The sequence below is a fragment of the Alphaproteobacteria bacterium genome, assembly GCA_004295055.1.
Classification (GTDB): domain Bacteria; phylum Pseudomonadota; class Alphaproteobacteria; order SHNJ01; family SHNJ01; genus SHNJ01.
Genome location: SHNJ01000030.1, coordinates 1 through 57,671, shown reverse-complemented (window position 1 = coordinate 57,671; position 57,671 = coordinate 1). Strand labels below are relative to the sequence as shown.

Annotated in this window: 56 protein-coding genes and 4 tRNA genes (1 of these 60 running past the window's edge); 17 read left to right on the top strand and 43 right to left on the bottom strand. The window is 47.9% G+C overall.

Annotated features, from left to right (window positions below; translation table 11 throughout):
• Positions 1 to 1,328 carry the 5' portion of a PAS domain-containing sensor histidine kinase gene (locus EYC62_07190; protein ID TAH33085.1) on the bottom strand. Its footprint begins 202 nt before the window's first position, so the window shows 1,328 of its 1,530 coding nt (coding positions 1-1,328); the start codon lies at positions 1,326 to 1,328; its stop codon lies off the left edge, out of view.
• Between the two features lie 183 nt (positions 1,329 to 1,511).
• Between EYC62_07190 and EYC62_07185 the strand changes: the two genes are divergently transcribed.
• Together EYC62_07185 and EYC62_07180 are read left to right on the top strand one after the other, a co-directional pair.
• Complete coding sequence (locus EYC62_07185; protein ID TAH33084.1) at positions 1,512 to 1,877, top strand: hypothetical protein; 366 nt, start codon at positions 1,512 to 1,514, stop codon at positions 1,875 to 1,877.
• A gap of 6 nt (positions 1,878 to 1,883) precedes the next feature.
• Entirely contained in the window at positions 1,884 to 3,161 is a 1,278-nt protein-coding gene (locus EYC62_07180; GenBank protein TAH33083.1) for a pentapeptide repeat-containing protein, read from the top strand.
• Position 3,162: 1 nt separating this feature from the next.
• Here EYC62_07180 and EYC62_07175 read toward each other — a convergent pair whose 3' ends face one another.
• The 16 genes from EYC62_07175 to EYC62_07100 form a co-directional block, all read right to left on the bottom strand.
• Positions 3,163 to 3,624, bottom strand: a complete 462-nt coding sequence (locus EYC62_07175; protein TAH33082.1) for a hypothetical protein — start codon at positions 3,622 to 3,624, stop codon at positions 3,163 to 3,165.
• Positions 3,621 to 3,881 (bottom strand): DUF1467 family protein, encoded by a 261-nt coding sequence (locus tag EYC62_07170; GenBank protein TAH33081.1) that lies wholly within the window; start codon positions 3,879 to 3,881, stop codon positions 3,621 to 3,623. Before EYC62_07170 ends, EYC62_07175 begins: the two co-directional genes overlap by 4 nt.
• Position 3,882: 1 nt before the next feature.
• Positions 3,883 to 5,550, bottom strand: a complete 1,668-nt coding sequence (locus tag EYC62_07165; GenBank protein ID TAH33080.1) for a ribonuclease J — start codon at positions 5,548 to 5,550, stop codon at positions 3,883 to 3,885.
• The gene (locus EYC62_07160; protein ID TAH33079.1) at positions 5,540 to 6,355 is read right to left on the bottom strand and encodes a type III pantothenate kinase; all 816 of its coding nucleotides are present in this window, start codon (positions 6,353 to 6,355) and stop codon (positions 5,540 to 5,542) included. Before EYC62_07160 ends, EYC62_07165 begins: the two co-directional genes overlap by 11 nt.
• 1 nt (position 6,356) lies before the next feature.
• A complete protein-coding gene (locus EYC62_07155) occupies positions 6,357 to 7,109 on the bottom strand; it encodes a biotin--[acetyl-CoA-carboxylase] ligase (GenBank protein ID TAH33078.1) in 753 nt (250 codons plus the stop codon).
• Positions 7,096 to 8,595, bottom strand: coding sequence for an NADH-quinone oxidoreductase subunit NuoN (gene nuoN, locus EYC62_07150; GenBank protein ID TAH33077.1), 1,500 nt, complete (start codon positions 8,593 to 8,595; stop codon positions 7,096 to 7,098). The genes EYC62_07155 and nuoN overlap by 14 nt, the downstream gene beginning before the upstream one ends.
• A 5-nt stretch (positions 8,596 to 8,600) precedes the next feature.
• Positions 8,601 to 10,133 (bottom strand): NADH-quinone oxidoreductase subunit M, encoded by a 1,533-nt coding sequence (locus tag EYC62_07145; protein TAH33076.1) that lies wholly within the window; start codon positions 10,131 to 10,133, stop codon positions 8,601 to 8,603.
• A 1-nt stretch (position 10,134) separates the two neighbouring features.
• Entirely contained in the window at positions 10,135 to 12,066 is a 1,932-nt protein-coding gene (locus EYC62_07140; GenBank protein TAH33075.1) for an NADH-quinone oxidoreductase subunit L, read from the bottom strand.
• A gap of 27 nt (positions 12,067 to 12,093) precedes the next feature.
• A complete protein-coding gene (gene nuoK / locus EYC62_07135; protein TAH33074.1) occupies positions 12,094 to 12,402 on the bottom strand; it encodes an NADH-quinone oxidoreductase subunit NuoK in 309 nt (102 codons plus the stop codon).
• The gene (locus tag EYC62_07130) at positions 12,402 to 13,031 is read right to left on the bottom strand and encodes an NADH-quinone oxidoreductase subunit J (protein ID TAH33073.1); all 630 of its coding nucleotides are present in this window, start codon (positions 13,029 to 13,031) and stop codon (positions 12,402 to 12,404) included. The genes nuoK and EYC62_07130 overlap by 1 nt, the downstream gene beginning before the upstream one ends.
• Before the next feature lie 131 nt (positions 13,032 to 13,162).
• Complete coding sequence (locus EYC62_07125; GenBank protein ID TAH33072.1) at positions 13,163 to 13,801, bottom strand: hypothetical protein; 639 nt, start codon at positions 13,799 to 13,801, stop codon at positions 13,163 to 13,165.
• Complete coding sequence (locus EYC62_07120; protein ID TAH33071.1) at positions 13,798 to 14,451, bottom strand: hypothetical protein; 654 nt, start codon at positions 14,449 to 14,451, stop codon at positions 13,798 to 13,800. Before EYC62_07120 ends, EYC62_07125 begins: the two co-directional genes overlap by 4 nt.
• A 78-nt stretch (positions 14,452 to 14,529) precedes the next feature.
• Positions 14,530 to 15,912, bottom strand: coding sequence for a ribosome biogenesis GTPase Der (locus EYC62_07115; protein ID TAH33070.1), 1,383 nt, complete (start codon positions 15,910 to 15,912; stop codon positions 14,530 to 14,532).
• Between the two features lie 6 nt (positions 15,913 to 15,918).
• Entirely contained in the window at positions 15,919 to 17,229 is a 1,311-nt protein-coding gene (locus EYC62_07110; GenBank protein ID TAH33069.1) for a pyrrolo-quinoline quinone, read from the bottom strand.
• Positions 17,230 to 17,292: 63 nt separating this feature from the next.
• On the bottom strand, positions 17,293 to 17,940 hold the full coding sequence (locus EYC62_07105; GenBank protein TAH33068.1) for a tetratricopeptide repeat protein: 648 nt from the start codon (positions 17,938 to 17,940) through the stop codon (positions 17,293 to 17,295).
• Between the two features lie 25 nt (positions 17,941 to 17,965).
• Positions 17,966 to 18,523 carry a thioredoxin family protein gene (locus tag EYC62_07100; GenBank protein ID TAH33067.1) on the bottom strand — a complete coding sequence of 186 codons (558 nt, stop codon included), beginning with the start codon at positions 18,521 to 18,523 and terminating at the stop codon, positions 17,966 to 17,968.
• A 231-nt stretch (positions 18,524 to 18,754) separates the two neighbouring features.
• Between EYC62_07100 and EYC62_07095 the strand changes: the two genes are divergently transcribed.
• Positions 18,755 to 19,120, top strand: coding sequence for a DUF2794 domain-containing protein (locus EYC62_07095; GenBank protein ID TAH33066.1), 366 nt, complete (start codon positions 18,755 to 18,757; stop codon positions 19,118 to 19,120).
• Between the two features lie 61 nt (positions 19,121 to 19,181).
• Here the strand turns inward: EYC62_07095 and EYC62_07090 are convergent, their stop codons facing one another.
• The 7 genes from EYC62_07090 to EYC62_07060 form a co-directional block, all read right to left on the bottom strand.
• Positions 19,182 to 19,931 (bottom strand): hypothetical protein, encoded by a 750-nt coding sequence (locus EYC62_07090; GenBank protein ID TAH33065.1) that lies wholly within the window; start codon positions 19,929 to 19,931, stop codon positions 19,182 to 19,184.
• 64 nt (positions 19,932 to 19,995) lie between these two features.
• Positions 19,996 to 21,552, bottom strand: coding sequence for a glutamine-hydrolyzing GMP synthase (gene guaA, locus EYC62_07085; GenBank protein TAH33064.1), 1,557 nt, complete (start codon positions 21,550 to 21,552; stop codon positions 19,996 to 19,998).
• Between the two features lie 35 nt (positions 21,553 to 21,587).
• On the bottom strand, positions 21,588 to 22,895 hold the full coding sequence (locus EYC62_07080) for a methyltransferase domain-containing protein (protein ID TAH33063.1): 1,308 nt from the start codon (positions 22,893 to 22,895) through the stop codon (positions 21,588 to 21,590).
• Between the two features lie 15 nt (positions 22,896 to 22,910).
• Positions 22,911 to 24,392 (bottom strand): IMP dehydrogenase, encoded by a 1,482-nt coding sequence (gene guaB / locus EYC62_07075; GenBank protein ID TAH33062.1) that lies wholly within the window; start codon positions 24,390 to 24,392, stop codon positions 22,911 to 22,913.
• Between the two features lie 934 nt (positions 24,393 to 25,326).
• Entirely contained in the window at positions 25,327 to 26,010 is a 684-nt protein-coding gene (locus EYC62_07070) for an RlmE family RNA methyltransferase (GenBank protein ID TAH33061.1), read from the bottom strand.
• 230 nt (positions 26,011 to 26,240) lie between these two features.
• Positions 26,241 to 28,904 (bottom strand): alanine--tRNA ligase, encoded by a 2,664-nt coding sequence (alaS, locus tag EYC62_07065; GenBank protein ID TAH33060.1) that lies wholly within the window; start codon positions 28,902 to 28,904, stop codon positions 26,241 to 26,243.
• 101 nt (positions 28,905 to 29,005) lie between these two features.
• On the bottom strand, positions 29,006 to 29,464 hold the full coding sequence (locus tag EYC62_07060; protein TAH33059.1) for a PEP-CTERM sorting domain-containing protein: 459 nt from the start codon (positions 29,462 to 29,464) through the stop codon (positions 29,006 to 29,008).
• Positions 29,465 to 29,664: 200 nt separating this feature from the next.
• Between EYC62_07060 and EYC62_07055 the strand changes: the two genes are divergently transcribed.
• Complete coding sequence (locus EYC62_07055) at positions 29,665 to 30,354, top strand: class I SAM-dependent methyltransferase (GenBank protein ID TAH33058.1); 690 nt, start codon at positions 29,665 to 29,667, stop codon at positions 30,352 to 30,354.
• Positions 30,355 to 30,361: 7 nt separating this feature from the next.
• Here EYC62_07055 and EYC62_07050 read toward each other — a convergent pair whose 3' ends face one another.
• The 4 genes from EYC62_07050 to EYC62_07035 all read right to left on the bottom strand — a co-directional run bounded on the left by EYC62_07050 (position 30,362) and on the right by EYC62_07035 (position 33,816).
• Positions 30,362 to 31,135: a DUF2497 domain-containing protein gene (locus EYC62_07050; protein ID TAH33057.1), complete on the bottom strand. Its 774-nt coding sequence runs from the start codon at positions 31,133 to 31,135 to the stop codon at positions 30,362 to 30,364.
• A 201-nt stretch (positions 31,136 to 31,336) separates the two neighbouring features.
• On the bottom strand, positions 31,337 to 32,692 hold the full coding sequence (locus tag EYC62_07045) for a type I secretion protein TolC (protein TAH33056.1): 1,356 nt from the start codon (positions 32,690 to 32,692) through the stop codon (positions 31,337 to 31,339).
• An 83-nt stretch (positions 32,693 to 32,775) separates the two neighbouring features.
• Complete coding sequence (locus EYC62_07040) at positions 32,776 to 33,105, bottom strand: sulfurtransferase (protein ID TAH33055.1); 330 nt, start codon at positions 33,103 to 33,105, stop codon at positions 32,776 to 32,778.
• Between the two features lie 6 nt (positions 33,106 to 33,111).
• Positions 33,112 to 33,816, bottom strand: coding sequence for a protein-L-isoaspartate O-methyltransferase (locus tag EYC62_07035; GenBank protein ID TAH33054.1), 705 nt, complete (start codon positions 33,814 to 33,816; stop codon positions 33,112 to 33,114).
• A 144-nt stretch (positions 33,817 to 33,960) separates the two neighbouring features.
• Between EYC62_07035 and EYC62_07030 the strand changes: the two genes are divergently transcribed.
• The 3 genes from EYC62_07030 (at position 33,961) to EYC62_07020 (ending at position 34,672) form a co-directional block, all read left to right on the top strand.
• Positions 33,961 to 34,034, top strand: a tRNA-Cys gene (locus tag EYC62_07030).
• 122 nt (positions 34,035 to 34,156) lie between these two features.
• A tRNA-Asn gene (locus tag EYC62_07025) sits at positions 34,157 to 34,231 on the top strand.
• A 222-nt stretch (positions 34,232 to 34,453) separates the two neighbouring features.
• Entirely contained in the window at positions 34,454 to 34,672 is a 219-nt protein-coding gene (locus EYC62_07020; protein TAH33053.1) for a hypothetical protein, read from the top strand.
• On the opposite strand, the gene EYC62_07015 is transcribed toward EYC62_07020, so the two are convergent.
• The gene (locus tag EYC62_07015) at positions 34,673 to 35,197 is read right to left on the bottom strand and encodes a histidine phosphatase family protein (protein ID TAH33052.1); all 525 of its coding nucleotides are present in this window, start codon (positions 35,195 to 35,197) and stop codon (positions 34,673 to 34,675) included.
• 21 nt (positions 35,198 to 35,218) lie between these two features.
• On the opposite strand from EYC62_07015, the gene EYC62_07010 reads away from it, so the two are divergent.
• The 3 genes from EYC62_07010 to metC are packed head-to-tail and all read left to right on the top strand — an operon-like array spanning position 35,219 to position 37,899.
• Positions 35,219 to 35,902: an NUDIX domain-containing protein gene (locus EYC62_07010; protein TAH33051.1), complete on the top strand. Its 684-nt coding sequence runs from the start codon at positions 35,219 to 35,221 to the stop codon at positions 35,900 to 35,902.
• On the top strand, positions 35,890 to 36,735 hold the full coding sequence (sseA, locus tag EYC62_07005) for a sulfurtransferase (GenBank protein ID TAH33050.1): 846 nt from the start codon (positions 35,890 to 35,892) through the stop codon (positions 36,733 to 36,735). Before EYC62_07010 ends, sseA begins: the two co-directional genes overlap by 13 nt.
• Before the next feature lie 12 nt (positions 36,736 to 36,747).
• Entirely contained in the window at positions 36,748 to 37,899 is a 1,152-nt protein-coding gene (gene metC / locus EYC62_07000) for a cystathionine beta-lyase (protein ID TAH33049.1), read from the top strand.
• 449 nt (positions 37,900 to 38,348) lie between these two features.
• Here the strand turns inward: metC and EYC62_06995 are convergent, their stop codons facing one another.
• Positions 38,349 to 38,729, bottom strand: coding sequence for a hypothetical protein (locus tag EYC62_06995; GenBank protein ID TAH33048.1), 381 nt, complete (start codon positions 38,727 to 38,729; stop codon positions 38,349 to 38,351).
• 116 nt (positions 38,730 to 38,845) lie between these two features.
• Positions 38,846 to 39,181, bottom strand: coding sequence for a hypothetical protein (locus EYC62_06990; protein TAH33047.1), 336 nt, complete (start codon positions 39,179 to 39,181; stop codon positions 38,846 to 38,848).
• A gap of 121 nt (positions 39,182 to 39,302) precedes the next feature.
• Here EYC62_06990 and EYC62_06985 point away from each other — a divergent pair, with 121 nt between their 5' ends.
• The 4 genes from EYC62_06985 (at position 39,303) to EYC62_06970 (ending at position 42,020) form a co-directional block, all read left to right on the top strand.
• Complete coding sequence (locus tag EYC62_06985) at positions 39,303 to 39,935, top strand: XRE family transcriptional regulator (GenBank protein TAH33046.1); 633 nt, start codon at positions 39,303 to 39,305, stop codon at positions 39,933 to 39,935.
• A 66-nt stretch (positions 39,936 to 40,001) separates the two neighbouring features.
• Positions 40,002 to 40,078: transfer RNA gene (locus EYC62_06980), tRNA-Arg, on the top strand.
• Positions 40,079 to 40,102: 24 nt separating this feature from the next.
• On the top strand, positions 40,103 to 41,332 hold the full coding sequence (locus EYC62_06975; protein TAH33045.1) for an MFS transporter: 1,230 nt from the start codon (positions 40,103 to 40,105) through the stop codon (positions 41,330 to 41,332).
• Positions 41,319 to 42,020: a DNA alkylation repair protein gene (locus EYC62_06970; protein ID TAH33044.1), complete on the top strand. Its 702-nt coding sequence runs from the start codon at positions 41,319 to 41,321 to the stop codon at positions 42,018 to 42,020. The genes EYC62_06975 and EYC62_06970 overlap by 14 nt, the downstream gene beginning before the upstream one ends.
• Here the strand turns inward: EYC62_06970 and EYC62_06965 are convergent.
• From EYC62_06965 to ruvX, 5 genes are all read right to left on the bottom strand, one after another.
• A complete protein-coding gene (locus EYC62_06965; GenBank protein TAH33043.1) occupies positions 42,013 to 42,306 on the bottom strand; it encodes an oxidoreductase in 294 nt (97 codons plus the stop codon). The two genes, EYC62_06970 and EYC62_06965, sit on opposite strands and share 8 nt — an antisense overlap.
• 189 nt (positions 42,307 to 42,495) lie before the next feature.
• A tRNA-Pro gene (locus EYC62_06960) sits at positions 42,496 to 42,572 on the bottom strand.
• A 79-nt stretch (positions 42,573 to 42,651) separates the two neighbouring features.
• Positions 42,652 to 43,191, bottom strand: coding sequence for a DUF192 domain-containing protein (locus EYC62_06955; protein TAH33042.1), 540 nt, complete (start codon positions 43,189 to 43,191; stop codon positions 42,652 to 42,654).
• 35 nt (positions 43,192 to 43,226) lie between these two features.
• A complete protein-coding gene (locus EYC62_06950; protein TAH33041.1) occupies positions 43,227 to 43,586 on the bottom strand; it encodes a hypothetical protein in 360 nt (119 codons plus the stop codon).
• Between the two features lie 81 nt (positions 43,587 to 43,667).
• The gene (ruvX, locus tag EYC62_06945) at positions 43,668 to 44,129 is read right to left on the bottom strand and encodes a Holliday junction resolvase RuvX (GenBank protein ID TAH33040.1); all 462 of its coding nucleotides are present in this window, start codon (positions 44,127 to 44,129) and stop codon (positions 43,668 to 43,670) included.
• Positions 44,130 to 44,227: 98 nt separating this feature from the next.
• On the opposite strand from ruvX, the gene gatC reads away from it, so the two are divergent.
• From gatC to gatB, 3 genes are all read left to right on the top strand, one after another.
• Positions 44,228 to 44,515, top strand: a complete 288-nt coding sequence (gene gatC, locus EYC62_06940) for an Asp-tRNA(Asn)/Glu-tRNA(Gln) amidotransferase subunit GatC (GenBank protein TAH33039.1) — start codon at positions 44,228 to 44,230, stop codon at positions 44,513 to 44,515.
• An 89-nt stretch (positions 44,516 to 44,604) separates the two neighbouring features.
• A complete protein-coding gene (gene gatA / locus EYC62_06935; protein ID TAH33038.1) occupies positions 44,605 to 46,113 on the top strand; it encodes an Asp-tRNA(Asn)/Glu-tRNA(Gln) amidotransferase subunit GatA in 1,509 nt (502 codons plus the stop codon).
• A 91-nt stretch (positions 46,114 to 46,204) separates the two neighbouring features.
• On the top strand, positions 46,205 to 47,707 hold the full coding sequence (gene gatB / locus EYC62_06930; protein ID TAH33037.1) for an Asp-tRNA(Asn)/Glu-tRNA(Gln) amidotransferase subunit GatB: 1,503 nt from the start codon (positions 46,205 to 46,207) through the stop codon (positions 47,705 to 47,707).
• A 72-nt stretch (positions 47,708 to 47,779) separates the two neighbouring features.
• Here gatB and EYC62_06925 read toward each other — a convergent pair whose 3' ends face one another.
• The 7 genes from EYC62_06925 to EYC62_06895 all read right to left on the bottom strand — a co-directional run bounded on the left by EYC62_06925 (position 47,780) and on the right by EYC62_06895 (position 57,371).
• Entirely contained in the window at positions 47,780 to 48,184 is a 405-nt protein-coding gene (locus tag EYC62_06925; GenBank protein TAH33036.1) for a hypothetical protein, read from the bottom strand.
• A gap of 260 nt (positions 48,185 to 48,444) precedes the next feature.
• The gene (locus EYC62_06920) at positions 48,445 to 50,043 is read right to left on the bottom strand and encodes a hypothetical protein (GenBank protein ID TAH33035.1); all 1,599 of its coding nucleotides are present in this window, start codon (positions 50,041 to 50,043) and stop codon (positions 48,445 to 48,447) included.
• A 181-nt stretch (positions 50,044 to 50,224) separates the two neighbouring features.
• Positions 50,225 to 51,439 (bottom strand): FkbM family methyltransferase, encoded by a 1,215-nt coding sequence (locus tag EYC62_06915; GenBank protein TAH33034.1) that lies wholly within the window; start codon positions 51,437 to 51,439, stop codon positions 50,225 to 50,227.
• Positions 51,440 to 51,448: 9 nt separating this feature from the next.
• Positions 51,449 to 51,976, bottom strand: coding sequence for a hypothetical protein (locus EYC62_06910; protein TAH33156.1), 528 nt, complete (start codon positions 51,974 to 51,976; stop codon positions 51,449 to 51,451).
• A 121-nt stretch (positions 51,977 to 52,097) separates the two neighbouring features.
• Positions 52,098 to 52,949 carry an SDR family oxidoreductase gene (locus EYC62_06905; GenBank protein ID TAH33033.1) on the bottom strand — a complete coding sequence of 284 codons (852 nt, stop codon included), beginning with the start codon at positions 52,947 to 52,949 and terminating at the stop codon, positions 52,098 to 52,100.
• Positions 52,950 to 52,966: 17 nt separating this feature from the next.
• The gene (locus EYC62_06900; protein ID TAH33032.1) at positions 52,967 to 55,147 is read right to left on the bottom strand and encodes a glycosyltransferase family 41 protein; all 2,181 of its coding nucleotides are present in this window, start codon (positions 55,145 to 55,147) and stop codon (positions 52,967 to 52,969) included.
• Entirely contained in the window at positions 55,134 to 57,371 is a 2,238-nt protein-coding gene (locus EYC62_06895) for a glycosyltransferase family 41 protein (GenBank protein ID TAH33031.1), read from the bottom strand. Before EYC62_06895 ends, EYC62_06900 begins: the two co-directional genes overlap by 14 nt.
• Positions 57,372 to 57,671 lie beyond the last annotated feature (300 nt).

Below are 57,671 nucleotides of genomic sequence, written 5' to 3'. Positions count from 1 at the left end.
AAAGTTGAGTCTATTTGTGCAAACGGAGTCATGGCAATAGGAATATCTTCTGGCCGCATGCCTATGCCGCTATCTTCGACACAAATGGTAATTCCTCCGGCAGTTTCTTCGTACGATGACACGGTAATTGAACCGCCTTCGGGCGTAAATTTTACCGAGTTGGACAGCAAATTGATCAAAATCTGTTTCACCACGCGGCGATCCGCGGCAATAGACGGCAAGCTGGAATTCAGATTCATTCCTAATTGCAATTTACCGTCATTGATTCTGCCTTCCATCAAATGTATCGACTGGCGAATGACATAATTTACATCCACGATTTCTTCATTAAGCTGCATACGGCCGGCTTCGAGTTTGGAAAGATCCAGAATATCGTTGATGATTTCCAGTAAATGCGTTCCCGAATCATGGATATCCTGCGCATATTCCTTGTATCTCGGCTGATTAATCTGACCCAACAACTGATTCCGAATGACGTCGGAAAAACCGATAATGGCGTTCAGCGGCGTGCGCAATTCATGGCTAACGGTCGCCAAAAACGCGGACTTGGCCTGGCTTGCGACTTCTGCCTGTTCTTTGGCCACGCGCAATTCGCGTTCAATATTTTTGCGCGCCGTAATATCGCGCACAATGGCCAGCGCCTCATCATTGTTGATGGATACGATACGCACTTCGAAATCGTGAACAACTTCGCCTACATTTAACTGATATTCGAACATTTGCGTGCGCCTTGTTTGAAAGGCCCGGTCGATGTGTTTTCTGGCGGATGCCGCAACTTCGGCCGGCATTGCCTCTTCCACTTTTTGTCCCAGAAATTGGACCGGCGGAATGCCTAAAATTGTGTCTTTGCCCTCTTCAACATCTAAAAAGACGCCATCGGAACTAATTTTAAAAATTGCGTCGGGCATAGCCGCAATCAGCGCGCGGTTCTTGCGCTCCACCTCTTGCAAGGCTTGTTCCAAACGGCGCAAATCGGTCAGGTCCATCGCAAGACCGAGGACTTCCTTTAACTGACCTTTGCCGGTGCGAACGGCTTGCACTGTGAAATTCCAATATACGCGGCCACGAGGCAGCACCATATTTTCATAAAATGTGTGAACATTTTCCGCCTGACAAGCCAGGCGCAAATTGGAATTCAATGTCGCCGCGTCATGAGGCAGTAAAAAATCTTCCGGACAAAAGCCAATGACCTGTTCTTTTCCAAGCCCGGATTGCCGGCAAAATGTATCATTTACTTTGGAAAAGACAAAACGGTCATCCTTAACGGATGCGACAAATGCGCATACATCCTTATGCCGTTCCAATAATGTCAGCCAATTTGTGTCCACGGTAGCCGATTCTGTTATGTCTTTATTTTAAAATCAAGGCGTTAGGCACATTTGCCGCTAACTCCCCCCAGTTGCGTAGTACAAATACACATTTACTGTTAAAAAATAATTAAGAGTTCCATGATAAGTCTAGAGTTCCAAACAATTAGGCTTAAAAATCGAGCAAAGGAACTTGCCGCCCCCATGTCTGCGACAAACGCAAAATCCGGTACGTTAAGTGAAACGAGCGAGCTGCTCGATGCCTTAGATCGGCAATTCAAAGCCATTATGAGCCGCATAGCGGACGATATCGCCGACAGCATGCGCGATCCTGGCGGCGGCAATGGATTCGTAAATTATTTTCTTACCGACCATAAAGATTCTGCGCTTTCTGAAGAAACCCTAAAGAAAGCCCATGTTGACATAAGGCAGATCGAATCGATTGCCGGGTTTCAGAAAATCAAACAATTTTGCGACAAGAAATATTACCGCATCGTATTTGAATTTTATCTGGATTTCACTAAGCCCGGATCGCCGAGGCTTTACAAATTAACTGTGGATGGATGGTAAGCTGTTATGGACCACAATGAAGTTATCGAAGCGATTGATCGCCATGAAAAATGGCTAAAAGACCAGGTTGGCGGACAACGGATCAATCTGTCCGGTTGCGATCTGTCCAACATTAAATTGCCTAAGCGATATTTAAAATCAGCCAAGTTTTCCGGTTCCAATCTTAGCAACACCACTTTTCACGGCTCAGACCTCAGTTTCGCCGATTTATTTTGTTCCAACCTGGATAAAGCGGACTTTTCTTATTGCAATCTGATGCGCGCCAATTTACGCGGCGCTCAGATTCGCGATGCAAATTTCTTTGGTGCCAATTTGCAGGATGCCGACATGCGCAGCGGCTCCATTGTCATGTACAGTTCCAACCGCGAACCAGCCACATTGATGCGAACATCCCTGTCCGGCTCCGATTTGCAGAACGCGCAATTGCAGAACGCCAATTTGACCGGTGCGGATTTAACCCATTCGAATCTGCAAAACGCCAATTTACAGGGCGCGGCGCTTAGCGGGGCCAATCTCGCCGGCGTGAATTTGCAAGATGCCAATTTAACCAATGCCGACTTGATCGGCGCAAACCTAACGGATGCGCAAGTCAAAGGTGCCGTGTTTTCCGGCGCGAATTTAACCGGCGCGATTATTGATCCAATTACCCTGGCCACCGCCAATTTGGCCGGTGCGATTATAAGCAAGCCGTTAGTGACGCCGAACCTGGCGCATAATTCCAGCGATAAACTACCGCGCACAATCAAGGAAATCCTGGAAGACCATTATTTATGGGTTAAAACCAATGGCAAACAGGGCGAGCGCGCAAAATTGGCGCAAGCGAATCTGGCCCTGATCGATTTGACCGGTTCCGATTTATCCGGCGCGGACCTGGCTGGGTGCGATATGAACGGCGCCAAATTATTCCAAACGCAACTGATTATGACCGATCTGGCCAGCGCCAATCTATCTGGGGCCGACTTGCGCATGGCCGCCATGGACGGAATCAACCTATCCGGCGCCAATCTGCATCATGCCAAATTGATCAATTGCAGCCTTAGCGTGGTTAATATTAAAACCGCCGATGGCAAGCTAACCGGGAAAATATGGGCTGCCAATTTGAGCGGCACGAACCTAAGCGGCGCCGATTTGTCTGGCGCCGACTTGCGCGGAGCCAACTTAAGCAATGCTGACCTGACCGATGCCAATCTGTCTGGCGCGAACCTGCTGGATTGCAATATTAGCGGAGCAAAATTGGACCGCGCCAATCTCGAAGGCGCGATTATGCCTTCCAGCGCGGCTTAGATCATTTTTCGACCGCCGGCGGCGATGCGTGGCGGGATTTATTTTCCCGCTTTTCATCCAAATCCTTACAAGCATCTATTACTGCCTGACGGCTGCTATCGGACACTAATTTGTCTCTATAAAACAACTGCCGTGTTTTTGTATCATAGGTTAAAGTGCCCAGTCCGGCCTGGTTTTCCAATTGGCCTATCTTAACCGATCCGGGCGGGTCATTTTGTGTCTGGGTTTCCAATTGTAAAATAATAGGGATTGATATTTTCTGCGGCAGTTCAATTGCATTATCGTTTAAATCGGCCGGCGTTACAGAATCACCGTTTATATCCAATCCCGGTTTAAATGCGACATCATCATCGGGAGTATGCGGAACAAAATATTCGCAATCATCTGTCGTTAAAGTCAATTCCGCCGCCCAGGCCGGAAAAACCAACCACACCAGAACGCCTATTATAAATATTTTTTTCATGGCTCCGTCCCTATCCATTCTATCATACGATCCATGGCCCCATGAGTGCCCATGTAATACAATACCGCCCAAATTACGGCGGCGACAATGGACGTAACCATAAACTTGCGCCCGATATGCGCATTTTTCGGCGCGCCAGGATCGTGCCCTTGGGCCGGGTTTGGATCGCGTTCCACCCAGAACGGTAGAACGGCGAATAACACAGTCCACCAAACCACAAAATAAGACGTCAAAACGATAAACCAGTTGGTTTGCATTTTACACCCGCAAAATATGCACGCGGCCCAAAGGTTTTTTGCCGGAAACCGCCTGAACTACGCGTTGCGCCGCGATGCGTATTTTTTCCGCCATAGCCGCATCGTCTATTCTTTCCGATTTCGATGTTTTATTCAGCGACTCTTCAACCGCATCCGCTACATTTTCCGTTACCTGATCCAATTGATCGTGTTCGACGACACCCATTAAACTGATTTCTGGCCCGGTTACCAGCTGGCCTTTTTTGTCCAAAGCCACGGAAATCACCATAGCCCCATTCCAATTGAATTTATGCTTTTCCTTGAACACTTCGGAATTAAGTCTGATCCACTGGTCGCCATCCAACGCCAATACATCCGTTGGGATGGTACCCACATATTCACTGCGATCTGGCAAAATACGGATCACTTCGCCGTTTTCAACAACCAACGCATCGCGCACGCCGCATTTCTGTGCCAATTCCTGATGCGTCAATAAATGCCTTAACTCGCCATGCATCGGTATCGCTAAGCGAGGGCGTATCAACTGATACATCTTGGTCAATTCATCGCGGTATGGGTGACCGGACACATGCGTAAAGTGGCTGTCGGCGGTGATGATATGCACGCCCAGACGCGCCAATCGATTCTGTATCTGTTGTATGGCCAGTTCGTTGCCTGGGATCTCGCGGGAGGAAAATATAACCGTATCGCCATCGCCCAATTTAATATGCTGATGCATGCCGCCAGCAATTTTATCCATGGCCGACATACGCTCGCCCTGGCAACCAGTGCACAGGAACAGGATTTTATTGTCGGGGAAATAACCAACCTGTTCTTCGTCGATCAGATTAGGAATTTCCTTAATATACCCCAGTTGTGTGGCGATATCATAGACGCGGTGCAAGGAACGCCCGGCCAATACCACATGCCGGTCTGCCGCTTCCGCCGCCTCTGCAACGCTTTTCAGACGGGCAACGTTACTGGCAAACAAGGTTACTGCAACCTTGCCGGTTTGTTCGGCAATAATTTTCTTTAAACTCTGCCGGACGGCCTGTTCCGATCCGCCTTCGCCCGGTTCAAACACATTGGTCGAATCGCAAATCATGGCCATGACACGGCGTTCGCCCAGTTCATGCAGCGCATGGAAATCCGTTGGCTCGCCAATAACTGGCGTCGGATCGAACTTCCAATCACCCGTATGAAATATAGTGCCGATTTTGGTTTTAATAACCAGGCTATGATTGTCTGGAATTGAATGGGTCAGCGGCAGAAATTGCAAATCGAACGGTCCAACCGAAAATTCGCGGTTGGATTCGATAATATGGGTCTTAACCTTACGGTTTAGTCCCGTTTCCTCTAGTTTTGTTTTAATCATCGCGGCGGTAAAGCGCGTTGTATAGATCGGGCAGCCCAGCTCTTCAATGACATAAGGTATGGCGCCGATATGGTCTTCGTGCGCATGGGTGACAATCATCCCAACCAAAGATTCTTTGCGTTCCAATATAAATTCGGGATCTGACATCAACAAATCAATGCCCGGAATACCGTCATGCGCGAAACTGATACCGCAGTCGACCAACAACCATTTGCCGGCATGGCCGTATAAATACATATTGCGGCCAATTTCACCGGCGCCACCCAGCGGCACATATAAAACTTCAGAATTTTTAGGATCGAAATCAGACGCCACTTTTCACACTGCGCAGTTTGATGTTACGGATACCCCGCGCATTGCGGAAATATAATTTGGTTAAACCGTTTAAGGTTAAATCACGATCAATTGCAAACAGATCAGGAATCACGTCGGCAAAAAATCCCGCAAGACCGCCAGTGGCTATCACCGTCATTTTTTTACCGTGCTCATCCTCTATTTTCTCTAAGATCCCTTGAATTAATCCGGCATAACCCCAATAGGCGCCTGATTGCATCGCTTCTTCAGTGCGCTTGCCAATAACCTGCCTTGGCTTTGCAATCGCCACACGCGGTAATTTAGCCGTCCCTTGGACCAAGGCATCAAGGGACAAATTAATGCCTGGGCAGATAACACCACCCAGATAACTGCCCTGCTCGTCAATAACGTCAAACGTGGTAGCCGTACCGAAATCGATAACTACAGCAGGCAGCGGATATTTATCAATCACTGCCACCGCATTGACCAAACGATCCGCGCCGACTTCTTCTGGCGTATCCACCCGTACCGCTATGCCTAGATCGAAGTTTTCCTGACCCACATAAAACGGTTTCACGCCAAAATAAGTTTCACACAATTTATAAAGCGCATGCCCAGTTTGCGGCACGACGTTGGCGACAATCGCGCCGGTAATCTTTTTCGCATCGATATTTTTCAATTCAAACAATTGCAACAACCAAACCGCAAATTCATCGGCGGTGCGATTGACATCGGTCGTCATCCGCCAAGACGCCAGCATGGTTTCGCCATCATAAACCGCGAACACGGTGTTGGTATTGCCCGAATCAATACAGAGATGATACATTTTAAATTCCCACTATGCCGGAAAATATAGGCAAAACCTTATTTTCCTCAAGTCCCAATAATAACGCGCCATCCTCGCGCAAATCAAGGAATATGCCGCTTAATTTGCCATCAGGTGTGCCGGGAGCCTCGGAAACCGTGATTTTCTGGCCTTTAAACGCCGCCTGATCCAGCCAGGCTTGGCGAAATTGAGCAAATCCATCTTTTTGCCAGCGCCCGGCATAAAACCACAATTTATCACCCAGCATTTCGGCCAGTTGCTTTACCCCAACCGTTTTTTTGCTTTCTGTAAAAATAGAGGTCGCTGGATAAGAAGTTTGATCGGGATGGCTAATCACATTCACGCCAATACCGACAATTAAATTGGGCTGGTCATTTTTATCCTGCGCCGTTTCCAGCAATATCCCGGCAATCTTTTTGCCATTGCATAATACATCATTTGGCCACTTGCATTGTATATGGACACCACCCATTATTTCCCGCAATACATCGCATACGGCAATCGCCGAGATAAAAGACAGTTGCGGCCAGACTTGTAGTGGCGCGGCGGGTTGACATGCCAAAGAATAGAATAAATTACCTTCCACAGACTGCCAAATACGCCCTTGCCGTCCCCTGCCAGCCGATTGTATAGCCGCGCAAACGGCAAAAGGCGGCAATTCGCCAGACGATAATAGCCGCTGCGCCTCGGAATTAGTGGAATCGATAGAATCGTGGTAATGCAGCCGGATGGATGCGGAATTACCGGCCAAGATCGCCTACCGAATAAATCAGGCTGGAGGCGCGTTCCGACCAATGCATGACTGGATCCGGGTAAATTACGAACAAGGCCAGCAACAATGCGCTGCCGACCATTACCAAACGCAATTCACTATGAATAAATTTATCCAGTGCTTCGCGGACATCGTCAAAATACATTATTTTGATGATATTCAAATAATAATAGGCGGAAATTACGCTGGCTACGACGCCGAAAACCGCCAGCCAGTACAAATTGCTGTGCAAGGCGGCGATGATGACATAAAACTTGGCAAAGAATCCTGCTAACGGCGGAATTCCGGCCATAGAGAACAAAATCACCAGCAAACATAGCGCCATAATCGGATTGGTCTTCGACAAACCCGTTAAATCTGAAATTTTCTCAACCAATTTTCCGTCGCGGCGCATGGATAAAATACAGGCAAATGCGCCAACACTCATGATCACATAAATAATCATATACGCCGTCAATGCCCGGACGCCTTCGGTCGAAGCCGCCGCAATACCCATCAATACAAATCCCATATGGCCAATAGAACTATAAGCCATCAGTCGTTTAATATTGGTTTGACGCAGAGCCGCTACCGCGCCGACCAACATCGAAGCTGCCGCCAAAAATATGATGACTTGTTGCCAGATATGCGGACTGGTCGATAATGGTCCAGCCAATACACGCACCAACAATCCCAAGGCTGCGATTTTTGGGGCCACCGCGAAAAACGCCGTTACAGGCGTTGGGGCGCCTTCATAAACGTCCGGCGTCCACATATGGAACGGCACCGCCGATACTTTGAATGCCAATCCCGCTAGCATAAACACGACACCGGTTACTATGCCAAGGCTGTGTTTCATGTCGACACCGCTTAACATACGGGCAGCCGTATAAAAATCGGTCGTGCCGGAGAATCCATAAATGAACGAAATGCCGAACAACAGCATGCCGGACGACAATGCGCCCAGCACGAAATATTTGATGCCGGCTTCTGTGGAACGCACACTGTCGCGATGAAACGCAGCCAGCACATATAAGGCCAAGCTTTGCAATTCCAGGCCAACATACAGCGTCAAGAAATTATTGGCCGACAGCATTACCATCATGCCGAGAGTGGATAACATCATAAGCGCGTAAAATTCATGCCTATTGTCTTTTTGTTCAGGCAAATAGCGCCAGGATAAAATTGCCGTAACCGCGCCGCCCAACAACACCAGGCTTTTCATAATGGCGGCGAATGGATCAAAGCGGAATAAATTATTAAATGCGGTCGCAACATATTCCGGTTTTAACGCCACCAAATATTGGTCAGTCAAATGCACCATATACGCAACCGTGGCAAATCCAACGACAGCAATCAGTGCGGCCGCGTTATAGGCCCGCTTTTTATCATAAACGCCAAAAATCAAACCAATGATCGCGAAAATGGCCAAAGTTATTTCCGGAAAAATCAGTCTAAAATCGTAAAATTCAGTCGTAATAGGTTCCATGATCATCACTCGGCAGGAAATAAAGTATCTAAGATTGACATGCGAGGCGGCGCAGCGTTCAAATCCGCCGACACATCGGCCAGCAATTTATCCACCGACGCCTCCATCGGTTTCATGAAACTGGTCGGATAAACACCCATCCACACCACCAATACTAATAACGGCGCGAAAATAGTTATTTCCTGCCAGCTTAAATCTTTCAGGCTTTTCAGCGATAATTTCTCCAGCTTGCCCAACACTACGCGGCGATATAGCCACAGAGAATAAGCCGCGCCCAAAATCACGCCTGTCGCCGCCAGCATCGCCACCAACTTGTTCGCTTGATACGCTCCAGCCAAAGCCAAAAACTCGCCGACGAAACCGCTAGTGCCCGGCAATCCAACCGAGGCTAATGTAAATACCAAAAATACAAAGGCGTAAATCGGCATGCGTTCCACCACGCCGCCATAGGCCGCTATTTCCCGGGAATGAATCCGGTCATATAAAACGCCAACGCAAAGGAACAAAGCGGCAGATACAAACCCGTGCGACAGCATTTGTACGATCGCGCCATCGATCCCCTGCACATTCAAGGTAAAAATGCCCATGGTTACAAAACCCATATGCGCGACCGACGAATAGGCGATCAGTTTTTTCATGTCTTCTTGGGCAAGCGCCACCAGTGACGTATAAATCACCGCGATTACACTGAGAGTAAAAATAAAGGGCGCAAAATCCTGGCTGGCAGCGGCGAACATAGGCAAGGAGAATCGCAAGAAACCATATCCACCCATTTTCAGCAAAATACCGGCCAAAATGACGGAACCGCCCGTGGGCGCTTCGACGTGCGCGTCCGGCAACCAAGTATGCACCGGCCACATTGGCATTTTGACGGCAAAGGACGCGAAGAACGCCAGGAACAGCCAATGCTGCATCGGCACTGGGAACTGCGTTGTGGTGAGAACTGTTATATCCGTTGTACCCGCATGCCAGTACATCGCCACCATAGCTACCAGCATTAATACGGAACCTAATAACGTATACAGAAAGAACTTAAATGCCGCATAGACGCGCCGCGCGCCGCCCCATACGCCGATGATCAAGAACATCGGAATCAGCACGCCTTCGAAGAATAAATAAAACAAAACCATATCCAGTGCGCAGAACATGCCGATCATAAAAGTTTCCAAGATCAGAAACGCGATCATGTATTCGCGCACGCGTTTTTCGACCGACTGCCAGCTGGCGATAACGCAAATGACGGTCAGCAATGCCGATAGAATGACAAAGAAAATGGAAATACCGTCAACGCCAAGATGATAATCAATACCCAAGGACGAAATCCACGGCGCCTTTTCTACGAACTGGTAATCGGCTTTAGCGCCATCAAAATTGTGCCACATTAATAAGGATAGAATGAAGGTAATGATGGATGTCCAAAGCGCGGTCCAGCGCGAATTGCGCTCCACCTGATCCGGCGTGCCACGCAACAAGAAAATCAGCACCGCACCAAACAGCGGCAGGAATGTCAAAACCGAAAGGATCGGAAGGCCGTACATCTTAGCTCCACCAATAACGCAAAATGAAATAACTGATAAATCCGGCAACGCCGCACAACATCACGAATGCATAGTGATACATAAACCCGCTTTGAAACCGGGATAATGTTCCGGCAAAACGCTGCGAAACACTGGCGATGCCGTTGGGGCCTAACCCATCTATAATCGCCCCATCCCCGCCCAGCCATAGGCTGCGGCCGATACGCAAGGCAGGCTGTACAAAAATTTTGTCGTAAAGTTCGTCAAAATACCATTTGTTCAGCAAGAAGTTGTAAACGCCTGGGAAAGTTTTAGCCAAACGAGCTGGAATCGCCGGTTGAATCATATAAAACCAATAAGCCAACAAAATCCCGGCAAGCCCTGCGAACAATGGCGACATTTTAACCCAAGTCGGCACATGATGCGCATGTTCCAGAATTTCATTGCCTGGCCCCATAAAAATTGCCGCGCCCCAGAATACATCGTGATGCTCGCCAATAAACGCGTCTTTTAACGTCCAGCCAGCCGCAATCGCGCCGCCCGCCAGAATCAATAACGGTACTAACATTACCCAAGGCGATTCGTGCGCATGACTCATGGTTTCGGCATCGGCGCGCGGCTTGCCGTGGAACGTCATTAATAACAGGCGCCAGGAATAAAACGCGGTACAGAATGCCGCGGCCAAGCCCAACCAGAATGCGTACATGCCAACACCGCTATGCGCGGCATAAGCGGCCTCCAGCACCATATCTTTTGAAAAATATCCAGCGAATGGCGGAATACCGGCCAGTGCCAAATTACCAATCCAGATCATGACATAGGTGATCGGAATCACGCGCCACAGACCGCCATATTTACGCATATCTTGTTCGCCACTCATCGCGTGGATGACGGAACCTGCGGATAAGAACAATAGGGCTTTGAAAAAGGCATGGGTGGTTAAATGGAACATACCGGCGGAATAAGCGCCCACGCCGCAAGCAAAAAACATGTAACCCAACTGGCTGCAAGTCGAGTACGCGATCACGCGTTTGATGTCGTTTTGTACCAAACCAATTGTCGCCGCAAAAAACGCGGTCGATGCACCGACAATGGTTACCATTTGCAACGCCATTGGCGCGAATTCGAATAATGGCGACATGCGGCAAACTAAAAATACGCCGGCGGTCACCATGGTCGCGGCGTGGATTAATGCGGATACTGGCGTTGGGCCTTCCATCGCATCGGGCAACCAAGTGTGCAACAATAACTGCGCCGATTTGCCCATCGCGCCGATAAATAACAGAATGCACAACACAGTCATCGCATGAACGTCATAACCCAAGAAATCGATATGGGTTTGCGCCATTTTCGGCGCTGCGTCAAAAATTTCACTGAATGTAATCGAATCGAACAGCATGAATATGCCGAAAATGCCAAGGGCGAATCCGAAATCGCCAACCCGGTTGACCACGAATGCCTTGATCGCGGCGGCATTCGCCTCCGGCTTTTCATACCAGAAACCGATCAACAGATACGACGCCAATCCGACCCCTTCCCAGCCGAAAAACATCTGCGCCAAATTGTCGGAAGTCACCAGCATAAGCATAAAGAAGGTGAATAACGACAAATACGCCATAAAACGTGGAATGGATTTATCGTGGCTCATATAGCCAACTGAATAAACATGAACCAGAAATGATACGCCATTCACCACCAGCAGCATTACCATCGACAACGCATCGAATCGCAACGCCCAGTTAAAAGACAATGATCCCGAATTGACCCAATCCAATACCGGAATGATCAAGGTTTCAGATCCTGGGATATGCATAAATAAATTAATAGAAATCAGTGCTGCAATACCAACGCCAATGCAGGTAATCAATTGAGAGGCGCGGTCGCCGATCCAGTTGCCAAAAATGCCGACGATCAGAAAGCCAAGCAATGGAAGAAACACGGCAGCTAAATACATAGATACTCCTTAAAAGATAGAAGTTTTCTATCCTTTTAATTCACTAATATCCTCGACCGCGATGGTTTGCTTGTTGCGGAAAAACACAACCAAAATCGCAAGGCCGATGGCGGCTTCGGCCGCGGCAACGGTTAGGATAAACATCGAAAATACTTGGCCGGTCAAATTTTGCAGATACGCGGAAAAGGCGACGAAGTTGATATTCACCGCCAACAGCATCAATTCGACCGACATTAAAATAACAATGACATTTTTACGGTTTAAGAAAATACCAAAAATCCCGATAGCGAACAAAATCGCTGCAACCGACAGGTAATGGTACAAAGGAACAGCCATTATTCGATTCGCACTCCCACACCGACAGGCACTTGTTTGATTTCCATTGCTTCCGATGGCTTGCGATATACTTGCTCCGCAATAACTTGATGGCGCACGCCCACGCGTTCGCGTAAAGTCAAAACGATTGCGCCGATCATCGCCAGCAACAGAATCATTCCGGCCATCTGGAAAATCAGAAAATAATCGGTGTAGATCAATTGTCCCAATGCCTTGGTATTATGCATGCCATCCGCAACCGGTTTTGCCGCATTGATTTCAGCAATCTTGACGGCACGCGGACTGGAAATGAACAATCTGGCCGCGATCAACAATTCGCACAGCAAAATGCCGCCGATCAGGCCCCCAACAGGCAGATATTTTAAGAACCCCTGCCGCAGCGCAACGAAATCCACATCCAACATCATCACGACAAACAGGAATAAGACTGCGACCGCGCCGACATAAACGATCACCAGAATCATGGCGAGGAATTCCGCGCCCAACAGCAAGAATAATCCCGCAGCGTTGAAAAACGCAAGAATCAGCCACAGCACCGCATGCACTGGGTGACGCGCCGAAATAACCATCAGCCCGGACAAAATCGTCACGGCTGAAAAAAGGTAAAATGTAAGTAGCTCGAGGGACATCGTGATATTTGTTTTTGGTTGCCGCGAACTTACCCTGCCCACGCGCAAAATCCAAGCCGGAACACAAACCTTTGATTTATTTTCGGTTTTTAGGGGATAACTACGTGACGGTTATGTCCGGATAGTGATTTTTAGGCCCTGACCCGCTGACAGACCTCGTAAACTTGAAAAACAAGCGCATTTCCGAGCGAATGCTCTTTGCCTACCGGGGCTAAAGGCTGCAAAATTGCTTTGACCTCTTCTGGATCTATTGGACTATGATGATATTTTTCCCGTCTTTTGACCGCTTGATATAGGCCTTGCCAATCGCCGCCTAGCATCTCTATGATTTCTTTTGGTTCCGCTAAAACAAAGTCGTTGTAATAATTAGTTTTACCATCCCGACCGACATATGCGACTTGACCTGGAATCTCAAATGTTAAACGGCCTGCATATTTAGACCTATTATATTCAACTTTCGATTTCATAGAACAAGGAATCTGGCCGGTATCGATATTCAGCGGATCGTATTTTCTAACAATAATCATGCCATTAGGGGTATTGTAACGAACCTGACGTTCCAATGCCAAATCCCGCCAATCTTTAATCTTTTGATTGACCCGCTGCTTGCTTTTTTCAGATTCCGATTCCTGGCAATGAACATAATTAATTGCTGAAAAAGCCAAAACTGTGGATGCTCCAACCAGTAATACAGCCCCTAATACATTTTTTGTTCGATCATACCAGCGGTGCGGTCGATCTAATCCCCTGTTTGAGGGTTCTTGTGTCACGCAGACCCTCGTTCATTTATCGCATAAACTTGAAAAACAAGCGCATTTCCGAGCGAATGCTCTTTGCCTACCGGGGCTAAAGGCTGCAAAATTGCTTTGACCGCTTCTGGATCAACAGGCCTATTCTCTATTTTCATCGCCCGGCGAAAATTACACTCCCCCTGCAAGGCCAAATACAATTTTTGCCAGTCTCCGTCCAACATCTGCATAATGGTCGCTGGAGCCGCCGGCACAAAACCATCCCGGTAACGTATGTGGCGGTGCACTATGTAAGGGACTTTTCCTGGGATTTGAAAGCATATTTTATTGGCATATAATCCCTGATTGATGGTAACTTCTGTTTCCAAATATGCTTTGCGATCAGCCCATAGATCCCCGGTTGGAACACTACCTAAATCCACATTTAATGGGCCATATTGGGTAATTATAATTTTTCCCTTGGGAGTATCGTAATAAAATACAGGCGCCTCATTTTGCCATTGGGTGATCTGATCACGAACATCGCGTTCTGTTTGCCCCAATTTTTCTGCCGTAGCATAAGTTCGGGCCATAGAAACACCCAACCAACTGGCACCTGCCATCGCCGCCAACGCCAATAAAGTGTTCTTGACCGCTCTCAGCTCAGTTTGAAATGGTGAATTCTGATTCATAGCGCCCTCCGCAATATTTTCCTAAGAATATGCTTTAAATTAGCCGTTGTAAATTATTGATTTATTGTAATAAAATTTCTATTCTTTGGTATAAGGGTTCTCGCCCTGGCGCAGGTAAATACGGATTGGGGTGCCGGGCATATCGAATTCATCCCGCATCTTATTGGTTATATAGCGAATATAGCTGTCCGGCATGTCATAAACGCCATTACAAAACAGCACAAATGTCGGCGGCCGCGTCTTGATTTGCGTCGCATAGCGCAATTTCAGGCGCTTATTTTTAACCATCGGCGGCGGATAAGCCTCCACCATCTTTTTTAGCCAATTATTCAATTTCGAAGTCGAAATGCGTTTGTTCCAAACATCATATACTTCAAATACCGCTTTAAATACTTTGTCTAAGTTTTTGGATTGCAAAGCAGAAATGTAAATAATTGGCGCATCGGCAATTTGTGGCAAGGATTTTTCGACAATCGCTTTTACGCTATTAATCGTTTCACCCTTATCCCGCACCAAATCCCATTTATTGATTACAATTGCCACTGCCCGGCCTTCGTTCGCCGCAAGGTCGGCAATAGTCAAATCCTGGCGGGTAATGCCCTGGCTAACATCAAGGACCAACAAAACCACTTCGGCCATGTTAATCGCGTTAATCGTATCGGACGTGGCCATTTGTTCCAGTTTTTCAACAACCTTGGCTTTTTTACGCAAACCGGCCGTATCGACCAGTTCCAATTTTTTGCCACGCCATTCGAACGGCACCGCGATGGCATCGCGGGTAATCCCCGCCTCCGGCCCGGTCAGCAATCTTTCTTCGCCAACCATCTGGTTGATCAAAGTGGATTTGCCAGCATTCGGTTTACCAACAATCGCGAGTTTAATGCGGCGATCTTTGGCTGATTTCTCTTCGGTTTCTACTTCTTCAGTTTCTTCCGCTTCCCATTCGTCTTTTTCTGCAACCAGTTGTTTGGCCGGACAATAATCTTCTAAATACGCGGCGAGTTCGTCCATACCCAGCCCATGTTCCGCCGATACCGGAATCGCCGGATTGAAACCAAGCCGGTGAAATTCCGCCCAATCCTGACCAGTTTTATTTTCGCATTTATTGATCACAAGGAAAATTGGCTTACCGCTTTTGCGCAATTCCTTGGCAATGGTGCGGTCTTCGTTTTGCAAACTGACCTTGCCATCGACCACAAACCAAATCAAATCGGCTTGATCAATCGCACGCTGACTTTGTTTTGACATGCGGCGCGCCAATTCATCGCCCTTACCATCATCCAATCCTGCGGTATCGATAGCCATGAAATGATGGCCGAATAAATTCGCTGGCGCTTCTTGCCAGTCGCGGGTAACGCCGGGCGTGTTATGGACGATCGCCAATTTCCTGCCCACCAGGCGGTTGAACAAGGTTGACTTGCCAACATTGGGCCGTCCGACAATGGCGATTTTAAAGGTCATTGATGCCTACCGGAATGCCACCAGCTTGCCGTTGTCGGTTAAAACCAACAATGTATTTTCCGCGACAATCGGGGAAATAGACGACACGCCCGGCAAATCATAAGATCCTATAACTTTTCCATCTTGCGGCGACAGCACCCATAATTTTTCATCGCCACCGACAACAAACAAACGTCCGCCAGCCAATACCGGTCCGGCATAATGCGCGTTTTTCGCATCGTCTTTATGCGCCAGCTCGACGCTCCATTTAACAAGGCCGCGCGCCATTTCCACGCAAATCAAATGATTGCTGTTATCGATAATGTAAACATAATTGTCGGTAACCCACGGCGTTTCGGTGCCGCCAACCGACAAGTCCCAAATCCGTTCGCCCGATTGCAAATCGATCGCCAGCATCCGGTTGCTGTGACCAATCGCATAGACTTTACCATCATGAATTGCCGGCAAGGCCTGAACCGACGTAATGGTCGCCATCAGATCGCCACGACGCACCCGCGACAGATTTTCTACCCATAAAGGGCGGCCCTTTTTCAAATCGAATGCGATCAAATCGCCGGTGGTAAAAGTAGCCAGCGCGATACCATTGCTGATAGCCGGGCTTGCGCCGCCAAGCAACGCGGCAGATTCATTCAACCCTTCATACATCCACGATAATTTGCCTTCTTTGGCCGTTAGCGCTGTCAAACGGTTATCGACCGGCACTACCAATATTTTTCCTTCCGCCACGGTTGGCGCGGTGCGCAGCGGACTAGATACCGGTTGGCGCCACAAAATATCGCCGTTCGCCACATTCATCGCCGTCAATTCAGCAAGGCCGGTGGTTACATACAAAATATCTCCGTCCACCGCCAGGCCGCCATTCGCGATCGAACGGCTGTCTTCCTGATCGGGAACAAGGTCTTTCGACCAGATCAAAGCGCCGGTATTCAAATCAAACGCGCGGACTTCGGATGAAACATCGATGGTAAAAACCTTGCCGCCGGCGGCCACTGGCTGATTCACCAAATATCCATCGCGCGACGAACCATCGCCAATATCCGCCGTCCAGATTGTTTGCAGCGGATCTTTGTTTAACGCCAGATGCTGCATCACGTGATCCGCATAACCGCCTGCCATTGGCCAGGTTGGATTGGCCGATGCCGGCGGGTAAATAACCTGTGCGTCCGCCAGAGATGGATCGGGTTCAATCGGATTATTCGACAATAAAATAGGAATGCGGGTGCCCGGCAAAATTGGATCGCCTGCTTTGCCAAACCAATCATCGTCGCAAGACGGCAATAAAACGATGGCGAATAAAAGAACTAGAATGCGTTTCATAATTTTGTGGGAAAAAGTTTGATTGATGAAAAGAAGGGGCGAATGCCCCTTCTAGATATCTTATTAATACGACAAAACCGTGGCAACGCGCTGAACGCGCATTCTCATGCTGACGGGTGAATTTTCATCTTTGGCGATCCGGTCGAAAATATTTTTGGCTTTTTCCTTGTCGCCTTTTTGCATGGCGATCAGGCCCTGCAATTCCAACGCCGAAAAACGCCATGGGCGGCCGGTTGCCGTCAATGGTTCCAAACGTTTGCTTAGACCATCAAGATTCGCGCCTTCCATATCCATTTGGATCGACACGCTGTCGATGGTAGCAAGTTCCCGGTACATTGGATCGATACCGCCGGCATTCGCCAATTGGTCATACGCCTCGATGGCGCCTTTTTTATCGCCATCTTTGAATTTAATGCTTGCCTGGGTAAACAATGCCAAGGTTTTATATCCGCTGCTGGCATCGTCGGCAATTTGCGCCAATTGCTTTAACGCTTCGTCTTTTTTCTTGGCATCCGCCAGATCAACCGCCTGATCAAACAAAGCCGCATCGTTCGAAGCGCGGTATTGGCTGTATTGCTTGTACCCAGAGGTCAAAGCGGTGCCCAGCACCAAAACGGCAATCGCCGCCATAATCAGCTTGCCATAATTTTTCCAAACCTGGCGCATTTGTTCGCTGCGCAAGTCTTCTTTGATTTCGTCAATTAAATCCATAGTTTTCTTCCTTGTTAATTTTTATTTACGCAGCTTCCTGCTTCCATTTGATCGAACAGCCCATGCTGGCGAATTGTTCACGTGGGCCATTGCCAGTCGATACGATTTCCTTGAATGCTTCCAATAAATCGCGGCGCGCGCCCGGCGCGGTTTCTTTACGCGATGCGTCCAAACGGCCGCGATATTGCAATTCCCCTTTGGCGTTATAACCAAAGAAATCCGGCGTGCATACCGCCCCATATTGTTTGGCGACGGCTTGCGATTCATCGACCACATACGGGAAATTGAAATTATTTTGTGCGGCAAAAACTTTCATGTTTTCAAAACTGTCATCCGGATATGTCAACGGATCGTTCGAATTAATCGCAATAACGCCAACGCCCATTTTTTGCAGTTCTGCCACATCCTGTACCAGGCGCGTGACAATCGCTTTTACATATGGGCAATGGTTGCAAATGAACATCACCAAGGTGCCTTTTGGTCCAGACACGTCTTTTAAACCATAGGTTTTGCCGTCTATGGCTTTCAATTTGAAATCAAACGGTTTTTGCCCAAAATCGCAAAGCGGGGTTTCGACTGCCATGCCTCTTCTCCTAGCCACAGTTTTTTATTACGTTGCAACTATTTAGTCTTTTTTTACCCACCAATCAAGCACAGAACTGCTATGCTGGAATTAGAGCAAATCGCAATTAAATTAGTATTTTGTGCGCTGCAATGACGATTTATGCGCCTGAACTGGCCGGTTAGTACAATTTTTAACTAATTTGATACCTATTGACGGCAGACTGGTATCTAACGGGGAATATCTATTTGGATGATCGCAGTGATGGAAAAAGCAAGGTCCGAAGAAAACGTGCTGAATTTTGTGGCGCATCGCCGCAAAAACACCGCTGCTTATTTCACCCGTACGGAATTAAATCAGTTACTAGGGTTGTATGCCGAAAAATCCAAAATCGGAGAGTGGCGGCATTCAACCCTAGACCAACGTTATGGTCTAATTGCCTTCTCGATCTATCAAGATCCGCTCGAGCGCCCAATATATTCGGTCATTAAATTCGACCGCGCGCACCGGGAAAAAGGCAAATTTGTTTTGTATCACCGCCGCCGCCGCTTGAAACAATGCCAAACCATGGGCGAATTATTGATGGCGATGCGGTCGATGAAAACACCGCAGGTTTAAATAAATTTCACATCAATAAAAAAGCCGGAAGAAATCTTCCGGCTTTTTGCTTAATCGTGCCTTATGAAAGAATTCTACCCGTGGACAACCTTCTCAGAAGATCGGCAGCCAACTGCGCAGTCTCCAAGGTATTTGCTGTATTAGTCATTAAAGGCCGAATGCCTTGCTTTGCCTTCTGCCCCGCGATTGCTTCTTCCAATCGCTTGACTGCCGCATCGCCAAGCGGCGCTTTTCTTATTTTACCCTCTTCGTTTCTGCATAGCGGCGCCCAACTGACATATACTCCATTGATCATGTAAATAAGGGCTGGGCCTAAATTCGGGTCACGGCACAATGGTCCCATATCGCAAAATTCTAAAACTTCGCGCACTTCCCTTTTTAAAAAATCGAACGCTACGACTCTGTTTGCAGGCTGATCGTTAATGGAATGCAATTTACACCCTTTGCGAATAAGATCGCCGATCAAGGTATCAGCGACATAGTGCTGGGGAAGATTCATTTCTTGGCGTAAAGGTTCCGGTACAAGTAAAGTAGTGGTCGACTTTACAGTAACATCCGATTCTATTTCCCCTTCATCTACCAAAGCCTTGATTGCCGTGGGAGTATCTTCTTGTCCTGCAACAAGCTTTTTTAATTTGGCGATTTGCGCATCAAAATATATCAACATCGCAGCAGACAGTTCTTGCTTGCCAGGATCGTATCCCATAGCTTTCAATACAATTTTGTAAGCGCAATAACCCGTTACCGTCTGCTGCTTTGCGCTTAGCGGTGCGATTTCATGAACCAGCAATGTAGTTACAGAAATACCCATCTGTTGCCACTTTTTTTGTTATTTTGCAACAACTGTATCCTTTAAAGATCAATTCGTCAAGTGGTTATTCCCACTCAATAGTGCCCGGCGGTTTTGAGGTATAATCATATACCACACGATTGATGCCGGCGACTTCGTTGCAAATGCGGGTTGCAACGCGTGACAGGAATTCGGTGGTGAATGGATAAACATCCGCGGTCATGCCATCGGTGGATGTCACAGCGCGTAAGGCACAAACATAACTATAGGTTCTGTAATCACCCATCACGCCCACGGTTTTTACAGGCAGCAATACGGCAAAGGCCTGCCAGATTTCGTTATATAAACCGGCCTTGCGGATTTCATCCAGATAGACTTTATCGGCGTTACGCAGGATTTCCAATTTCTCCGGCGTAATCTCGCCAGGCACGCGAATCGCCAAACCTGGGCCTGGAAATGGATGGCGTTCGACAAATTCCGGCGGCAATCCTAATTCTTTGCCTAAAACACGAACTTCGTCTTTGAACAATTCCCGCAATGGTTCGACCAGTTTCAAATTCATTTTTTCCGGCAAGCCGCCGACATTATGATGCGATTTGATTGTCACCGATGGCCCACCGCTAAACGACACCGATTCGATCACGTCAGGATATAATGTGCCTTGGGCCAGGAATTCGACGCCGCCTATTTTCTTCGCTTCGGCTTCGAACACGTCGATGAATAATTTGCCGATAGTTTTGCGCTTTACTTCGGGATCTGTTACGCCAGCCAGCGCGCCAAGGAATTGTTTCGATGCATCGACATGCACCAATGGAATGTTATATTTGCCGCGGAACATAGAAACGACTTGCTCTGCCTCCCCCGCGCGCATCAAACCATGATCCACAAAAATGCAGGTCAATTGATCGCCAATGGCTTCGTGAATCAACACGGCCGCCACAGACGAATCGACGCCGCCCGACAGGCCGCAAATCACTCGCGCCTTGCCAACTTGTTTGCGGATTTTGGCGATTTCTTCTTCGCGGAACGCCTTCATAGTCCAATCGCCGCGACAACCCGCGACTTTTTTAACAAAATTGCCCAGCAATTTCGAACCGTCCGGCGTATGCATTACTTCCGGGTGGAATTGCACGCCGTAAATCCTTTTATTTTCATTGGCAATCGCTGCATACGGAGCGCCGTCGCTGGTGCCCACCGTTTTAAACCCGGATGGAATGGCGGTGATGGCGTCGCCATGACTCATCCAAACTTGGTAATCCTTGCCTTTTTGCCAGACACCGTCGAACAACGCGCAGTCATCGACTATTTTCAATTGCGCCCGGCCAAATTCGCGCGTGTGCTGTGCGCCAGGTTCCACCTTGCCGCCCAACTGATGGCACAATGCTTGTTCGCCATAACAAATACCCAAAACCGGCACATTCAAATCATAAACGATTTGCGGCGGCATCGGCGCATTTTGCTCGTAAACGCCAGCGGGGCCACCCGATAAAATCACCGCTTTGGGATTATAAGATTTAATTTTTTGCGCATCAGTATTAAAGGGAACGATTTCCGCATAGACTCCCGCTTCGCGCACGCGCCGTGCAATTAATTGGGTAACTTGTGATCCGAAATCCAGAATAAGAACTTTATCGTGTTGCATCAGGCTCCCTTTGTTAAATAAGGCGATAAAATAGCTTATTTGCCGACTTTAATCAACACCGCCGCAAAAAATCCGTCAGTAGCGTGATCGGCGGGATTAAGGCGCAAAAACCCCTTATCCGGCGCCAATTTCCACGCCCACAAAGGTTCGGAAATATCCGCCAATGCAAATTCCGGATGGGCCGCCAAAAACCGTTCGATTTGCGCATCGTTTTCTTCGCGCAAAATGGAACAGGTGGAATAAATCAACCATCCGCCGGATTTTACCAACGGCGCGGTTTGATTTAAAATATTCTGCTGTACTTCGATCAATTCGGCCAAGTCTTTTTCGCTAAAACGGTGCCGCATATCCGGATTGCGGCGCCAGGTTCCCGTGCCGCTGCACGGAACATCACACAACACGCGGTCAAACCGCCCATGCTGCCGCGACAGCCATTTTTCGCCATCTTTATCCAGCAGTTTCAATTCATGATTATGCACGCCTGCGCGGCGGAACCGTTGTACCGATTTTTTCAATCGTGCATCGTGATTGTCGCATGCGGTAACGCGGCCCTTGTTTTGCATTTCCGCCGCCAGCGCCAGCGTCTTACCGCCCGCGCCCGCGCAATAATCCAGCACCGACATTCCCGGCCGCGCCGCGCATAACAGCGCGATTAATTGCGATCCTTCGTCCTGAACCTCGATCGTGCCGTCTTTCAATTGTTCCAGATTGCCCAGATTGGCGCGTTGTTTTAATCGCAGTCCGAGCGGCGAATATGGTGTTTTTTCCACCTCTGGCAAAGCTCCCAAAATTTGCGCAAACACTTCATCCCGCAATCCGCGCAAACTGTTCACCCGCAAATCGACGCTGGCCTCGGTTTGCATGACTGTCAGCAATTCCTGCCAGTTGGGCCAATATTCTTGGATCTTTGGCAATAACCAGGCCGGGCATTCCAATTTCGTCGCATCGTCCATATCCGCCGATAAAATTTGCGGCGGGGATTTGGCCCATCGCCCCACCCATTTTTGCTCCACCTCGTTCAACGCGCCACTGGCATATTTATCGTCGGTAAATGCGCCGGCGATTTGATCCATATTCCATCGTTCCAAAAACACCAGTGCCGCCAACGCATTGGTGCGCGCATTAGGCATCAGGCCGAAACCGCCTTGCCCAATCCACCAATCCAGTTTCCTTTTATGGCGCATGATTTTGTAAACAAGATCGCTAATAAATCGCCGGTCTCCGCCGCCGATAAACCGCCGCGCGCGAAAATAGGCATCGCAAATCCGGTCGATGGGACGCGCGAAAGTCTCGAATTCTTTTAGAATGTCGATGATCGCCGTTATTCGGGCTGAAGGAGTCATGAAATTCTACACTTACTATGACGCCAGCTTATAATTCGGTGCTTCGCGGGTGATGGTAATATCGTGCACGTGGCTTTCTTTTAATCCTGAACCTGTAATCCGCACGAATTCGCATCCTGCCTGCATCGATTGAATCGTTGCATGTCCGGTGTATCCCATCGCCGCGCGCAGGCCGCCAGTCAATTGGTGCAATACTTGCGCTACCGAGCCTTTGTATGGGACCATGCCTTCGACGCCTTCCGGCACGAATTTCAATGAATCGACTTCTTTTTGAAAATACCGGTCGGCCGATCCATCCGCCATTGCGCCCAATGATCCCATGCCGCGATAGGATTTATAAGAACGGCCCTGGTACAAAAATACTTCGCCCGGGCTTTCATCGGTGCCAGCAATCAACGAACCCAGCATCACGCAATCTGCGCCTGCCGCAATCGCCTTGGCCACATCGCCCGAATACCGGATACCGCCATCGGCGATCACGGGAATATTATGTTTATGCCCAATTTCGGCGCAATCCATAATCGCGGTAAATTGTGGCACGCCCACACCGGCAACAATACGCGTGGTGCAAATTGAACCCGGACCAATACCAACCTTTACCGCATCGACGCCGACATCGATCAATGCCTTGGTTGCATCGGCCGTGGCGACGTTACCGGCGATAATTTGGGTAAAACTATTCAATTTGCGGATTTGCCGCGCGGTTTCGATCACGCCAGCCGAATGGCCGTGCGCGGTATCAATAACAACAATATCAACCTCCGCATCAATCAACGCGGTGGCGCGTTCAATGCCGTCCTTGCCGGTGCCAACCGCCGCGCCAACGCGCAGGCGGCCTTTTTCGTCCTTGGTCGCGTTCGGATATTTATTCGCTTTTTCCATATCCTTGACCGTAATCAAACCGATGCAGCGATATTGATCGTCCACCACAAGCAATTTTTCAATACGGTGTTTGTGCAGCAATTTTTTGGCTTCGTCATGCGATACGCCTTCGCGCACCGTAACCAAATTATCTTTAGTCATCAATTCGCGGACCAATTGTTTGGCATCGGTGGCAAAACGCACATCGCGGTTGGTCAGAATGCCAACCAACTTTCCGCCCGATGGCTCCACCACCGGAACGCCGGAAATGCCTTCATCCGCCATCAATTTTAAAGCATCGGCAAGCGGGCGGTCTGGGAAAATAGTAACCGGATTGATTACCATGCCGGATTCGAATTTTTTAACGCGGCGAACTTCTTCGGCTTGTTTGGCGATGGCAAAGTTGCGGTGAATAATGCCAAGTCCGCCCGATTGCGCCATGGCAATCGCCATCCGCGCCTCGGTCACCGTATCCATGGCCGATGAAATAATCGGAATGCCGATTTCGATGTTACGGGTAATTCGGGATTTGGTGTTGGTTTGGCCAGGCAATACATTCGATGCCGCCGGTTTCAACAATACGTCGTCAAAGGCCAAAGCCTCGGTAATCGAAATCTTTTTAGGTGCGGAGAACATGTGCAACTTCTTTCTTATTCATTTTTGTTTAAGTTGCACTGCATTTATACACATTTCCTAGCAAAAGGAAAGTGAAAAATACGCTGTATTTAAGGGGATTTTAGCCCTATTCCCACTAATAATGCACGTCCCGCACCGCCCCTCCATGCAATTCTAAATACAGTCTTACAAATTCATCTGACACTACTCTAGGATTGGCAGCAGGCCCGGCAATATCCGAACCTGCTCCGGGTCCAAGCTCAAGATCACCCTGCTCGTGTAAACTATACCTACAGCCTGCAGACGCCCTTTCTGTGGTGGCGCTTTGCGCTGGTGGTTTGGTACCCTGCCTCTTTAGAATTGGTTTTTTAGCCATTAGACCCTCGGCTGCGGTCAATCAATCTAACTGTTTGTAATGGTCCTAGATTGCTGCGTTTTGCACCAGATACTACTTTAGAATCCGAAGGTTTCGGAGTTAGATGTTCCCAAGTTGCAGGCATAATAATTCTCCATAAAAAAATGATGAATAACCCTTTGGAGGGTTTTTAAATTCGACGGGCGCTTATGGCCTTAAAAATGGGGGAATATTATCGGCTGGCGCCGAAAAATCGCGAAAAGCTAAAAGAATAACCAGGCAAGGAAGCAACAGCCAAAGCGGCCATTAACAGGCTGCTTAGTTCTTGGCTATGTAATAAAATTGCTTGCACGTAGTTAAATACCCTATTTATTAAGCTTTTAATGATCATACAGGAAAAAAACGAATAAGTCAAAAAGAAAAACAAATACAAAATACTTACTGCCCTCCCCTTGAGGGAGGGCACAAAATTTCAACAGAAATTTTGGGGTGGGGATACGGTGGTAGATACTATAAATCATCTTAATCGGATAGAGAAAGTCCCCACCCCAAAGTTGCTACGCAACTTTGACCCTCCCTCAAGGGGAGGGTAATTACAGTTTAGTCGCGAAACCCTTGTGCGACCAAATACATTTCGGCCGATTCTTTGCGGCTGGCTTCCGGTTTGGCGAAGATTGCTTTTTTGAAATGTTTTTGCAATTTTTGGCGTAACTCGCCTTCTGCCCCGCCTTGCCAGAATTTGCACACGAACCAGCCATCCGGTTTTAAAACTTGCACAGCAACGTCTAGTGCAATTTCAGCAAGCGCGATCACGCGCAAATGATCGGTCGATGCGTCGCCGGTCGAATTGGGCGCCATGTCGGATAACACCACATCAACACCATCTTTGAAATAACTGGTAACTTTGGCAATCGATGCGTCATCGCGCATATCGCCAATGACTAATTCCGCCCCATCGATAGGATCGATGGGCAGCAAATCGATGCCGAATAAATTTCCCTTACCGACTTTTGCCAGCGCGACTTGTACCCACCCGCCAGGAGCGGCGCCAAGATCCAGCACATTTTGCCCGCGCCGCAAGATTTTGTATTTTTCATCCAGTTGCAGCAATTTGAATGCCGCACGCGATCGATAGCCCAGTTCCTGTGCCGCCGCGACATAAGGATCGTTGACCTGACGCGAAATCCAGGCGTGGGATGATTTGGTCTGGCCGGTTTTTTTCTTTACCCGCACAGCCTTGCGCCGCTTGCCGACGCTTTTTTTCCAATCTTTATCTTTAGTCATAAGAACCTATAGCAGTCAATTCGTTTAAAATCATAAATGGATAAGAATCTGGAAATACTTCCTCCCCCTTTGGGGGAGGATAAGGAGGGGGGTAAGGTCTATCCGAAATTGCGGTGGCAAATGTTTATCACCGAATCTTACCCTCCCCCTGCCCCCTCCCGAAGGGAGGGGAATTTCTTAAACTAGATCACCGCCAGATAAACCCCATCCATATCTTGATATGCTGTATTTTAGGCCGCCTGTTTTTGCCGCAAGGCGTTTTCAATCGCGGCAAAGGCATCGGCAATTTTTCCGGCATCCGGTCCGCCGCCTTGGGCCATTTCTGGCCGTCCGCCGCCACCCTGTCCGCCCAAAATTGGCGTTGCAAGTTTAATCAAATCCACCGCGCTGACGCGAGCGGTTAAATCCGGCGTTACGGAAATAACAATCGACGCACGGCCTTCGTCCGATGTGGCCACCGCAATCACGCCCGATCCCAATTTCGATTTAATCGTATCGGCAATCGATTTCAAATCGCGGGCTGGAATACCGTCCACTTGCCGCGCGGAAAATTTAATGCCGCCAACATCCTTCACATCCGGCGATGAACCTCCACCGGAACCGCCCGATGCCATTTGTTTTTTTAAATCGGACAATTCGCGTTCCAAACGCTTGCGGTCTTCGGCCAATTGCTGCACCCGGTTTTGCAATTCCGGCACTGGCACCTTTAATGTATCGGCGATTCCTTGCAGGATTTTATTCTCGGCTTGGGTATAGGCAATCGCAGCCCCGCCAGCCAGACCTTCGATCCGGCGAACGCCCGCCGCCACAGCGGATTCCGAGGTCACGCGGAAAAATCCGATATCGCCGGTACGCGATACGTGCGTGCCGCCGCATAATTCCAGCGAATATTCTTTTTTCGCACCTGGATCGACGCCGCCCATGCCGATCACGCGCACCGTATCGGCGTATTTTTCGCCGAACATAGCCATCGCGCCCAGCGCCACGGCATCATCCTTTGGCAACAAGCGGGTGCTGACGGTGGTGTTGCCAGCAATACGTTTATTCACTTCGGTTTCGACATGCAGAATTTCTTCGTCCGTCATCGGTTTGTTATGCGAAATATCGAACCGCAGCCGTTCGTCCGAAACCAAAGATCCTTTTTGCGCGACATGCGTGCCCAGTTTTTGGCGCAAGGCTTCGTGCAGCAAATGCGTCGCCGAATGGTGCGCGCGGATTTGATTTCGCCGCGCTGTGTCGACAATCATATTTACCGCATCCCCGACCTTGACATCGGCGTTGGATTTCACCAAATGCGCGAACACATCGCCCAGTTTTTTCTGCGTGTCGGTTACGGTCAATACCGCGCCCGATTCGGTTTTCATTTCGCCGGTATCGCCGACCTGGCCGCCCGATTCGCCGTAAAATGGCGTTTGGTTGACGGTGATCCAGGCCTCCGCCCCTTTGGCCAATTTATCGACCGACTTGCCGCCTTGGACTATGGACGTAATTTTGCCGCTGGCGGTCAGCGTGTCGTAACCCAAAAATTCTGTCGCGCCGGTTTTTTCCTTGATATCGAACCAAACGCGTTCATCCGCCGCCTCGCCCGATCCGGCCCAGGCCTTGCGCGCATCTTCTTTTTGCTTTTGCATGGCGGAATCGAATCCTGCCGTATCGACCGCGCGGTCTTGGGCGCGCAAAACGTCTTGGGTTAGATCCAGCGGAAATCCAAACGTGTCGTATAAACGGAACGCCACATCGCCCGGCAATTTCGCGGATGCTGGCAATTTCGCCAATTCCTCGTCCAGCAGTTTCAATCCCTTGCCCAGCGTGGTTTTAAAACGCTCTTCCTCGATCTTCAGCGTTTCGGTAATTAAAACTTTTGCCTGCACCAATTCTGGATAAGCCGTGCCCATCAACGTCAACAGCGAAGGCACCAATTTATGCATGTGCGGATCGGTGCAACCCAGCATATGCGCATGCCGCATCGCGCGGCGCATGATCCGGCGCAACACATAACGGCGCCATTCGTTAGACGGCAACACGCCATCGGCGATCAGGAATGACGATGCTCGCAAATGATCGGCGATCACGCGATGGGAAACCAATTGCTTGCCTTCGGCTTTTTTGCCGCTGATATCCGCCGATGCGGTAACCAAATCGCGCAGCAAATCCGTGTCATAGTTATTATGCACGCCTTGCAGAACCGCGCTGACCCGTTCCAAACCCATGCCGGTATCGATAGACGGTTTCGGCAAGGCAATGCGTTTATCGGCGCTGACTTGTTCATATTGCATGAATACCAGATTCCAGATTTCAACAAACCGGTCGCCATCGGCATCGGGCGAACCCGGCGGGCCGCCAGCAATTTTATCGCCGTGATCGTAAAAAATTTCCGAACATGGACCGCACGGGCCGGTATCGCCCATCGACCAGAAATTATCGGATGTAGCGATACGAATAATTTTATCGTCGCTTAGACCGGCGATTTTTTTCCAATATTGAATGGCTTCGTTATCTTCGTGAAACACGGTCACGCACAGGCGTTTTTTGTCAATCCCGTATTCCTTGGTAATAAGATTCCAGGCGAGTTCAATCGCGCGTTCCTTAAAATAATCGCCGAACGAAAAATTGCCCAGCATTTCAAAAAACGTATGGTGACGCGCGGTATACCCGACATTTTCAAGGTCATTATGCTTGCCGCCGGCGCGGACGCATTTTTGCGAGGTGGTCGCGCGTTTTAAATCGGTCTTTTCCGCGCCGGTGAAATAATTTTTAAATTGCACCATGCCGGAATTGGCGAACATCAAGGTCGGATCGTTGCGCGGCACAAGTGGACTGGATGGAACGATGGTGTGGTCGTTCTTGGCAAAAAAATCTAGAAAAGTCTTACGAATGTCGTTACCGGTCGGCATTATATTATCCATAAAAACGTTAATTTATCGGGATAATATTTATAGCCGTTAAATCCTAAAACCGCCAATATAATTCAATTTTGTTGGAATATAGCCGCGAATTAACGTGCCCGGCGTCCACCCATAACCAAGATCCCCAAGCCCAACAATGCCAATACGCCCGGTGCTGGAACAGATGGGCCTTGCGGCACGCCGCCACTTCCACCGCCGCCGCCAGCATGAATTGGTCCGCCTGATTCAAAAGTGAAACGTGGGGCATTTTCAAAAACTGGTACGGTCTGACGGCGTTCTGACCCCCAAGGACTGACAATTTTTGGCAGATCCAGATAATCCGCTATGCCATTGGCTACGATACCTGGAACGCTCATTGCCGCATACGTGGATGAGCTAACATGTACGACGTTTCTCATCGCATCGTAACCAGGATCGCCCTGGCCGACATTGCTGGTTTTAGGAGCCCATACCATCACAGTTTCCGAGCTAATAAAAGCAGCTTTTGCATTCCCAGAAAGACAGGCAACCATAACGGCTGCACCTGCAGCGAAAATACCCTTTTGCATCCCCATCCTCCAAAATATTATTATTTTTTAATGGCTTATAGATATATCATAAAATATATCTTTTTGCAATATATTTTTAGTTGAAAAGGATATGATTGCTGTAAACAGGCCTGTTTTTTAGGCATCAGATTTAAATACAGCGCCCAGGATTACATTGCAATTAATTGAAAAACCGTCTTTTGCATGTTATAGCGTCTGCCATGGCCACAGCATTACAGCAAAAATTCGAAAAACTTTACACCAAACGCAATCGCGGCGGACTGCGCCTGTTACCGCTTTATTTGCAGGACTGGATCAGCCGCATCACGGACAAGGAATTCAAAAAAGCCGCCGGTTCGCGTTATGTATTATTGAATTGCATTCCCGCCAACAGCAATGGCGCCGAAGTCGGCGTATGGAAAGGCGATTTTTCCGAAAAGATTTTACGCTTTCGCGATCCACAACGATTATATCTGATCGATCCGTGGCAGTTCGATGAAGGCATCGTCACGATCGGCGCGCGCCACGGTTTGCCGCCCGGCATCAATATGGAAAAAGTGGATGACGGCGCAGGCATCGAAAATATATACCATTATGTCGCAAAACGTTTTGCCAATCAGAACAATGTGCAAATTATGCGCCACACATCGGTGGACGCAGCGGCAAAAATTCAAGATGCATCATTGGATTGGGCATATATCGACGGCGATCACAGTTATCAAGCCGTCGCCCAGGATTTGCGTGCCTGGCATCCAAAAATCAAATCCGGCGGCGTTTTGTGCGGCGACGATTATTATTGGCGCGATGCCGGCAATGAATTGTCCATCAAGCGCGCCGTGGATGAATTTTTAGGCACGATTTCTTATCGTTACTTTTTCGTCTATCGATCCCAATTTGTAATTGGGCTTTAATTTCAGGTTAAATTAAATCTTTACGCGCTTCGGCTTCGTTAGCCATGCGTTCAATTTCAGCGCGGACCATGCGTTCGACAATGCCTGGCAAGTTTTTATCCAGCCAGTCTTTCAAATGCGGACGCATTAAATCGCGGATTAAATCTTCTAGGGTCATAGACACATTTCCTAACATGAAACCACGGGCATGAATAGCCCCGGCAAGCTCCGCCAGCGTATTTGTGGAAATCTCGCGGATTGGCGGTGACACTAGCCCAACAAAATCACTGTCCATCGCCGTTTCTTTGGGCACAACGGCAGGAACGGCGCCGGGAGATTCCTTCAAAAAGGCTTTGCGGCCTTCCTCGGCCAAGGCTTCGCTTTTTGGCGCGGCGGCCGGCGCAGGCTTAGCGACGGAGACTGGCTGTTCCGCTGGTTTTTCCTGCGGCGTATCTTCGATTACTTCAGTCAACTCCAATTCTTCCGCGCCTTCAACCGGCGGCGTATCGACTACTTCTGCAATTATCTCTTCGGCAGGAGTTTCTGAGGGAGCAGTTTCCATGGCGGGTGTATCGGACATTGGCTCTGGCGGTGATTGCGGATTTTCGGTGGGCGGGATTGGCGCTACTGGAGCATCGGGTGTCGTCACCGCCGCTGGCGCAGCAGTTTCGGCAGCAGCATCCTGCGCAGCTTCTTCTATAGCTGGTTCTTCGTCTTTGTCATCATCGGAAATAATCCGGCGGATTGACGCCAGGATCTCTTCCATAGATGGTTCGCCTTGACCTTTGTCTTGTTGACTCATGCGGCTATGCTTAAAAAATAAAACGCGAGTATTGGACGACAGAACGCGCAGCAACGATATGTTACCGCCAGTAGTAGATCATATACACTATAGTAGAACACAAATTACCAGCCGAAAGGCAAGCATTATCATTATTTTTCAACAAGTTTTGTAATTTCTGTTGCTGTTAAAGAATAATTTATACGAAAAACAGCCTGAATTTTAATATCCAAACCAGCGGGTGCGGGTATTTTTATAATGCTGCATCGGATCGTAAATTTCATCGGTCAGTTTTAGATCCTGGGCGGTTAATCGGCCAACCGCCGCCAACAAAGCGTAAGAAGCGATCACTTCATTACGTTGCGCCAAAACCAAACTGACGCGCGCATCCAATAATTCTTGTTCCGCATCCAATACATCCAGCACAGTGCGCGATCCCACCTCTTGTTCTTGTTTTACGCCTTCAAGCGCAATCTCCGCCGCTTTGATGGACGCTTGATAGGCTTCAATATTCGCGCGCGCCGTTGCTAAATCATCCCAGGCGCTTCCCGCCAATTCCGCAACCGCCCTGTTCGCTTCGGTTAATTGCAGACGGCGCTGATTGGCCACTTCGCCAGCAGCGCGGGTGCGCGCCATAACCGCGCCACCTTGATAAAATGGAAAACTTAGCTGCACCAAAGCGCTGCTTTCATCGGTCTGATCGCCATCGCGAAATTGTTCCCATGACGACGAAACGCTGCCGGTTAAACTAACTTCCGGTAACTCCAAGCCCCTAATCTCGTCCACGGATTCCTTGGCCGATTTTTCACGAAATATCGCCGATTGAATTTGCGGATTGTTCTTTTCCGCTTGCTCAATTGCTTCCTGCCGGCTGGCAGGCAATCCTGTCAAAGCAACGGGATGATTTATTTCCGGCCCTGGCAGATGGCCCACAATCCGTTCATATCTGGCCTGTGAAGTAGCCACTTGCCCTTGCGCGGTTATAACGCCAGCCTTGGCGCGTTCAACCCGGGATTCAGCTTGAGATACATCGGTACGGGACAATTCACCGACCGTAAACCGGTCTTCCGTCGCCTTCAACTGGCGTTCCAATACATTTTGATTGTTTTGATTCAATTCAACAACCGCGCGATCGTGCAACACATCCATATACGCGGCAACTGCGGAAAGCAAAATCTGCTGTTCTGTTTGATGCAATTCCGCACGGGTGGATTGAATATCGAATTCCGCGCGGTTGGTTGCGGCAACGGTGCGCCCCCCACGAAACAATGGTTGCACCACCGTTAAAGCCGCCGCTCGCGGCGTTAAAGTGTCGTCATTCGATGACGTGAGACTGCTGGAATTGCTGTCGCTTTTGCTGATACCGGCATTGGCATCCAAGGATACCGTGGGACGATAACCACTCAGCGCCTCTGCCAAAGTTTCGTCGACGGCGCGTAATTCCACACGCTTTGCCTGCAGGGTTGGATTTTGCTTGTATGCATCCAACATGGCTTCCTGCAACGTTTCAGCATGCGCCGAAACCGGCAAGATTAATCCGATCCCTAACAGGAGATGAAATGCAAATGATTTTTTCATTTTTTTCGTGCAGCGGTACCTGATCCAGTAATTAAAACAAAATTACTATATTTCAAGACAGGCCGCCAAGGGAAAAACTTGGCTTAATATTTTTTCATCCCCGGATCAATTTGCTCGGCCCAGGCATGAATCCCGCCTTGCAGGCTGATTGCCCGGCTATACCCCGCTGCTTGTAAAATACTGAGCGCCTTTAAACTGCGCATTCCGTGGTGACAAAATAGGACAATGTCTTTTTCCTTCGGCAAATCTGCCAATTGTTGCGGCAGCAATCCCAGGGGTATATGCAAGGCGTTGGGCAAGGTACATATATCCAATTCCCATTTCTCGCGCACATCGATCAAACACGGACCAGGCGATTGATTTAACATTGCCTGCAATTGCCGGACATCACACTGCATAGTTGCTAATGCCATTTCAGGTCAGAAAACAAATTTACTGGTTTGTTGGGGACTTTCGATATAAGGCGACGCCGCATCGAACAAGGCGCGGCCGGAAATGACAGCGCCAGATTTGCGATAAATCATGGCCTTGCCAGGTCCAAGCGCGATGGCTTGCGCACCGGATTGTTTCAATATGCACAACAAACGGCCGCCATCCCGCAACTGATCGAACAAAACATTCGGCAGTTCGGATACCGAACCGTTGACTATGATCGCGTCATATGGCGCTTTTGCCGAATGACCGGTTAACATTGGGCCTGTTATAAACGCGCAATTGGCGATGGATAATTCGCGAATATTATTAACGGCGCGATCAATTAAATTTTTATCGCGATCAACGCCAATCACTGTGGCACATAATCCCGCTATGATTGCGGAAGAATATCCGCTGGCACATCCAACATCCAGCACACTGTCCGTGTGTGTCAGTTCCGCCGCCTGAATTAAACGCGCCAGCACCATTGGTTCCAACAGAAAACGACCATTCGGCAATGGCAGATCTTCGTCAATATAACAAACCGCCGCTTGATCCGGCGTTACAAAAATTTCCCGCGGAATATCACGCAAACGTCGAATCAACGCGTGGCTTGTAACTTTGTTGGTACGCACCTGGCCATCGACCATATTTTGCCGCGCCTGAGTAAAATCAAAATTATGAATGGTTTTTTGCATGGATTGGGTCATAGGCTGAAAATTATCCAAATTACGCCTAAGATGCAATCCAATACCCTATTTCGCCTTATAAATCGCATTTTTCTGGTATCTTATAAGACATCCCACAGGGCGCTTGCTTTTAGCCGGGTTTTTACTTATTTTCTTGTTCCTTCTGGCGCGGTGGCAGAGTGGCGATGCAGAGGATTGCAAATCCTTGAATAGCGGTTCGATTCCGCTCCGCGCCTCCATTTATGGGTTCTCGCTCGGAATTTAGCCGCCACACCACCCTAAATTCCTCGCAAGATCTAAGGCTTTTACTGATATCTTGACATTCGTCATGATTTCTGGTTTTTAGCCTACTCCACGGTATTCCTCGATAGCTCAGCGGTAGAGCAATCGACTGTTAATCGATTGGTCGCAGGTTCGAATCCTGCTCGAGGAGCCACCCTACGCCGTCAAAATAAACACAAGTTGTAGGGTGTCCTCCGAAGCTCGGAACGAGCGTAGGGGGACTGGTCCGGCAAAGGCTTCGGGTGGCAAGCCATCCCCAATCCCAAAACCCTCGCGCTTAAAAACCAAGCACAATAAAACCATATATTTTCCAGGCACATACCTGCTTATTCTTTATTAACCTGTTAAGTTTATAATAAAGGATTAGGGGAAGAGTATGATCGGTTCCATTTATCAGTCGATGATTTCGGCATTTCGCAATGCCGGCCAGAAACTTGAACAAGTTGCTTATAATGCAAACCCGGAAACTGCCACCGGCAGTTTAGATCAGTCCATTATCGCCGCCAAATTAGCCGAGCATCAGGCCGAGGCCAGCGCCGCCGTGTATAAAAAAGCCGATGAAATGGAAGATCAATTGCTGGATATTCTGGCGTAATTACACCAAATCGCTAGGCTCGACATAGGCGACTAATTGGCCTTTGCAACCGCGTTTTAAAATCTCTGTCCAATCGGAAATCGAGAAATTCAAACTGGCCAGCGCCGCTGTAGGGAATCCCTGATAAATGCGGTCGATATCGTCGCCCTCGCCTTCCACATCTTTGGATTTTTCCGCGACAAATAATTGCAATCCAGGATTATGTCCAATCAACAAAACATTATTAAAAGTAGATTCCGTGGCGGCAATTGCATCGGCAATTTGCGATGGATCGGCGTGGTATAATTTTTCATCAAAGCGGGTTTCAATACTGCAATCCAAGGAACGCAGCAAATGTTCCATGGTTTGTTTGGTGCGCGATGCCGGCGAGCATAAAATCAAATCCGGTTTGATATTCTGCTGGCGTAAATATAACCCCAGCACGGTTGCCGCGCGAACGCCGCGATCGGTTAGATTTCTTTCTTTATCCGCTTTGCCGCGCCCCTCTTCGGCTTTGGCATGGCGTAAAATGTGCAATGTCTTCATGTCTTGTCTGGATTTTGCCGCATGACGCGGCTACTATGCTGCATTATTGTCCCATATTTATATTCTAGCCTGATGCCGCAAAAAGTCAAAACAGACGACAAAGTTAAAATTCTGGCGCAAAATACCGCGTACGGCGGTTATGCGCGGGTGGAAAAATTCGATCTTCAATTCCGGCTGTATGATGGAGAATGGAGCCGCCCCGTGTCGCGAGAAATTGTTTATCGCGGTGAAGCGGCCGTGGTTATTCCATACGATCCGCAAAAAGACATGGTATTAATGATCGAACAATTCCGCCTGCCTGCTTTATGCAAGAATATGGATCCATGGCTGACGGAGCTGCCAGCCGGCATGGTTGAAGACAGCAGTGAAAGCATAGAATCGGTCGCGGCGCGGGAAATGATGGAAGAAACCGGCCTTGGGATTACCCATCTGCGTCATTTACACAGTTTTCTGCCATCGCCTGGCGTACTGGCCGAAACGTTGCATCTATTTGTTGGAAAAGTGGATTTATCGCCGCTGGACAATGGTCACGGCATGTATCATGGCGCCAGGGAAGAAGACGAAGACATTAAACTGTGTCCTATGCCCCTAAGCGATGTTCCAAATTTATTGAAACAAGACAAAATTAAAAATGCCAGTTCCATGCTTGGGCTATACTGGCTACTGTTACACCGCGATGAATTGCGGAAGGAATGGAAATCATGACCGAAAAAATCCCTGCCATCGTGAATACCCAATGGTTAAACGCCAGTTTGAACCGCCCGGACATTGTGGTACTCGACGCCACTTGGTACACGCCCGATTCCGAAAATGATGCGGAAATGGAATTCCGCGAGGCGCATATTCCTGGCGCCCAGTTTTTCGATATTCCCACTTTTTCCGATCAACAAACCGATTTGCCTAATATGCTGCCGCCCACAGAGCAATTTGAAAAACAAGCAACTGCATTGGGTATTACCAACAGCGATTATATTGTGGTTTATGACAGCCAAGGAATTTTCAGCGCGCCACGCGTTTGGTGGATGTTCCGGTATTTCGGTCATGATCGTATTTCGGTGCTGGATGGCGGCTTGCCAGCCTGGCTTTCGCAGAATCTGCCAACCAAAGGCGGATTGGGCAAACCAAAGAAACAAGGTGGCTTTACCGCCAAGATTCGTCCGGAGTTATTAAAGAGTTACGCGGATATGGAAAAAAATATTTCCACTAAATCCGACCAAGTGATCGATATGCGTTCGCGCGAACGATTTGACGGCGTCACGCCGGAACCATGGCCCAGCCCATTGAAAGGCCATATTCAGGGCAGCAAGAATTGGCATTATAAAAATTTGTTGCAACATAACAGCAAAATAAAAAGTATCGAGGTGTTGAAAAACGATATTACCCAAATGGGCGTAAAATTAGACAAACCAATTGTTACCACCTGCGGTTCCGGGATCAGCGCTTGTGTCGGCGCCCTCGCCCTTTATGAAATGGGCGCGGCTGATGTTGCGGTTTACGATGGATCTTGGGCGGAGTGGAGCAAGAAACACAAACCATAATCGGATGCGGCGATGAAAACCAAAAAAATTGAAACCAGACTGACCCATGCCGGCCGAGGCAAAGAACATTTTATCAATCCGCCGGTAACCCGCGCGGCGACCATATTGTTCGATTCAGTCGCGCATATGTATAGTTTGGAAGAAGGCCGTTATGACGGCAAAGATTTATATTACGGCCGCTATGGCACTTCGACCACGCACTCTTTGACCGAAGCGCTTGCCACTATGGAAGGGTGTGATCGCGCCGTGATTTATCCAAGCGGTGTTGCAGCGGCTGTTGGCGCGATGTTAACGATACTGAAACCCGGCGATCACATGTTAATGACCGAAGGCGATTATCCAAACAGCAAGCGCGCCGCGGAAGAAATATTGCGCCCGATGCAAGTAGATACAGAATATTACGACCCACTGATCGGCGCTGGAATAGAAAAAAAAATTCGCCCCAATACGCGTGCGATATACATGGAAAGTCCCGCTAGCAGCACCATGGAATTCCAAGACATCCCTGCCATTGTCAAGGTGGCGCGCAACCATAACATTACAACAATCATCGACAATACCTGGGGCACGCCCTTGCGATTCCGCCCGTTGCAATTAGGTGTCGATCTTGTGATTCAATCCGCAACCAAACATATTTCCGGACACAGCGATGTAATGATGGGTGTCGTTAGTGGCCAACAACCCTTGATCGATAAAGTCGCGCGCCAAGCTGTAGTGTTGGGATATTGCGTTTCTGCCGACGAGGCTTACCTGGCTTTACGCGGTTTGCGCACCATGCAAGTGCGCATGGATCAATGTGAAAAATCCGCGCGTGAAATTGCCGGGTATTTAAAAAATCGCGCGGAAATTGTTGCGGTTCTTCACCCGGAATTCGACGCCCCAGGCAAGGAAATTTTTGCGCGCGATTTTTCCGGCGGCAATGGAGTATTCAGTTTTGTATTAAATCCAAAATATGATGACGCCGCGGCAGCGCGTTTTGTCGACGGAATGAAATTATTTGGCCTGGGGTTCAGTTGGGGCGGATTTGAAAGCCTGATTGTTCCCCAAAATCCTACCCGCTCCTTCAGTTCGATTCCAAAAGGGAGAATAATTCGATTAAGCATCGGTTTGGAAAACGTAAAAGACCTTATTGAAGATTTGAGCGCAGGTTTTTCACGTTTATAAGTAATTTTGTTTCGGATAAATTGCTATTTAAATCATCTTCAGTTTTTATTGTTACAGAACAAAGACTGTCCACAGGTCGTTTATTTGCACGAGACGGATGTTTTAAAATAATTACATTGTGATTCAGTGGCTTATATTGTTTCATCGCTCCTTTTAAAAGACATATTATACCTAAAAAAAATTGTTTTAAACCTTCTCAATATCTATTGCTTTTTAGTAGGAGGAGGAGCATAAAGAAGTTCGATGAGCTCGTTTTCTATGACGAGCTGTTCATCTCGTACCCTCCTGTAACTAATACAGCCGACTCGAAAGAGCCGGCTATTTTTTTGCCCCAAAAAAATATTTTGTGTTTTATACCTTCTACTGCGGGTAAAAAAAATCCTGCAATGCCGCTAAAATTGGCGGCATGTTGCAGGAGTATCCAATTGAGCAGTCGTAGGATTAGAAAATTACGCGGCGTTCGATGGCGCTATTTCATGCAGCGGTTGGGTTTCGTATTTGCGTAAACGCAAAGATAAATTGGTTTCCATGATATCGATACTGGCTTTTGCCTGCTGGCTTAATTCAATCAACAAATTCAATTCCGATTGCTTGCGGCGATATTCCACATAAGCTTGCGCCACCAAACGTTTTACCCGGCGTGTCTGTAACAAACAATACTCAGGGTTTACGTCCTCGATCTGTGCAACGGTTTTTTTCCAAACACGGTAATTGCCAACGACCTCCATCAGTTTTTCCCGCCAGAATATTGTGGCGGATTGGGTGCGCTTAATCAATCGTCCGTAATGATTATGACTATCGGATACAATAACGGCAGCTTTGGTATTCATAAATCTACTCTCCTAAAAACATGTGATTATTTAATGCAACCGATAGTAGTGTTAGGTGGTTAATAGATCGTTAACGAAAGCCGCGCAATTCTTAATTCCATGCCACGCGGTTGTATTCAATCGCTAAAACGATAATTATTCGGTGTGATTTCAATGCATCCCACAATCTTGTGCGCCGCGAGATAAGGTTTTTTCGAAGCTCCACTCTTTTTCCAAAATACCCATTTTGATTTCGGTTCCGCCCAATTATCATTCGCTTTGGCAATCACATAATGTTTGGCGTTAATCCAGAAAACTACATAATCGCTTGATTGTATTGGCTTTTGCGGATCGGCGATAATCAATTCTCCCAAACAATATTTTGGCGCCAAACGATTATTGGTCACCGGCAAATAATACAGCCCAACCGGTTGGAAATGAACATCGGCAATATCCTTGTATGCATTCTGCATGGCCTTCCCCCAATTATCATTAATAACAACCATAAGTTGATTGACTAAACTTAGTATTAATGATAAATTGTCATAATGTCAATGACTATTTTACATTAGAAACGATTGCAGGAAATAAGATATGGTAACGATCGCCGACCGGATTAAACGAACCCGTACCAACAAAGGCTTAACCCAAGCGGCGCTGGCCAATGCGCTTGATATCAATCAATCCACGGTGGCGTACTGGGAAAACAACCGCAGCGAACCCGATGCCAGGACCGTGGAAACCTTGGGACGAATATTGGGCGTCACACCCGAATGGATTATGTTCGGCGGCACTTCGGCTAAATCCATTGGACCCAGCTTTGCCCCTCCCCCTACCGCGAAAGCACACAAAGACTTGCCGGTTTTGGGTATGGCACAGGCGGGAAAACATAGCACCCTTGTCATCACCGAAACGCCGGTTTCTTTTATTGACCGGCCGCCGAATCTTGCCGGCAATAACAGCGCGTTCGCCGTGTGGGTTGCCGGTAAATCCATGGAGCCACGGTTTCGGTTGGGGGAAATTATTTATATCAACCCCGCCAAACCCGTCGATGCCGGGTGCTTTGTATTGATTGAACTGCTGGATGGCAGCGCCTTTGTCAAAGAATTGATCAAACAAACCCAAAGCAAAGTAATCTTGCGCCAATATAATCCCGCCAAGGATCTGGAAATCGCCCTAACCGAGGTTAAAAATATCTATCGTGTGGTGGGATGTAGCGAGGGATAAAATCCTTAATTCTTTGCAATAATCCCTATACAGCTGCGTGCCAGACCATGTATATTACCAATTCACGTCCCCGTAGCTCAGCTGGATAGAGCAAATGCCTTCTAAGCATTAGGTCGTACGTTCGAATCGTATCGGGGACGCCATTTTCTTGCCGCGAGAACATCATTATGGGCAAAACCTCTGCAACAAAATCCGGTATTTTCAGCCTGGCTGTTTTTGTATCGGCCTTAGGCTATTTCGTAGATGTATATGACTTGCTGTTATTTAACATCGTCCGTTTACCTAGTTTACGCGATTTGGGGGTAGCAGAAACAGATTTATTCCATACCGGTATTTGGATTATCAATCTGCAATTGATCGGCTTGCTCGTGGGCGGAGTTTTGTTCGGCATTTTGGGCGATAAAATCGGCCGCACCAAATTGTTGTTCCTTAGTATTTTCACTTATTCCCTGGCAACTTTAGGCTGTGCCTTTGTACAGCAAGTATCAACTTATGCCTTATTACGTTTTATTGCCGGAATTGGACTTTCCGGCGAATTGGGATTGGCTATTACTTTAGTCACGGAAATATTGCCGCTGAAAAAACGCGGTTATGGCACCACATTAATTGCCGGTTTTGCGCCTGCAGGCGCAGTTATGGCCGCAATGTTGGCGCAAATTTTGGATTGGCGGACATGTTATTTGATCGGATCGATCATGGGTTTTGCGCTGTTATTCTTACGTATGCAGGTGAAAGATTCAATGATCTTTCTACAACAACCCAAAGATAAAAGCCGCGGCAACTTGCGTATATTTTTCGGCAATTGGCGGCGCACCGCACGTTTCGTTGGTTGCATTTTAATCGGTATGCCAGTGCCTTATGTCATGTATATGCTGGCAGGCTTCGCGCCAGAACTAACCAAATCTTTTGGCCTTTTACCAGTTATGACTGCCGCAGAAGCGATTTTATGGGGTTACATCGGATTTACCTTAGGTGATTTTGCAGGTGGATTGCTAAGCCAATGGTTACAATCCAGACGCACAGCCTTATTGTCTTTTATGGTATTTGGTTTTGCCGCCAGCAGTTATTTTTTGATGACCGGTTACGACCATGACAAAATTTGGTTTCAAATGTTTTATTGCTTACTGGGTCTAAGTGTTGGCTGTTGGACAATTGTTGTGACCATCAGCGCTGAATCGTTCGGCACTAATTTGCGCGCCACCGCCGCAACCAACGCGCCTAATATCGCCAGAGCCACTTTTGTGCCGATGAGCTTAATTGTCGCATACTTACAACCATCAATTGGCATCTTGGATTCGATGCTGGTACTAGGAATCATCGTATTTACCCTTACTTTTATTTCGGCCTATTTGCTATCCGATACTTTTCATAAAGATTTAGATTATGCCGAACGCTAAATTAACACCCATTTTTTTGCGGCAATTACAGAAACACAAAAACGCCACTCATGCAAAATGGGATAAGGCCTATCACAAATCTTCGCGTACGCATTGGGGTGTTCGCGCTGCCTTTTCCAAACAAGTGGTCAAAGATACGGCCCAGAAACGCAGCGAGGAAGAATTACTGACATTGGCAAAAGATTTATGGGCCACCGATCAGTTTGACGCGATGATTGCTGCCACGCGCATTTTGTGCCTGCCGCAAGTCAAACCCAGCAAAAAATTATGGCAAACCATCAAGCAATTTTTAAAAGATGTCGATGGCTGGGCATTGCAGGACAATATGGCGCCAGCCGCGTGGAAATGTATTTTGGCCGATGAAAAATTATTGGATGAATTGAATGGCTGGACCGAACATCCCAATTTTTGGATGCGTCGCGCGGTATTGGTTTACACCTTGCCCTATGCCAAATTGGGCCGAAATCCGGAACGCATGTTAGACTGGGCCGGGCAATATGCAGACGACGAAGAATGGTTCATTCAAAAAGCGATTGGATGGTGGCTGCGCGATTTGGGATCGCATAATTCTGCGCGCGTGATTGAATTTCTAAATGCCTATAATACGCAATTGAAATACGTGGCAAAGCATGAAGCAACGCGCAAATTAAAACCAGAATGGCGCAAGAAAATAAAACAAATTAACTAAATTTATTGAAGCGGAAATTGTCGGCGTAGGACTTGGATTTTTGCGTGCGTTGTTCCGGTTCAACTACTGCGCAGTCCCATCCTTTTTTCTTACAATATGCCTGTGCTTCGTCCAGCGAGTCAAAATGCAATTTCATTTGCTTGATCGTATCGATCGATTCTGCCCAGCCCATCAATGCATTCGGATCCGGCCGATCTTGCGGCGGAAATTCAATCACCCATTTTTTGGTTTTACGGGTGCCAGACGACATAGCGGTTTTAGCGGGTTTTAAAATTCGGACTTGCATGGAAACACCTAAGCATCGGTAATAGCATAAAACGCTTAGTTCATCAAAATATTAAGAATAATAAGAATTTATTTTAAGAAGGAAGGTGGCTTGCCAAGCCGTAGCCAACGATCGCAACAGCCCACCTACGTTCCTTTGGAACTTCGGCGCGGCAGCCTTCGACTTATGTTAAGTATAACGGGCGAAGGCTGGTCGGGGAGACAGGATTTGAACCTGCGACCCCCTGCTCCCAAAGCAGATGCGCTACCAGGCTGCGCTACTCCCCGACAATATTGAACGGCGCATTATGTCTACGCCAACATTCAAAGAGAGAGCTTAGTAGCAAGTTTTTAAAAACAAATCTAGTTAATTATGCGAGGGGCTCATTCCGCCGCCCTGGCCGCCAGAACCCCCTGCAGAAGGCTGATTTTTCAATACTGGCGTTAAAATCCGGTCACCAAGACGGATATTTTGTTTTTTTACCGTTCCACCCGGTAATTCAATAACCGCTGTTGTTTTGCCCATAGACCGCAAAATAGTCAGGTCCATCGGCTTGCCCTCGCGCAGGCGAAAAATACGGTTTTTATCGTTCACAAAAACCATATCCAACGGAATCAATGTATTCTTCATCCACATACCCACTTCGACCGGGGGATCGAACAAGAATATCATGCCCTGATCCGCGCCAAGTTCGGTGCGATTCATCAAGCCTTTGGCTTTTTGTGCTTCGGTCCGCGCGATCTCGATTGTAAACCGATGCTGTTTTCCATTGGTACCCAAAATCACCATTTCCGTTGTCTCGGATTTTTCTTCCGGCGGATAAGGCATATTGGTTTTCGCGCCATCCTGAGCAATGGCGCAATTCATAAATCCCAGCAATAAAAGAGTAGCAATGATTAGGCGCATAGCCAAATCATGCCGCAAAATCGAAATGAAGTAAATTAATAACGATGCGAGAAGAAAAGATCGTTATCCAGTGTCGAGCTGGTAATGCCATTAATACCGCGAGAACTGGAACGGCTGGTGCGTAAGAAATCGCTAACGTCTGTACGGTAATGCATAATACCGTACCGTGTATATTGCGACGGCTGTGCATCATTTAATTGAGCCCATACCTGGCTTTTGTTCGAACCGCTCCAGCTAGGAGAAGCGCCAACACCGCTTAAAGCCGCTACCATCGCGTTAGCCGCCGGCTTGCCAGTTGGTTTACCCAAATGATAAATACGGGTCATTTCCGCGTGTGCTGTGCCAGCCCAAGCGAGAGAAATCAATAATACCAAAACAATGACCGTATTTTTCATAATCGTCCTTTTCAAATTTGAATTTAATATAGAGATATTCTTGTTAAAAGTAAAGACAAATATCTTAAAAGGATATACAGATTAAGGGTTTGAATGCTGATTTCGCAATCGGTTCAAAAACCCCTCTAAAATATAAGCCGCTGCCGCCGCATCGATTTTGGCATCCCGTTTCGACCGGCTAAGATCCTGGGCGATCATAGCCCGTTCCACCGCACTGGTAGAAAGTCTCTCATCCCAAAAATCTATTGGAAAATCAGTTAATTCTGAATCTTTTTGCAAGTTCCGCGCGAACTGCCTTACAGCCTGGCAAGAAGGGCCTTCCGTGCCATCCATATTCAACGGCAAGCCCAGTAATATCATTCCGACTTCTTCGGCCCTTATAACCGACTTCAAGGATTCCAGATCCTTTTGCCATTTGCCCCGCGCAATCGTCGAATGGGGGGATGCAATCGTATGGGTACGGTCGGACAAGGCAATGCCGATAGTTTTCGATCCTATGTCCAGGGCCATGATTTTACGCCCTTTGGGCGCTGAAATGCTCATGCCGCTTTTGTACACCGCCCTTTTTCATTCGTCCACTGCGTACTGGAAATTTCATTGCGGATTCTGTATGTTAACCATCCGCTGTTAAGGAGAGCATAATGGTTAAATTCACCGAAAAAGACGTCATCAAATATGCCAAACTGGCCCGCATCCGGGTGGAACCGGATCAATTGGCTTCCTATGCCAATGATATGAGCGGCATTTTCAGCTGGATCGAACAGATCCAAAGCATCAATACCGATGGCATCGAACCGTTAATCACCTTTGGCGATCAAATGCCGATGCAGCCGGATATTGTTTCCGATGGCCATAAACAAAAAGAAGTTCTGTCGAATGCACCGGATTCCTATATGGGATTTTACGCTGTACCGAAAGTAATAGAATAGGGATTTGGGTATTGGGTACTGGGTTTTGGAAAATTTAATTCCATGACCCCAAACCCCAAAACCCTAACCCCAAAACCCACGAGAATGAAATGTCCCTAGCCTTAAAAAAAGAATTACCTGCCAAATTGACCGATTTAACCATGGTGGATGCGATCGATGGATTGCGCGCCAAAAAATTCTCGGCCGTGGAATTGGCACAGGCCCATATCCGCGCCGTTGAAAAAGCGCGGCCATTAAACGCCTTTGTTACCGAAACGCCGGAACTGGCCTTGCAACAGGCAAAAGAATCCGATGCGCGCCTGGCCAAGGGCGAAGCGCGCCCGATGGAAGGCATTCCAATCGCGAATAAAGATTTGTTCTGCACCAAAGGCGTGCGCACCACCGCATCGTCGCGCATGCTGGAAAAATTTATTCCGCCTTATGAATCGACCGTCACGCAAAATTTGTTGGATGCGGGTTGCGTCACATTGGGCAAAGTTTCCCTGGACGAATTCGCCATGGGATCGTCCAATCAAACCAGTTATTTTAAACCCGTCATCAACCCGTGGGATGCTGGCGATGGTAAAAAACTGGTTCCAGGCGGATCGTCCGGCGGATCTTCCGCGGCGGTGGCCACACGCTGCGCGATGGCCGCAACCGGAACCGACACGGCCGGTTCCGTGCGCCAACCTGCCGCGCTGTGCGGTATCGTGGGCGCAAAACCGACTTATGGCCGCGCCTCGCGCTGGGGCATTGTCGCATTCGCTTCTTCGCTGGATCAAGCAGGCCCAATGACCCGCACCGTGCGCGATAACGCGATTATGATGCGCGCCATGTGCAGTTACGACCCGAAAGAAGCGACTTCGGTCAACGTGCCAATCCCGGATTTTGAAAAATCGGTTAACGCTTCCGTGAAAGGATTAAAAGTCGGTTTGCCGAAAGAAGCCTTTATCGAGGGGATTAACCCCGAATTGAAAACCGAATGGCAAAAACGCGCCGATGATTTGAAAAAGGCTGGCGCGGAAATCCAAGAAATATCTTTGCCGCATTTCAAATACATCATTCCAACCTATTATATTCTGGCCCCTGCCGAAGCGTCGAGCAATCTGGCCCGGTATGATGGCGTTCGGTATACGCATCGCACCGACAAAGCGGAAAACATTATCGATCTATACGAACTTAGCCGCGCCGAAGGATTTGGCCGCGAAGTGCGCCGCCGGATGATGATTGGCGCCTATGTATTGTCCGCCAGTTATTTCGAAGCGTTTTTTACCAAGGCGCAGAAAATCCGCCGTTTGTTCAATAATGAATTGGAAGACGCGTTTAAAAAGGTGGATGTCATTTTAACGCCAACCGCGCCAGGCCCTGCCTTTGCTATTGGCGAAAAATTTTCCAATCCGATCGATATGTATCTAGAAGATTTGTTCACCATCCCCGCCAATTTCGGCGGCCTGCCCGCGATCAGCGTGCCAACGGGATTATTTTCGAACGGTTTGCCGATCGGACTGCAATTCATGGCGAAGCGGTTCGATGAACATAATATGTACCGTGCCGCCGGCGCATTGGAACAAATCTGCAATTTCAATCACAAACCGCAATTCGTGGCGGGAGAACAGTAAAGAAGGTTTCCGGTATCAGGTTTCAGGTGCCAGTTTAATTATTTTCATCTGACACCCGATACCTGGCACCCGGCACCAAATAGGAGAAATCATGCCGACAGAAAACAATTATATCCGTGGAGAGACTGGCAATTGGGAAGTAATAATCGGGCTTGAAATGCACGCCCAGATCACATCCAATTCCAAATTATTCTCGCGTTCTTCCGCCGAATTCGGCGGCGAGCCAAACGATCATGTCGCATTTTTGGATGCGGGCATGCCAGGCCAATTGCCAGTGATTAATGAAAAATGCGTCGAACAAGCGGTCCGCACCGGCCTTGGATTGCAGGCACAGATTAATTTGACATCCCTGTTCGACCGTAAGAATTATTTTTACCCCGATTTGCCGACCGGCTATCAAATTTCGCAATTCTTTAAGCCTATCGTCGGCAAGGGCGAAATCACTATTGACCTCGATAGCGGCAGCAAAAAAATCGGCATCACCCGCCTGCATATGGAACAGGATGCGGGTAAATCGATTCACGATCAGCACCCGACCAAATCTTTTATCGATTTGAACCGCGCCGGGGTTGGATTGATGGAAATCGTATCGGAACCCGACATGCGCAGCGCCGAGGAAGCCGGCGCCTATGTCAAAAAAATGCGCGCAATTCTGCGGTATTTAGGCACTTGCGACGGCAATATGGAAGAAGGCTCGCTGCGTTGCGACGTCAACGTATCGGTACGCAAACCCGGCGGCCCGTTGGGCACGCGATGCGAAATTAAGAACGTCAATTCCGTGCGCTATGTAATGGAAGCCATCGAAGTTGAATCGCGCCGCCAAATCGAAATTATCGAAGGCGGCGGCAAAATCGATCAGGAAACCCGCCTGTTCGATCCGAACACATCGACCACCCGCGCAATGCGGTCGAAGGAAGACGCGCAGGATTACCGTTACTTCCCCTGCCCTGATTTACCTCCATTGATTCTAACACCGCAATATGTCGAAAAAATCAAATCGACATTACCCGAATTGCCGGATCAAAAGAAACAGCGTTATATGACCGAATATAATCTGTCGGCCTATGACGCCAGCGTTTTGGTGGGCGAAAAAGAAGTCGCGGATTATTACGACACGATGCTGAAAATCCTGACCGCCGCGCGCCAATCACGCAGCCGCGAGGAAATTTTCAGCGACGCGAAAATGGCGTCCAACTGGCTGACCGTCGAATTGTTCGGCGCGCTGAACAAAGACAATAAAACCGTTACCGATTCGCCGATTGCCGCAAAACAATTGGCCGGTTTGTTATTGCTGATTCTGGATAATACCATTTCCGGCAAGATCGCCAAGGAAGTATTCGCCGAAATGTTGTCGTCCGGCAAAGACGCCGCCGATATCGTCGAATCCAAGGGATTGAAACAAGTTACCGACGTTGGAGCAATCGAAAAAGCCATCGACGATGTATTGGCCGCAAACGCCGATAAAGTCGCCGAATACAAAGCTGGCAAAGACAAAATGTTCGGATTCTTTGTTGGTCAGGTGATGAAATCAACCGGCGGCAAGGCCAATCCGAATCTGCTGAACGAGATTTTAAAGAAGAAGCTGGGTCAATAAATCTGGTTTCTTGAGGATCAAAAAAAACCGCCGGATTGCTCCGGCGGTTTTCGTATTTAAGAACCTATGCAATTACCAAGGCAATGGGCCTGGAATTACTACTGGTGGAGAAGTTGGCGGCGCACAGCGGGAAGAGCTATATCCGCGTGGACGGCAAGTCATGGAAGTTACACTGCCACCCGCAAGCGAGCACGAAGTACGCAAGGATTGCGACGTGGTGGTTCCGCACTGCAAAGCGGTTTCATAAGTATTGCCGATACCTGGAACATTGCAAGTCATCCAGCATTCCATCAACAAGCAGCCTGCGGGACGTGCCATTGCAACAGCCACATCGCCATCAGCGTGGCATATTTCCATAGCATCGCCGACAGCCACTGCTTCTCCAGAAATGGTATGCAGCACTTGTGCATTTGCTACGTTGCTAAATGCCGTTAGGAAAAGTCCAAACACAACCGCGAAAAAAACATTTTTTAACATTGGTGTTAGCTCCTTATAATTTGTCTGACCCAGAAAATATATTGTTACATACATTGGTCTCATAGTATTTTTGTTGCCCAATGACAATGATAATATTGTTACAGTTTTGTGTAACAATATAACCATATAAATGGCCATGATTTCAATGGCTTTGTTGGCATAAAATTGGCCTGTTATCGCATACTGTCTTGCGATAGCAGATTTTTTAAAATAAAAAAAACCGTCAGATTGCCCTGACGGTTTTTATTGAAATTGATTGCCTAACGTTGGCGTCCCGCATCTCTAAGATATGGCTTGCTGAACGAATCCGCGGCAGAAGATGAACTTGGCGCTGCTTGCGTCGCAGAGTCAGAATTATGCTGGATGCTGGGAGGATAAAATTGATCGCGCAGGCTTTTTGAAGAAATAATTTCAATCTGCATGCCAAAGATTCTAACGCTGCGCAACACATCGACCATGCCGTATCTAGCCTTGCCGTCCGTCCCCCAAAGATAAAACTGGGACTCGCCCGATACAGGCGGATCATTTGGACCCATTTCCTGACACTGAACCTCTATTGTCCGCTGCGGAATTTCCGGCGCCGTCGATGTGTCTAGTGCAAGCCGGCTAATACCGTCCCGCTTGTCGGTAATGAATTTAATGGCATCATCGCCATGCCAGACAGATTTTTCAATCCAACCCGCTTCTGCAAGGGATCGGAATCCGATCGTAATTCCGGAAGCTTTTTCTTCTTCTGTAACCGCAGTCGGCCTTTGATATACTTTGGCATATGGTTCGGCATACAATACATTGCCGGGTGGCTGCTCAATCCTATTTTCAAAACCAAATTCCGTAATCGTCAAATTGCCTGCTTTATCCGCTTCCATAATCATCATGGGCGTATAAGCAGTAACTTTGCGGCCGCCGGCATAATTCCTGTTTGGCAGCACCAAATTCACCGACGTATCGCGGGCACGCGCATAACTATATAAATCTATCCAATAGCCGCGGTTATCTGTTGGCAAACTCTCTACGGTTTGCGCGGAAAGCAAATGATTTTGGGGTTTAGAAGCCGCGCCTATTGCAATTTCGGAAAATACACGGGTTACTTGAGCCAGCTGTAATTCGGCATCTCTACCTGTTACTCTTGTTGCAAAAGAAATATCAAAAGGCCGGGATTCATTCGCATCGCCAAGCGGCACAATAAAAGCGACAAGATCGCCGGTTTTAGCTGCATCCTGGAAAGATTGCAATCTTCGCACATGATCGGCGGCGAACTGTGCGGCTTGGAATCCTTGAACCTTGTCCCCCATACAGAAGAATTGCAAGTCGCAAGCGGCAAAGCCTTGCCCTACTAGATTCGCTGCCGCTGGCGCGACATACATCATTCCTTGATATTTATGCAATTTCTTTTCAGGGTCGTCGCTGCCGCGATCCGCCCCAACCGATTTCTTAAACTGTTCAAATTGCTGCCAATCGCCCGTTATTTTAGCATCGCCGCGCACAGCCCCAAAATGGAGCAAGCCTTTATCGTCTACATAAAAATATGCGCCATTGGACATCATGGCCGTGCTGTTTTTTGCATTCGGCGGCGCATAAAAGAAAACTATTTCTTTCGGCTTTTGATTTTGGGAATTTCGATAAAGATTGGCGGTATCAATAACGTTGCTGGATGGATCTCTCAATTGGGCAATGCGTTCGTGCAATTGTCCATTTCTGACACCCCAAATTCCCATAACGCCAATCACGCCGAAGAAAAGCCCCGTCATCCATACGCCAGGACGCCTGTACAAAGGAACTTTTGGTGCGGAAACAGAATCGGCAGATACTGCCTGTTCTGGTCCGTTATCGCCTGCTATGGGGCCAATCGCTTCAGTCATCGGTGCATTCCATTAAATATACAATAACGTATTTCTATTCTAATTTATAGAATATGCAATAAGCCACAATATTGACGCCCAATATAGCAGCAATCGATTACTTTTCTAATAAATAAAGCAATACTATTCCCTGGAATCATAAATGCATTCCAAGACTTTGTTCTTGCTAGATAATTTTATGCTATTGCCACTCCGCTGGCCAATGCAATTTTGGATCTTTGTGCAGCAATAATTTCGGGCTGACGCCTTTAACGATGCGGAAATCCTTGTCGCCGCGCACGATGGAATCGTCTTTGACCGCCAGCATATTGAATCCGTGTGGGGGGCCGTGCAAATACACGTCTTTTGGCTCCATCAATTCAATCTTACAACCGCGCATCGGCACGTTCGATTGGAAATCGCGCATCGCGTAAACATGATATCCGAATTTACGCAGATATTTGACGATATCGGAATTTTCCAAACCTTTTGACCAATCGACATAGAATCTATGCACCTCGAAAATGATATTCGGCGCTTGGCCTTTTGGCTGCGATAAATAATGCGCCGCGCCTTGCAGGGCCGGCAATTCCGATCCTTCGATATCCATCAAAATCAGGTCGAAGTTCTTAATTTTGTTTTTCTTGCCATAGGCATCGATCGATGTTGCTTTGAACGTGATTTTACCCTTTTTGTTGCCGCGCAATTCGCGGGCATAAGCAAAGGCGTCGTTACCGGCCAACTCCAAAATTGTATTGCCCTTAGACCATAAACCTAGTTCGCTGGATTTAATTTGCCCATTCACACTATTATCATCGGCATTGTGCAGCAATAAATTGCGCTGTTCGTCCGAAGGCTCAAAACAATGAATAATGCCGCCCGATTTGGCCGCAACCTTAGCCCCCACAATAGCATGATCTCCGGCATAGGCGCCGCCAATCAGCACATGTTTTACGCCCTTGCATAACTTGACGAATAATTTGGTGGTTTGCGGTTCAAACACATGATCCGGTTTTGGATCCGGCGATAAAATGAAATCACGGGCAATTTTGGAACGGTACACGAAACTGAAATCGGTGCCATCGGCCAATTTCTTATGCTGTACCCCCGAAAATTTAAATAAAGCATCGCAAATCGGGCCGGTCAGTTCCTCGCGCACGCTACGGTTAATCGGCAGCATCACGGTTTTTTCAATTTCCCGCAAAGCGGAAACAATTACTTCCCTTGCTTCTGGAAAATCGCCCAAATTTTGCAGCGCCAGTATCAATTTCTGATCGGCGCCGGACAATCCCGCCAATGTGGTTTGATTGGCAACATAGGCCTTGGTAATCACCGATTTTTTGCGCGCTTTCGGCCCCTTGGACTTGCGCGCCTGTTTTTTCGATTTTGCCTTTACTGCTTTTTTTGCCATGGCCATACAATACTCCTACGCTTGATCCATTCTGAAAAAATAATTCATCATATCGAATTTCGGTTCTTTAAATATCAATTTTCCGCTGTTATTGAACACCACGCAATTGCCGGGCGTATCGGCATCGATCACCGATTGGCCTTGCGCCACAATGGTTTTCGCGCCGATTTTACATTTTCCAATGACCGCCGAATTCGGATACAACACCACGCCTTCGGCAAAATGCGGCAATTCTTCGGGATGCACACGGCCTACGGTGGAATTCTGGTATAGCACCAAATAATTGGCATAATGCGCGCGTGACAAAACAATCCCGGGCGAATGCGGAATGCAGAAAATTTCCGGCAGATCTATTTCATAAAAAATCTCAAGGCCGTTGAGCGCCTTGTTTAAATAATACAGTTTCGATGCGACCTCGATATCTTTCAATTCTTTCCAAGTGGAATTGGCCATAAAATACAAAAACACCGCATATTGATTGGAATGCAGCGGCGAAAATTTATTATCCGGCCACATGCGGCATAACTTCACCGGCTTGCGCATGCGTTCCAACCCAGAATCAATAATCCGACTAATCGTCGATTTTACGCTGAGATCATGTTTGTCCGGAAAAAGATTATTCAACTGCCCACTGAGCAGTTCGACAATTTCCCGGCGGCTGGTATTAACGAGTTCCATTAGCCCGTAGAGTTTTGTTAGATTCCATTAGATAGGACATTTTATCGGCCAGTAACGCGGGGCGTAAGCCAAAATCGGATTTTAATTTGGAAATATCGATCAAAGGTGCTTTGGCAACAGCGCCGCTTTGGGTTCCGGTTACAGTAATGCCCAAATGTGTCTGCAACATGGCGAATAATTCGCGATTACTGACATTTTGTCCGCTAGCCACATTGTAAATATCCGATTGTTTGTGTTCCAGCATCGCCAGAATTGCCGCGCAAACATCGTCGATATACACATAATCCCGCGCCGCGTCCGGATTGGAATCCAAGGTAAAATTGCGGCCCAGCAAAGCATGCTCGATTGTTGTGTGCAAAAAATTGCGATCGGTTAAATCATGCGAATAAACCGAAGCCAAGCGCGCCACACGCGCCTTGCCATTCGAAGTATGCAGGCACAACCATTCGCCCAATGCCTTGGACAAATCATAGGAATGGCGCGGATTATGCGGGTTCACAATCAAATCCTGCGATTCCTTGCCGCCACCCTGCCCCGAATCATATAAACGAGTGGATGACAAATAGACCAAAGATTCATAAGTCGATTCTTTTAAAATCCGGGACAGCAAGGAAGTATGCGCTTCGACGGTATCAAAGGGCCGTTTGGCATAATCGGCGGTAAGGCCAATACAATACACGACATATCCTAAATCCCTGCCAAAAATAGAATCATCGTTTTTCAGCGGCGCCTGCGGATCGAGCCCACGCGTGCGCATATAGCTGACCAAGTGCGATCCGACGAAACCGCCCGCCCCCAGCACGGTGATTGGTCTTTTTGATTTAATTAATGAATCCATATAGTTATTCGATCCTATTAAACAGATAACATAGCATCGGTGAAGGCATTGATGAATTGCCTGGAATCAATCAAGGTGGTTTTCATCAAATGTTCCCGCAATGTTTTACGCCATTCGCGCAGCTTGCCTTGCTCCGTGGTTAGATGCGCTGCCAGCTCGACATAATATTGATCGCGGTCTACGCATAGATTACCCAGCCCCGCATAATTCATAATGCTGTAGGACACGCGTTGATGAATTTGTGTGCCATGACGGCTGACTACAGGCACGCCCATCCACAGACTTTCCATGGTGGTGGTGCCGCCAGTAACCGGATATGTATCCAGCGAGATATCCATTTCATTATAGTAATCCAAATGCGATGGCAAATAATTAGCCTTTAATATTAAACGGTCTGCGTTAACACCATCGGTGGCAATCGATTGAATGATATTTTCCCGCATTGTCGCATCGGCGAATTCCGGGCGAATATAAAGCAATCTGGCCGACGGAACGGCCTGCAAAACGGCGCGCCATAAATCGATGGTTTTGGTTCCGAGTTTATATGGATTATTCAGCGAACCAAAGGTGATATAACCGTTTCTGTCGTATGGCAGATCGCCGATCGGGCGCGGTTCCGCCGCACCAAAGCAAAGATAACTGCTGCCACCCAAGATCAATGGTTTTTCGCTCATGCATTCGGTGCTGGGCGGATTCAAAAACGCATCCACCAGCATATAGTCGCAGTCTTTTAACCCGGTGGAAAAAGGATAACCCAGCCATGTCATTTGCACTGGCGCGCAGCGCGAGGCAAAAGCCTGGCTGCACCCACCCATGGTCATGCCGTTCAAATCAATAATAATATCGACATCGTCTTCGGCAATAATAGAGGCAACTTCGTCCGGCTGTTTTTTCGATACATCCTTAAACTTGCCCATTTGTTTTTGGAAGTAATCATGCACCCGATCGCCAACGCCGGGCAAAAGGCTGTAACCATAAAATTCGATTTTACTTTTATCCACTTGATCGATCAGCGGCAGCAGAAATTTACCGACGGAATGGTCACGAAAATCGGCGGACAACAGCCCAACTGTGCGCGGCCGCCGCGCCGTTAAAAACTTACGCTTGGTCTTTATACCAGATGACCGTTTTTCCCAGAATTTTCCCCAGTTGCGCTGATATTTATACAGTTGACGCGATGTTTCGTCGTCTTCCGCCATCACAAGGCCAATCATCGAAAGTCCGGAAGCAAACAACGGGTCCGTTTCCAGATCCTTTAGGCGCAAAATATTCGGATGCTGGCGTAAAGCCGAGAAATCGCCGGTACCGGTATAATAATTATATTGATGTATCATAACAAATGGCTGTGCCAATAGTTCCGGCTTGTCCGTCCAATAATCCAATACTGTTTTTGCCGTTGCTAATTCCTTATTGGTGAGCAGTGAAGATAGTAATTTATTACGTGCGTCAAAAGAATCCGGTTCCAATTCCAAGGATTTTTTCAAAGCGATAATAGCGGCCGCGTGATTGCCTTGATCCGCCAGAACGCAACCGCTTAGAAAGTGCGCTTTGCCTGACTTAGGATCTTTCTGAAGAATTCTTTGACAATAAGCCTGGGTTTTCGAGTAGTTCCCGCCGACATAGAGGCAAGATGCAATCGCGGCCAATAATTCCGTGTCATTCTGGCCTGCCTGCTCCGCTATTAAAAAATGCTGCAAAGCCTTGGCCGGTTCATGCAACAGCAATAATGCCGAAGCATACAGACGCTGCGCCGATCCGTGATCCGGTTTCAGTTTGACCGCAAGACTTAGATATGGCAGCGCATCCTTATACCGGTTCAAGTCTGAATATAGCAATTGACCCAAATTGAAATTGGATTTGAAATCCTGTGGGGCAAGCCGCAAAGCTTCCGACAGCTGTTTCTCCGCTTCCGCTAACACGCCCGCTTTGCGCAAGGTAACCGCGTAATTGTTGCGAAAATCGACAAATCCAGGATCCAGACTCACCGCCCTGGCCTGGTCGGTCAACGCATCCGTAAAATTACCCTGCAGGAAATACATGGTACCGCGCAAATTCAGCGCATCCGGGTGATCCGGCATTATGTCTATAATTTGAGTCAATATTTGAATAGCGCCAGCAATATTGCCTTGCGCATGAGCGGTCAAAGCCTGCTGCAGCATGGTATCTATTTTCTTGGCGGCGGCATCAGCGAAGCCCATGTTTTTCCACCACAGTTTGCATGGCTATTTCAAAATCGGACGCAAACAACTTGTCATCGCATAACGGCGATGAATGCATGATAGGACGCATATTGGCATGCAGCCATCGCAGCAACTTCGTGTCATTGGCCAAATTTGCGGCGATATTTACAAAACCATCTTCGTTGTCCGCGCACAAATCCGGGAATCCAGCGTTGGAAATGAAACTGCGGCTCAAGCGGCTATGATGCGCCTCCATATACCGGCTGACCACCGGTACGCCCATGCTCATGGATTCGCAAGTCGTGGTGCCTCCGGTCAATGGAAACACATCCAGCGAAACATCCAAATACCGGTATAAATGCAAATGTTTGCCCATCGGATTGCCGGAGAAAATAATCCTCTCCGGGTCGACGCCATGCTTTTCGAATTCCTTGCGTACGTTTATTTTCATTAAATCCGATCCTGCTTCGGGGCGAATAATCAGAAATTTGGAATCCGGCACGGCCAACAAACATTTCGCCCAGGATTTCACAATCGTCGGCGTATATTTATTGGGATTGTTAAAGGTGCCAAAAGTAATATAGCCGTTGGTTTCGAAAGCCGGAGTTGGATCGAATTCCGGTTCCTGCCCCATGACATAGCACGCGTATGAATTTGGCATAATCAAAGGATCTTCAGCGCCATATCCCGGAATTTCCGGCTTATTGAACCGGTCGAAAATCATATAATCGATAGTAGATATGCCGGTAGTAAATGGATAACCAACCCACTCCATTTGCACAGGAGCCAAACGTTTAGCCATCAACATAACGCGCGAATCGGCGGTAAATCCGTTCAAGTCGATCAAGACGTCGTTATCATCGCTCAATATCAAATCAGCCAGTTCATGATTATACATGTGTTCGACATAGTGAAATTCATCCACCAGATTGCGGATTTGTTTTTGTATGGCGTCTTCGATCTGCTTTTGCGGACTGTAACAGCGTATCTCCATCAAGTCTTTATTGTAATTGGTCAACAATGGCAGAATGAATTTGGCTACCACATGGCTTTTCAAATCGGAAGATAGGAATCCAAGCCGTATTTTCGGATATTTCCGGGGCGTTGGCCGTAAAGTTTTAGTAATCTTCTTTTCTAAATCGGGCGTGCTGTTAATCAGCGCATCGCCATGCAGCTTTACAAGATTCGCCAGTTTTAAAGTGCTTTCCGCATCTTTCGCATACTTGAAATAATTCATAAACATGTTTGGATAATTGGTAAGCGGAACGCTTTCAAAAATTTTAAATTGCGATCCTACTTCTTCCTGATCGTCCTCAAATGCGAACACATATTCCATCACCCGGTCCGACAAAGACCGCATGCGCGCCTTGTCATATCCAGGAACCGTTTCCATCATCTTGACATAGAAATAAGCGCGATCCAGCTGAAACTGATAGATCAAGCTTTGGATCAATTGGAAATACGTGGGCAAATGCTGCGGCTTTAGTTGCAGCGCATGCCGATATGCTTCGGACGCATCGAAGTAACGCTTGAAAAACATCAGGATATTGCCATAGTTCAAGGCAACTTCGTATGAATCCTGACGCAAATCATAGGCTTTTTTGTAAAGGTCGCAGGCTTCCTGCCAATTTTTCAAGTGCTCCAAAGTAAACGCAAGATTATTGGTCGCTTCGCCATCGTCGGGGAAATGTTCCAGATAAATACGGTAAGATTTTTCCGCATCTTCCCATTTCCGCAGGCGCATATTACAGTCGGCCAGGACTTTGTGCATTTCATATAATTGCGGATTCAATTCCAATGTAGTCTGCGCATGCTCAATTGCGGAATCGTATTCCTGCAATTCAAATTTTGTTTTTGCCAAATTGCCGTGCACTTGCCAGCTGTAACGATTCAGCAGCAGTGATTGATCAAAAACTTCCGCGGCTTCTTTCCACTTTTCTAAATTGCGGTAAACGCCACCAAGGTTATTCAGTATCTCGTTATCATTGGGTTTTAATTCATTGGCCTTAGCCAGCAAAGTTTCCGCTTCTGCATACTCGCCTTTTTGCAATAACAGCGTACCTAGCAGATTTAACAATGTCGGATCATCGGCAAATTCTTCTAATATCTGACGGTATAATTTTTCTGCCTCTACAAAGTTCTGATTTACATGGTATTCAAACGCCTTGGACACCAATTCGCGATTGACGCGCTGGGATTCAAATACTTTCCAATTGGCGGTGGTTTCAGGGGTAGAATTCATAAATTAGGAAACAATCTGAAGGTATGGAAGCTTATTCTATAATGTAAGGGCGATGGTTAACAAAATCTAAAGATCCTAAGATAAACAAGCTTTTATATAATATACCGCCCGATTATAAAAACTTATGCCGGCGTTAAGTAGATTTTAATTATTCTTAGATAGGATGGCTATGTGTGGCAGGATAGCCACGCGAATTTATCATCCATGTAGGAGAATAACAATGCCACTCAATATCGTTTCCAACCAAGCAGCGTCGATTGCAAATCGTGCCTTGACTCAGGCCGACCGCGAAATGACGAC

Excerpts from the sequence above, each read along its gene's own strand:
- EYC62_06900 (TAH33032.1), bottom strand. The coding sequence starts at position 55,147 with ATGGGCTTCGCTGATGCCGCCGCCAAGAAAATAGATACCATGCTGCAG.
- EYC62_07020 (TAH33053.1), top strand. The coding sequence starts at position 34,454 with ATGATCGGTTCCATTTATCAGTCGATGATTTCGGCATTTCGCAATGCC.
- EYC62_07015 (TAH33052.1), bottom strand. The coding sequence starts at position 35,197 with ATGAAGACATTGCACATTTTACGCCATGCCAAAGCCGAAGAGGGGCGC.
- ruvX (TAH33040.1), bottom strand. The coding sequence starts at position 44,129 with ATGAGCATTTCAGCGCCCAAAGGGCGTAAAATCATGGCCCTGGACATA.
- EYC62_06970 (TAH33044.1), top strand. The coding sequence starts at position 41,319 with ATGCCGAACGCTAAATTAACACCCATTTTTTTGCGGCAATTACAGAAA.
- EYC62_06895 (TAH33031.1), bottom strand. The coding sequence starts at position 57,371 with ATGAATTCTACCCCTGAAACCACCGCCAATTGGAAAGTATTTGAATCC.
- EYC62_07180 (TAH33083.1), top strand. The coding sequence starts at position 1,884 with ATGGACCACAATGAAGTTATCGAAGCGATTGATCGCCATGAAAAATGG.
- nuoK (TAH33074.1), bottom strand. The coding sequence starts at position 12,402 with ATGGCTGTTCCTTTGTACCATTACCTGTCGGTTGCAGCGATTTTGTTC.
- EYC62_07145 (TAH33076.1), bottom strand. The coding sequence starts at position 10,133 with ATGTACGGCCTTCCGATCCTTTCGGTTTTGACATTCCTGCCGCTGTTT.
- EYC62_07100 (TAH33067.1), bottom strand. The coding sequence starts at position 18,523 with ATGGCAGTCGAAACCCCGCTTTGCGATTTTGGGCAAAAACCGTTTGAT.
- sseA (TAH33050.1), top strand. The coding sequence starts at position 35,890 with ATGGAAATCATGACCGAAAAAATCCCTGCCATCGTGAATACCCAATGG.
- gatC (TAH33039.1), top strand. The coding sequence starts at position 44,228 with ATGGTTAAATTCACCGAAAAAGACGTCATCAAATATGCCAAACTGGCC.
- EYC62_06925 (TAH33036.1), bottom strand. The coding sequence starts at position 48,184 with ATGTTAAAAAATGTTTTTTTCGCGGTTGTGTTTGGACTTTTCCTAACG.
- EYC62_07115 (TAH33070.1), bottom strand. The coding sequence starts at position 15,912 with ATGACCTTTAAAATCGCCATTGTCGGACGGCCCAATGTTGGCAAGTCA.
- EYC62_07175 (TAH33082.1), bottom strand. The coding sequence starts at position 3,624 with ATGAAAAAAATATTTATAATAGGCGTTCTGGTGTGGTTGGTTTTTCCG.
- EYC62_06995 (TAH33048.1), bottom strand. The coding sequence starts at position 38,729 with ATGAATACCAAAGCTGCCGTTATTGTATCCGATAGTCATAATCATTAC.
- guaA (TAH33064.1), bottom strand. The coding sequence starts at position 21,552 with ATGCAACACGATAAAGTTCTTATTCTGGATTTCGGATCACAAGTTACC.
- EYC62_07055 (TAH33058.1), top strand. The coding sequence starts at position 29,665 with ATGGCCACAGCATTACAGCAAAAATTCGAAAAACTTTACACCAAACGC.
- guaB (TAH33062.1), bottom strand. The coding sequence starts at position 24,392 with ATGTTCTCCGCACCTAAAAAGATTTCGATTACCGAGGCTTTGGCCTTT.
- EYC62_07040 (TAH33055.1), bottom strand. The coding sequence starts at position 33,105 with ATGGCATTAGCAACTATGCAGTGTGATGTCCGGCAATTGCAGGCAATG.
- EYC62_06905 (TAH33033.1), bottom strand. The coding sequence starts at position 52,949 with ATGGATTCATTAATTAAATCAAAAAGACCAATCACCGTGCTGGGGGCG.
- alaS (TAH33060.1), bottom strand. The coding sequence starts at position 28,904 with ATGCCGACCGGTAACGACATTCGTAAGACTTTTCTAGATTTTTTTGCC.
- EYC62_06990 (TAH33047.1), bottom strand. The coding sequence starts at position 39,181 with ATGCAGAATGCATACAAGGATATTGCCGATGTTCATTTCCAACCGGTT.
- EYC62_07140 (TAH33075.1), bottom strand. The coding sequence starts at position 12,066 with ATGTATTTAGCTGCCGTGTTTCTTCCATTGCTTGGCTTTCTGATCGTC.
- EYC62_06965 (TAH33043.1), bottom strand. The coding sequence starts at position 42,306 with ATGCAAGTCCGAATTTTAAAACCCGCTAAAACCGCTATGTCGTCTGGC.
- EYC62_07045 (TAH33056.1), bottom strand. The coding sequence starts at position 32,692 with ATGAAAAAATCATTTGCATTTCATCTCCTGTTAGGGATCGGATTAATC.
- EYC62_07060 (TAH33059.1), bottom strand. The coding sequence starts at position 29,464 with ATGCAAAAGGGTATTTTCGCTGCAGGTGCAGCCGTTATGGTTGCCTGT.
- EYC62_07050 (TAH33057.1), bottom strand. The coding sequence starts at position 31,135 with ATGAGTCAACAAGACAAAGGTCAAGGCGAACCATCTATGGAAGAGATC.
- EYC62_06920 (TAH33035.1), bottom strand. The coding sequence starts at position 50,043 with ATGACTGAAGCGATTGGCCCCATAGCAGGCGATAACGGACCAGAACAG.
- EYC62_07010 (TAH33051.1), top strand. The coding sequence starts at position 35,219 with ATGACGCGGCTACTATGCTGCATTATTGTCCCATATTTATATTCTAGC.
- EYC62_07095 (TAH33066.1), top strand. The coding sequence starts at position 18,755 with ATGATCGCAGTGATGGAAAAAGCAAGGTCCGAAGAAAACGTGCTGAAT.
- metC (TAH33049.1), top strand. The coding sequence starts at position 36,748 with ATGAAAACCAAAAAAATTGAAACCAGACTGACCCATGCCGGCCGAGGC.
- gatB (TAH33037.1), top strand. The coding sequence starts at position 46,205 with ATGCCGACAGAAAACAATTATATCCGTGGAGAGACTGGCAATTGGGAA.
- EYC62_07130 (TAH33073.1), bottom strand. The coding sequence starts at position 13,031 with ATGTCCCTCGAGCTACTTACATTTTACCTTTTTTCAGCCGTGACGATT.
- EYC62_07185 (TAH33084.1), top strand. The coding sequence starts at position 1,512 with ATGTCTGCGACAAACGCAAAATCCGGTACGTTAAGTGAAACGAGCGAG.
- EYC62_07080 (TAH33063.1), bottom strand. The coding sequence starts at position 22,895 with ATGACTCCTTCAGCCCGAATAACGGCGATCATCGACATTCTAAAAGAA.
- gatA (TAH33038.1), top strand. The coding sequence starts at position 44,605 with ATGTCCCTAGCCTTAAAAAAAGAATTACCTGCCAAATTGACCGATTTA.
- EYC62_06950 (TAH33041.1), bottom strand. The coding sequence starts at position 43,586 with ATGAAAAATACGGTCATTGTTTTGGTATTATTGATTTCTCTCGCTTGG.
- EYC62_07110 (TAH33069.1), bottom strand. The coding sequence starts at position 17,229 with ATGAAACGCATTCTAGTTCTTTTATTCGCCATCGTTTTATTGCCGTCT.
- EYC62_07035 (TAH33054.1), bottom strand. The coding sequence starts at position 33,816 with ATGACCCAATCCATGCAAAAAACCATTCATAATTTTGATTTTACTCAG.
- EYC62_07160 (TAH33079.1), bottom strand. The coding sequence starts at position 6,355 with ATGTATCATCTCTGTATTGATTCGGGCAATACCAACACCGTGTTCGCG.
- EYC62_07120 (TAH33071.1), bottom strand. The coding sequence starts at position 14,451 with ATGAATCAGAATTCACCATTTCAAACTGAGCTGAGAGCGGTCAAGAAC.
- EYC62_06910 (TAH33156.1), bottom strand. The coding sequence starts at position 51,976 with ATGCGCAAGCCGGTGAAGTTATGCCGCATGTGGCCGGATAATAAATTT.
- EYC62_07070 (TAH33061.1), bottom strand. The coding sequence starts at position 26,010 with ATGACTAAAGATAAAGATTGGAAAAAAAGCGTCGGCAAGCGGCGCAAG.
- EYC62_07090 (TAH33065.1), bottom strand. The coding sequence starts at position 19,931 with ATGGGTATTTCTGTAACTACATTGCTGGTTCATGAAATCGCACCGCTA.
- EYC62_06915 (TAH33034.1), bottom strand. The coding sequence starts at position 51,439 with ATGGCCATGGCAAAAAAAGCAGTAAAGGCAAAATCGAAAAAACAGGCG.
- EYC62_06955 (TAH33042.1), bottom strand. The coding sequence starts at position 43,191 with ATGCGCCTAATCATTGCTACTCTTTTATTGCTGGGATTTATGAATTGC.
- EYC62_07170 (TAH33081.1), bottom strand. The coding sequence starts at position 3,881 with ATGCAAACCAACTGGTTTATCGTTTTGACGTCTTATTTTGTGGTTTGG.
- EYC62_06985 (TAH33046.1), top strand. The coding sequence starts at position 39,303 with ATGGTAACGATCGCCGACCGGATTAAACGAACCCGTACCAACAAAGGC.
- EYC62_06975 (TAH33045.1), top strand. The coding sequence starts at position 40,103 with ATGGGCAAAACCTCTGCAACAAAATCCGGTATTTTCAGCCTGGCTGTT.
- EYC62_07105 (TAH33068.1), bottom strand. The coding sequence starts at position 17,940 with ATGGATTTAATTGACGAAATCAAAGAAGACTTGCGCAGCGAACAAATG.
- nuoN (TAH33077.1), bottom strand. The coding sequence starts at position 8,595 with ATGGAACCTATTACGACTGAATTTTACGATTTTAGACTGATTTTTCCG.